Source organism: Nostoc sp. (assembly GCF_036917555.1).
Classification (GTDB): Bacteria; Cyanobacteriota; Cyanobacteriia; order Cyanobacteriales; family Nostocaceae; genus Nostoc.
The window spans coordinates 115,343-173,013 of the sequence record NZ_JBALDD010000008.1 but is presented as its reverse complement, the minus strand read 5'-3'; the positions used below and the strand labels follow the sequence as shown (position 1 = coordinate 173,013).

Here is a 57,671-nt window from a genome sequence, read left to right as displayed (position 1 = left end):
ATTCAAATCACGATCGCTAATCGCGGTTCCTAGGCCAAGCCATTGCGTCTGCTGCCGTCGCTTTGGTTTCGCAATACTTGGTCATGGGATGGAAAAAGTAAAAAACCGATGCTGAAGGTGCTAAAATCTGCTTCTGATTTCAGCATCATCGAGCAGAAATTCTACGGACACGCTGATAAACGATTTCTGGAACGAGTATTTCAAAAGCTACTGCTCAACTTTACTTGGTGGGTTAACCGCAAAGATGCCGAGGGTAAAAATATTTTTCAGGGTGGCAATTCTAACTGGCGCGGCCCGATTTACTTTCCGATGAATTATCTGCTGATCGATGCCCTATAACACTTTCATCAATACTTAGGAGATGACTACAAAGTAGAATGCCCGACTAATTCTGGACAATGGATGACGCTAAGGGATGTAGCGATCGAGTTGTCAGAACGACTTGGACGCATTTTTCAACAAAATGCCAACGGGCATCGACCTGTCTACGGTGCCGTTAAGGTTTTTCAGACAAATTCTCATTGGCGAAATTTGCTCACCTTTAATGAATACTTTTATGGCGACAATGGCGCTGGCTTAGGAGCAAGCCACCAAACTGGCTGGACAGGAGTGATTGCACAATTAATTCATCAGTGTAGTGAAAGTTTATTTCTTGAGTGAACGAACAGCGCGATCGCCTTCGGCAGGCGGTTACACCATCGCAACAATAGCCAAATTTATCGAAAGCGATCGCAGCTTCTTCAGACATAATTCCGCACCTCTTGGTTATAAAGTGCCAAACTTTCAAGTTTTTTTTGCAGATATAATGAGGAGGGATTGAGTGCTAAAGTGCCTAAATTCAGTTCATCTTGAAATCGTTTGATTTTGTCACGACAGGTAGTTACATCACCAATAATTGAGTTTTCTAGTAAATCATCTTCATTAAAAGACGCTTTTTGCCCACTAATTGGCATCAGATGTTGGCTATGATTATCGTCACTTTGAACTTGATTTTTAACAGCTTTCATTCTCTGGCTAAAAATCCGAAGAAAAGGCAACGCTTCACTCACTGCTTCTTCATTTGTGCGAGCAACAAAAAAGAACCGTGCTAGCATCAATCGATCGGAACCACTGGAATTAATAGCACGATATTTCGTAACATTGTTTTTGAGAATATTTAAAGAAAACTGTGTTCCTCCCATTAAGCCAAGAGATTTGACAGCACTAAACTTAAGCGTGTCATCATCGCTAGTTGCTACATATACTGAAATCGATTTCTGCAAAGGTTTTGGATAAATAGTCACACCTTGGCACTGATAATATTCACCAGTAAATGACACGTCAGTGTAATAGAGCAACTTATGAATCAATGTGATTGCTTCTAAAGTTTTAGAGCGAGATTCACTCATAGAAGTAGCAAAATGCTTGTTTTGTTCGGGGAACGGACCCCCCTTAGCAATGCCAATCGAAAGTCGTCCGTTGCACAAATTATCCAGCGTAGCAATGCTTTGTGCAATAATAATTGGGTTATGAAATGCCAGCAATAATGCTGCTGAACCTAATCGAATTTTGTGAGTTATGCCTGCTAAGTGTGCGATTAACATTAAAGTCGATGGGCTAACACTGAAATCGTTAAAATGATGCTCTGTTATCCAAGCTTCTTCAAAATCCAAGCTTTCTACGTATTTTACTAACGTCACTTGCTCAAAAATCACACGATGAGCATTTTGATCATGATTTTCGTAATTACAGAAAAGTCCTGTTTTCATAGTCAGTATTTTTATTCTTGTGTTCTAAAGCATTGCGATTTTAATCACAAGCGGGCAGGGAGCGAAACGTTTTATTTGAATTTGGTACTGTATAAAAAGGTCGGCAAAGCAATTTTTTCCTTTACTACCCCAGGTTGCCACTGCCGGGAGACGAGGTTGTAAACTTGTACCTGTGTTCCAATCACCACATCAGCAATCGCTTCCACATTCACACGCCCAGGCGGAAGCTCATCGTAACTCTTAATACTGCCAAGTAATTCAGGGATGGTCAAATGCGGGCGTAGTAGATTTGACTAAGGTTTGGGTACTGTCATTGCTAGTACCCAAAGTTTCATTTTTAGTTGATTAAGTGATTAGTGGAATTTCTCTGGAAAGAAGTAGAGTTTGACCGACTGTACTATTGCCACTGTTCAACTGGTCTCTGATTGACTCAGTATTGCTACAAGTGTAATATTTCTCAGTGCATAGATTAATAGCTAAGGTATAAGGCTAAATCAGTGAACAGTTATCATAGTTTGAGTCAAATAGTTTGACCCCACTGATTACTGATAACTGATTACAACTATTTGTGTCGGCACAAAGTCCAATTAAATTGATTGCTCAAAATTTGAAGACAGTTGCTCCTAAGATAACTTGATGAGATCACCTACAGTTCGTGTGATTAGCTCGCGTTTACAGTAACGCTCAGGTTAACCCACCGTGACGACCCTGCGCCAACAACAGGCTTGCTCCCCTCGCGGTTGGGTTCAACCTGTTGTTGTGCGGCGGTCTTGAGCAAACGCGCAACCACCTGACTTCAAGACTGACAGCTAGCCTACCGACAGACTTTCCACTACCTCATACAAATGAGCATCGAACTTCGCTATCTCCATGATCGGTTTCATGTGCGCCGTCGCTTCCGGATTCTTTTGCATCGCCTCGAAATCCTCACCCGTGCGCCACTGGGCATAATTCGTCACTCGCACCCCGTCCGAACTCTTATGAATATTGGCCGAGATAAAGCCAGGTAAATGCTTCATCGTTTTTTCGGTGGCCTCGATGAGCATCTCGACCAATCTTTGTTGGTTCTCCGGCTCGACGGTGAAGACGTTAATGAGCGTGGTAACTTGATTGTCTTTCGAGATTGTGGTCATCATCCCCCCTTTTAATGCTGGCGCGTCATATCGCTACCCTGGATCATATTCTTAAAGGTCGATTGACTATCAATATTATTAATTCCAATCTGCCTAGTGTAATAAAAAGTCCCGAACTGCGTTACAAACGATGCTGCGAAACTATTGAAATCCTCAAACAAGCCTGGACTAAGGAAAGTATTGATTTTGAAGGTGAAATCTATCAGGTCAAACTTGATACCACAGACCCAGTGAAGCCCTATCAGCAAAATGGCGGACCACTGCAGGAGCAACGCGATTTTGTGAAATCAAGCAAAAAACGAGCGTTTACGCAGTGTGCCGCAGGTATCGCTAAAACATATATATCAGCCCCAAATTATTTTATTAACATTAAAAGTACTGATAAAACATGACAATTGTACGGTGACAAATTAAATGGGATTGAGACAAATTCCTGTTATCAAGCTAACGCTTACTTACTTTAGGTTTGCAACAATTTGTGTTGGTATAGCCTGTAAGTTCTCTGCACTGCTTCTAAGCTGAACACTAAAAAGTTCAGGCTTGACATCCTCGATGACATTAATTGGCACTGCGACAAATAAAAAGTCACTGTACACGATGATCCGGAATTGTTCAGCCCATATTTGTGCTGTAATGGTTGATTAGACACTTCTTGCTTCTAGTCTTGCCTGAAGGGGGATAGAAACAATAAATTCAGCCCCTTGTCCTAAAACTGATACACATTCCAACTGTCCTCGATGCTTATTAGTCACAATCTGGTAACTAATAGATAACCCTAAACCAGTGCCTTTCCCAACAGGTTTTGTGGTAAAAAAGGGCGTGAACAGTTGCGTTTGCACATTTTCACTGATACCAGAACCGTTGTCAGCAATGCGAATGACGGCGACATCGCCTTCAATAGTGGTACGAATTGTAATGATACTTGGCTGACGTGCGATATCGGCATAAGTCCGGTGTTCGTTAAATTCCTCTAAAGAGTCGATCGCATTTGCCAGTAGGTTCATAAATACCTGATTGAGTTGGCCAGGGTAACACTCTACAGGTGGCAGGTTGCCGTACTCCTGTATTACCTGAATTCCGGGAGAGTCTGGTTGGGGTTTGAGCCGATTTTGCAAAATCATTAGGGTACTATCAATGCCCTCATGGATATTAACGGCTTTAACTTCAGCTTCGTCTAGGCGGGAAAAGTTTCGCAAAGATAATACAATTTGACGAATACGATCAGTTCCCACTTTCATTGAAGCCAACAGCTTAGGTAAGTCTTCCATTAAAAAATCTAAGTCAACTGCATCTATTTCATTCTGAACTTTAGGTGGTAAATTCTGGTTTTGCTGCTGATAAAGTTGTACTACACTCATCAAGTCTTTAACATAATTATTTACGTAAGTAAGGTTGCCATAGATAAAGCTGACTGGGTTATTAATTTCGTGAGCAACGCCTGCCACCAACTGCCCGAGACTAGACATTTTTTCGCTTTGCACCATCTGGGACTGGGTGAGCTTCAATTCATCAAGTGTGTGCTCTAGCTGCTTTGCTTTCTCACGCGCTTGTGTTTCCGAAATTTCTAACTCTTGGGAGTATATGTGTAAATTTGTGTAGAGGCGAGCATTTTCTATAGAGATGGAAACTTGCGAAGTCAATAAGTTCAGTACCTCTAGTCGCTCTGCGGTAAAGGCTCCGGTGGTGAGGTTATTTTCCAGGTAAAGAACTCCAGTTAGCTTACCCTGGTGAGCAAAAGGCGAACACAAAACTGATTTAGGTTGATTGGCAATAATATAGTTGTCACTCACAAAACGCTCTGTGTGACTAGCATCGTCTAAAACCAAATTTTCTTTTGTTCTTTCAACATAGTTAATCAGTAAAACTGGCAATTTATGCTTTACTTGCACCAGACTGGACGATCGCACTGTCACTTGATCTCGATCAATGCTTCCTTCAGCTTCAATCACCCACTGATTTTCCCGTTTTACAAGTAAATAACCCATTTGGGCCCCAGCATTCTCGATCGCGATCGTCATCATTTTCTCCAGCAGCCGACTTAGCTCCATCTCACTTGAGAGTGCCTGCGATGCTTTAATCGCTGTGCTAATATCTAGAGTTTGGGTTTTAGCTTCAAAAATATCCCGAATCTGCTTTGTAGCCGTACCCTGCCCAATTACCTCCCCGACTGTATCTGTAAAAAGTTGAGAATATTGTTCGTCCAGTTGCCGGACTTTACCTGTAGCTTCCCACTTCAGATAGCGATAGCGGGCTTCTTTAAAATAAACTTTGGCAAAGTTTTGCCTACCCTTGGCCAGGTAAAATCGAAATGCCAGTTCGTTTGCCAAGGCTTCATTTTGTAAATAACCGTTTTCGGCAGCAGAAGCGATCGCCTTGTCATACAGTTCCATTGCCTGATAATCTTGTTTATAAATCCGAGCAATTTCAGCTTGAATCAGCAGAAACTTGTGTTGATAATTAGTTGGGCAGTGCATTGCCCATTGCTGGAATTTTTCTAAGTTGGTATTTAGTTTATCCAGATAAATGGCTTGAGTTGCGGTATCTGCCTCTGCATAAGCCCCTGCTAAGGCAATACTTTGGTGAAAATAGAAAACAGGATTAATAAAAATTCCTCGCGCTCCCCCAACAAATTTTTCGGCATTGTCTGCATACTCAACAGCTTTGGTATAGTCTCCATACCAGTTACAAAGCGCAAGTTTATAGATGTAAACTACAAATGCACTCAACATATCCGAAGATGCCAACGCAAATTCTAGCACTTGCTGTTCATCTGCCCAATCTCCAACAAGCTGGTCAATCTTTCCTGCTGGCTTAGTTAGGTTAGCGATCGCTTCCATAGCCAGCAGATGGTAGTTCAACATATTTTTGTCAATCTTGCGGAGGCTAGGAATAAAATCTTCGGCTATTTCTGCGGTTTTTTCTAAAGATTCATTTCCAAATAATGATTGCCACAAAAAATTAACTGAACAATAACCAGACCACTGGTAAGAACCTGTTTCTAAACCACTATTAAATCCCTTCAATAAATAAGGTTTACTCTCGCTAATATGGTCTTTATAGTGACAAACTAAACCGCCCCACATATTTAAAATATTTGCTTCTAATTCTTTCGTTCTTAAAACTTCATGTAACTGCAAAGATAGCTCACCAAACTCATAACCAGAATCTACCTCACCATATTGAAACACCAAATTAAAAGCATAAAGCATATAGCCAAATACAGAAATTGGTGAGTTGCCATACTGAACTGAAAGTTGAGTTATATTCATTGATGTGATATGCAACGCTTTAGATCCTAAAAAGTAGGCAATGGGCCAGACTTCTTTTAAGATGCGTTGAGCCATTAACTTCTCTTCGTCTTGCATTTGTGGTAGTTCTGCGAGACTAAAAGTTGAGCGATCGCCAATAATTTTTTTTGTTTGATTAAGTTTTGCCAACAGATATGCATCATCGGGATAAGCTGTAAACTTTAAGCCTAAAAGTTCCAAGGTGTTTAACCCAATTTCATAGGCGGAGTTTAAATCATTCTCCATGCGATAACACATAATCCGATATTCATTCACACGACACATATCAAGAGTAGTTTTAACTTGGCTGAAAGTCTGCTCAAAAATCAGTAAAGCTTTCTCATATTTACCATTTAAAAATTTTGCTTCTCCAACTTGTAAATATAATGTTAAGGTGAGTAAATAATTATCTTGCCAGCTATTTTCAGGTAGATAACTCACTCCTGTTTTCAGCAATTTGAGTGCAGTTACAAATGCCGAAGATGATTTTGCACGTTGACCTGCTTTCAGATTTAATTCTGCCAGTTCATATCTTTCTGCTGGTTCTACAATCAATGAACTACCAGCATTGAGATGGTTGACAATATCAAAAATATGTTCTTCTAACTGGGCTTTTTCAGTATTATGTAATAGTAATTTTCCCACCTTCAGGTGTACTTGCTGTTGCTGATCGGTTGGAATTAAAGAATAGGCAGCTTGCTGAACGCGATCGTGCAAAAACTTATAGTCAACTTCTACAGCAGTATCGCAGTATATTGCCAATTCCGACTGATTCAACAACTGAGGAATTTTGTAAGTATCGCTTAAGGGAAGAATTAATCCCGCTCGCAAAGCTTCCCATAAATCAATTGCTGTTGCTGATGGAGATTTTTCGTTTACTACAGCTAGAATTTCTAAATTAAAACGGTTGCCAACACAAGCAGCTAATTGTAAAACTTGCTGCGTCGGTTCTGACAGCCTCTGAATTTTATTTACCATTAAATCAACAACATTATCGGTAATGGCTTGTTCCTGAATTTGGTTGAGATCCCACTTCCAGAAACCCGAACGATAATCAAATGTCAAGAGATTATCTTGATGTAGTACTTTTAGTAACTGAGTTAAGAAAAAGGGATTACCTTGGGTTTTTTGAAACAGCAAATCGGCTAAAGGTTCTGCCTGAGATGATTCACAATTGAACGTGTCAGTAACCAGTTGAGTAATATGAGGTGTTGCTAATGGCTTCAAAAGCAACTCTTCAACAGTTGCCCCAAATGCTTGAATTGTCTCTAGCATTAGCATCAGCGGATGGGTGGGACTAACTTCGTTATCTCGATAAGCCCCAATCAGCAAGAGATACTGACTTTCTGGGTCAGTCATCAGATTCTCGACCAGGTTCACAGAGGCAGCATCTGCCCATTGGAGGTCATCTAAAAACAGTACTAAGGGATGGAGAGCAGTAGTAAAGGCATGGATAAATTGCTTAAACACCCGATTAAAACGGTTTTGAGACTCAGCAACCCCCAACTGCGGTACAGGCGCTTGCTGCCCAATAATCAGTTCTACTTCCGGGATGACATCAATAATAACTTGACCGTTAGCTCCCAATGCTCGTAGTAATTTATTTTTCCAAACCTCAACTCTGGCTTGACTTTCAGCTAACAGTTGTCGCATCAATTCTCGAAATGCCTGAATCAAAGAAGCATAAGGAATATCTCGCTTAAGTTGGTCAAATTTGCCACCGATAAAGTAACCTCGTTGCCGCACAATCGGTTTGTGAACTTCGTTAACTAGTGAGGATTTACCGATACCAGAATATCCTCCTACCAACACAACTTCGCTCGAACCAAGGCTAACTTTTTCAAAGGCAGCCATTAAAGCCGCCACTTCTACTTCCCGACCGTAAAGTTTTTGAGCTATTTGGAATTGATGCGAAAAATCTTGCTGACCTAAATTAAAAAGGTCAATGCTGCCTTTTGTTTGCAGTTGTATCGCTGCTTGCTCTAGGTCAGCTTTTAACCCGTAAGCACTCTGGTAGCGGTCTTCAGCAGTTTTGCTCAGAAGTTTCATTGCGATCGCAGAGATTGCCAGTGGTACTTTAGGATTAATCTCGTGCGGAGCTACTGGGATTTTCGCAATGTGACAATGCACCAACTCCATTGGGTCTTGGGCATTTTGGAAGGGGAGCTGACCTGTCAGCATTTCGTAGAAAATCACACCTAATGAGTAAAAATCTGTACGATAATCTAAAGTTCGGTTAATGCGTCCAGTTTGCTCAGGCGACATATAAGCCAGCGTTCCTTCTAAGAGGTTGAGGCTACTGATTTCTGGGCTTTCTTTTGACAACAGCGAAGTGATGCTGAAGTCAATCAGTTTTATTTTTTCGGTATTGGGGTTATAAAGAATGTTTTCGGGCTTAAGATCCTTATGGATAATCTGGTGGGTATGTAACTCTCCCAAAGTTTCAGTAATTTGATCGGCAATGTTAAGAAATTTTGTAAGTTCAACTCCTGTAGTAGATATCTGATGTTTTAAGGTTTCTCCACCAAAGTCTTCTAAAACCAGTGCTAGACCATTATTGTAGCCGTTGTCATAATTGATTAATTCATAGGCTTTAATTACACCTGCAATATTCAGGTTTTGGATAATTTCGTATTCGTGTTTGAGTTGAGCAATCTCTTTGATAGTGGGATACTCTGCTTTAAGCAGTTTGATCACAACTGAGCGTTCCTTAGCCTTGGAGTATGCTCGATAAATTACTGTGGCAGCAGCCTCATAAATTAAACTTCTAATACTATAGTCAGGAATGTGAGCAATTAATTTAAACATTAATACTTGTCTGAATGTTGTTTTCTAATAGATTTTGGTGGTTCCTATGATAGTTCCCAGAATTCAAGTCAAGTTAACTCTTAAAATGCTAATTAAGGAAAAATTAGTGAGGTTGCTCTTTACCAGCACGCAATGACTATAAACTTTTTCATACAGTGTATGCAGCTCGTTTTTCTACGTAATAGTCTAGTCAGGAGTGCAAAACTAAATTTCCAAAAAATAAGTATACGGATTTAAGATGTTTCCAGGAACTAAGGGACTTCCAAAAAATAAATTATGCCCTTATCAATAATGATAATCATTTCAAGGGGCGTAAAGGGGCTAGCGCAATGCGACGTAGTAAAGCAAAATTCTGTGGGCTGTGTAGAGAATGAATTCTGCACTTATCTTGATCGAATGTGACATCTAATGTCCAATGAACAGAGTTTTCGCTCCCCCAGTGCTGTCGAATTGCACTACCAAGGAAAGTTAGCATCACTGGCGAGGCTGGAGATGTAAAATTGCACCTGATTGCTAGTCTTATTCCAATGCTGAATTGAACGCACTACGATCACGACTATTTTCAGTCATACCCAATCGTCTTGTTGATGAAGTGCAGGAATTTGTGAGATTGGTACAGTGTATTGACGATTTTCAATTCGGTGATCCCCCTTAGATACCCATTGACTAATATTCACATCAACATCTTTAAACCCAAGAGATTGTGCTATTTCAAACCAATTCTTCACTTGTTGGTGCAGTGTAGGATGATTATCTTTGAGGCTGAAAATATAATCAGCATCAGCTTCGATGATTTTTTTTGCAAACGACTTGCCAAATTTGGTATTGATTTAGAAAACCCGGAATTTCCACTCTTAGGGCAAGAATTACCGGACTATCTGTATGAGCAAACAGGCTAGAAAGTAACTTTGCAAACCCTGTACCGTTGGGCTTCTAAACGCCGTATGACTTTCTCTAAGTTATGCATCATTAACCAAAAAGAATTGAATAGATGGCTAGAATTGGCAAATATAGCAAAGGCACAGTAGTTAGCTTTTTGAGCAACACCGACTAATTGATATGCTGGCTTTCAATCTCTGACATTTTGTTCTAGATACTGGCGCACTCCTGCGCTCATTGCTAGGAGGTTTGGTTGTATATTTTTCCCTAAAAAATCTTCGACTACATGAGCAATTGTACTTGTGAGGAAGAATGGTACTCCCTTGATTTTTTTGGGGTCAATCACTAGTTCACCACGGCTTTCAATTACTGTATTATTGCCATCTTCCAGAAAGCGATTTTTGCCATAACACTTGACTGCTTCTGTGAAAGCGTGAGTTTCAATACGCCATTCAAGTGTAAAATCAGCCTGATTCCAGGTATTATATTCTGTCCAAGAGAGCATATCTTCATTGAGCAAAACTCTTGCTGCTGCCGGAATTTCACTGCCACCGTGCCATTCATTGACACTAGAAACATTACCATCCGCTTCACTACGGGATAAAAGTGTGATCTGGCGCACATTTGGCATATAGGGAACTAGCTCAACTAGTTTGTCCCGATAGGTAGCATAAACCAGGGAGCGTGGAAAAGGAATTTGGGTATCAGGACAGATGAGCATTAATTAATACCATATATAAATAGAGACACGATGGGGAATTACCAGGAGTTTAGCGATGGCGTAACCGCCCACCAGAGGTGATCGCAACAAAGCCTGTTCTTTTTGCTGATGTGTCTGCATTCTGCTTAAAACATCATCTATATTTTATTGTCGCATCGGATCACAAAGCAGCATAAAAAAGCGGCAAGGTCTGCCGTGACATCTAAAAGCCTTGCTGTGTATAGATGTTACAGAAAGCGGCATGATTCGGTAAAACTCTAGAACCCTTGCTATTAAAAGAATGTCACAAAAAGTGGCATGGTTAAATTATGAACTTGGTGTCACTAGAAAGCACTTAAAGCCATACAGGATGGGTGTCACAAAGGAAGCGGCAGAGTTGACGAAAAAAAATAGGGATGAAAATAAGCCCTGTTTTTGGGGCTTTTTTATGAAGTGGGATCGAGAGCGAATCACAAAAGCACGTCGATGATTATGCCAACAAGTGTATACTGTTTAACCTAGTCTTTCTTCTAAGTTTTCAATGTTTAGACTTTGTGAGAGGATTAACCCAGTATTTAAACTTAGCTTAAACATCTTGTTCTGAAATGTGATGTAAATTCATTATTACATAGGAGTGCTTAATTATGGTGCAGGACGAACTCAAGAACAAAGTAGCTTTAATTACTGGTCATCTATATTAGAGATACTTCTTAGTACATGGATACTGACTTAAGCATTGGATATTGCCCCCAACTGGTGCTTGAGAATTAGTATTTTACGCTGATATGCTTCAATCTCAACCTGAAGTTCAGTGTGTAATTCAATTGATGTAAGTGGATGAATTTTCTCCTTTTCAAGATGTGACACTTCTGAGAAATCGTTTTTATCTAGGACAGCATAACGCCAAGATTCATTACATAAACCAGTCAGTAGATCATTGGGTGGATAATACTGAATTCCAACAATCACTCCCTGCTTGGTTCTCTGCCCGAACGAGTATTTTGGTGATGTCCAGTAATTGGGAACACTAACAAATTTTGGAGTTTCCATTTTTACCTCTGCAAAATTATTTTTTGGTGAATGGAGAGTAATTAACCTCTAGTAGTACGGCGTATAATCAAAGTACTTGGCTCCCTAAGAGCGAAGTAATAGCTCCGAATGCATTCATGCTCTTATATGACCAATTCCACCGAACAACCCGATATCGAAACCAGACTTAATACTTTAGAAACAGAAGTAACTAGAATCAGAGAAGAACTAGATAATATTGGGCAGTCAACAAGAATCAATAGTGATACAATTCTTAGTCTGTCCAGAACTACTGCTGATTTACTTCAAATTGCTTTATCTAACGAGCGCAAAGTGAATCAGATTTTACAGTACCTCCGCGATCGCAACGGAGGTAGTAGTCCACCGACTTGAAGTGCAATTAGAGTCTGCTAAAAAATTAATTACGAAGCAAATCTGAATTAACTATTGCAGGAATTCTAGATTCTTCTCTAATCATTCTCCAACTTGTCTGAAAGGTTCTTTGTCCTAACGAATATTTGGGTGATGTCCAGTAATTGGGAATAGTGACAACTTTTGAAGTTTCCATGCGATTGCTCCTATTGCTGTTTTGATTGTGTTTGTATTACTCGTTGCTGCCTTTTCTCTACCAAAATCTGACCAATAGATCCCCCAGTACCCAGCCCAAACATAGCTGTAGCTACCGTGTACATTGTATTTCTGCCAAAAATTTGTACTCCAACGTACCCAATGGCAGTAGCTGCCACTATTCCACTGATTCCTTTGACAATCTGGTTGCGTTTCATAGAGACTTCCTTTGGTTGACTTGCAGCGTAAGCAAATACTTTCTACCTTCCCTTGCTCCCCGATAAATCAGCAAGCGCAGCGCATGAATCTCTTGAATGAAGGAGTTACAGTTTTGAGCGATCTCCGGTATCAATTCCTGTTGTAATTGCACATAATCTTGATAATGTTGTTCCAGTAGTTCAATCTTGGAGTTGAGGTGCTGCGGGTATTCCATCATCTTGATGCATCCAGTGACAAAAGCTTTCAGTAGGAGTAAATTATGAAACTCGATCCGTCCGTCTGAAAATTGCAGATAGACTTGTCCAGTTTGCATATCTCCTTCCCATTCAATACCCAAATATTGAAGTTTTTCGAGTAACGGCAAGAGTTCGTATTGTTCTATTGCTAGTTCTGGTTTTAACTTTGTTAACATGAGAAGTTTCTCCTTTTAGTTCTTTTTTGTTGGGACAAATTCTATTAATCTTGGCAATCTCTATTAAACAGCAGCCCGTTGCTCCTCAAAAGATTTTTTCTGTTTGCTGTTCAGTCATCTGCTCCACCTCATCAATTGCGCTCACTATTTCTCCCAAAACATTGAACACATCATTTAATACCACATTATTTGATGTAGAAAAGTACTCGGACGATTGAAGCCTGCGATAATCTTTACTGCTCCCCACAAGCTGCAATGTATATTGACAACCCTGTAATATAATATAGTCTGAATCTCTGATCTAGTTAATTTGATTTCCATCGTTGTTTATCTCCTTAAAATTTATCTCGTTGAATACTGAGACTTGCTCCGACTAAAGAACTGCCTAAGAAGGCAGAAAAACTTATCAGCATTGCACCCAGGCAAATATTTTTCTATTGCTGCCAACCAGAGATGATTATGTTGGAATTATTAGTCTCGATAATCTTTAGCCCCCAACAAGCCATTGCTCCAACTCCTAAAAACCCAGTTAAGAGCATAGAGACAATTGCAGTTGTTTCTATAGTGCAGTCAATGAAAATCCTGAGGTTAAATCTTTTTCTAATACGGCGGTGAAGAACCATAGTGGGATAAGTGGATTAGATCGGCATATAGCGTTTCCTATGACTTTATGATTTGTAGATGATGTGAATTGAAAAAAATTCCCTGGCTAGATGGCATATTTGGGAAATGAACACAAACCATGCTGTGGGCTGAATACTGAATTACTGTGACTGTTTGCCCTAATTTTGGGTCTTTTTCTACAACTGTTTGAATGATTTTGATAACTGAATTAATTGGTGGAAGATTAGCCATTTTTAATCCTTTGTTAGTCAGCCTGTTATCAATTAGTAATTTGAGTTTTTGCCGATACCATATTGCTATCTTAGAAAACTTACAGGAGTACAGATTTTTGACCAGTCACAAGCTCCAATAGGAGTATCCCAAGATAAGCTTACTTCGCTGCCAAAATACCCTAGCCCCCAATGCCAATTGTTGTATTCTGGCTCTGACTTCCATCCAAACCAAAGAGCAACACTCACTTTAATCAGATACAGAAACTTAATCATCCATCCGCCACTGTAATCAAAAATGAAATCATCAAAATCTTTTAAAAATCGGTCATTTGTTAGTGTAATTAAATCCATTCTTGACCAAAGATTCATCTTTTTATCTACCCCTCATTTGAAGTATGATTTCTCTTCTCAATTTAGTTCAGGCAATTGTGCAAGCGCTCCCTGCATCCAGTCACTGATTGCTGTTGTTTCATCTACTCCTCGTGCTACAGCGTCAACTATATGTTTCTGATAAGAGTTAGCAGCATGATTCGGATGCCCAAACTTATTTCCTGTCCAAGCCAAACACATAGTTTTCACTAATTCATTAATCTTGGTAGAATCAAGTTCACTCGGACTCGTAACATTTCGAGAATGCAGCCATTCTTTGACTAAATCGAGTGGATAATTTAGAAGCGTGCGAACTTCTTTGACTCGCAAATCTTTTGGGTTAATTGATGGCACAGTTACAGCTTGTTTTGTTGGCTGAACCAAGAGATGTTGATTCTCTTTGCGAGATCTAATATTATTCTGTGCTTGTTCAGTCTTTTTAAGAGTACCAGCACCTTCAGCATCATTATCTTCATCAGCCGTGACTGATAAAATTGCACAAACTGCGTATCTACGAGCGTAGGTTAAGGCTGCACCAAACTTTTGAGAGTCAGCAATCTTAGGTAAAGGATAAGTGCTGGTGATGCGCTCTTCAGATTCATGAAATAAATGCGATTGCATTTCTCTGGGGGGAGCAATCGCCCTTTCTCACTTGCAGCCTTGTTGATTGCACCCGACGAAACCTACAAAATGACCATCTTGGTAGAGTTTGGTGCTGACAGTTTCACAACAGTCACATCCAAGGTATGGAGAAGAGGGAACCATTGAGGCAGACGCACCGAATTGCTGGCGAGAGATTGTTGATCAACAATGCTGATTTAGATGCCCCCAGCGTCCCACTCCCCAGAGAAAGATCATATCCTGCAGAATACACGGAAGCGATCGCTGCTATTGAAGAACGCCATAAACAGGAACTAGAGCGACTTTCCCAGGAATTGAGAATTGGTTTGCAAGCAGAAGCAGGGGCTAAAGCCGAAGCCCAGGTACAAGAACAAATCCAATCTCTGCAAAACTTGTACAAGCAGCAGAAAGAGCAAAATATCCAGTTACAGCAACGGCTGAATGAAATGGAAGGGTTAAGGAAATTGGAGGCTGAGAATCAACAACTCAAACAGCGTATTCAAGATTTGGAAAACGCGGTTGAACAGCGCTCTTCTCAACAGTGGGGAAATACCATGACCCAGCAAGCGACCAAAGCGTTGAACAAGCAGGTGAAGCAAGCCCTGGAAAAGACAATTGATTTGCGATCGCTAGCTATTGAACCACCCAAGGAAAATGCCCAGGAATGTCTGCGGCTGATGGGTATGGCGTTGAAGAATCTCGCCAGCACTATGAACAATTTCGCACAGCGTCTCGTAGAGAAGGTACTTGTTCCGCCGCTCCCATCGCAGAAAATGAATTTTCTTCAAGTTCAGCGATCGCTAATCAAACACCGGGGCAAGTAGAACAGGAGAATTCAGCTTCTTTGTTAGTTGAAAATTCAGCTTCAAATGGAGAAATAAAAGCAAATCATGAAGGTCAAAGTTCCGTCGCGTCTGTACCAAATCTTGAAAAGTGGTCGCATGAGACTATAGTTGCGCGGTCAAATCTGCGACCAGAGCGTATGCAGAAACTCAAAGTTGCGGCGAATTCGGGGCAGAATCCGGGGTTTGACTTCTTGCAGGAGTGTTGGAATGACGATCCAGCGCTGGTGATCGCGATCAACAAACTGCTGGCGAAGTTTCCGCAGTGGGGAATTGCTTGTGTTGATGGGGTGCTGATTAAGTGGAATGGGTAATAAATACTTACATTCATTTTATTGCTTAGGCTAACAACCTTGCTTCTTTTTAATTAGAAATGCTTTTTCAGTAAGTTTTCTAGATAAAAAATTGTAAGAGTTGTTTCTTGACAGACTCTTAGATGATCCTACTTTCGTAATAGTCATTAAAATTCAGTATTAACACTGGTATAGACTTGAACTTTTAGTAGTATTTTATACTGAAATTCTTTTAGTTTTTCAAAGCAAACTAACCAGCATTAAAAACGCTACAGCTATTTGAAAATAGAAAATTACACAAGAAAATCTGATCAAAAATCACTTTCTAGACAGAGAAGATGATAAACAATTTCGCCGCATTATTCGTTACCTCAAACGCTGGAAGGATGTGAAATTCTCTAGCAACGGAAACGCAGCGCCGATTGGAATTGGCATTACCGTTGCAGCTTACCACTGGTTCAACCCGGTTTACACTCGTGACTCGTTTACAAATATAAAAAACTACGACGATTTAGAAGCCTTGCGATGCTTCGTCAACGCTATGCTTGCTAAGTTCCAAAATCTATACTTTAACAGCAACATAGTTCAACGGTTGATAGTGGAGTTACCTGTCTCTCCCCATAACAACCTGTTTGAGAAAATGACTGATAATCAAATGGCAGATTTTCAGGAGAAATTAGAAATTCTACTATAAGCCATTGGGGAAGCTCAACAAAAAGCAGACCCTGCAGAAGCTTGCAAAATCCTTCAAAAACAATTTGGAGATGACTTTCCCATACCCAGTCGAGAAGACACGGCACAAAAACGACCGCCAGCCATTATTTTCTCTAGTGCTTCAGCTTAAATGCTAGATATAGAAACACAACTTAACATCGTTGCATCTCTAACACAGGAACAATATCTTCATGATGTACGTATATTACCTGAAAATGATCTGAATAGTTTCAAAACCCACGGTGTTATATGGGCAATTGAGGGACAGGTAGCTATTGCGGGTAAAAACGTAGCGTTGTGTATTGGAGTTGATTGTAACTTTCCTCTTTGCCTACCAAAAGTATTTCTGCGTCCATCAGATGCTCTTGGCTTCATTCCACATGTGGAGGAGAGGGCAACATTTGCTATTTAGATTCCGAGGGACTGCTGCTAAATTCAGAAGACCCTATTGGCATTATTTTTGAAGCGATCGCTAATCAAGCACAGGGGCAAGTACAACAGCTACAAAGTCATTCAGTTGTCAAGGTTTTTCACCTTGTGGCTAATCCCTCAAAACCCTTTTGGGGCTAGATTTATAGCCAACGAATCGCACGAATTCATCGTGGTCGTATGCAATGTAGGCTATCAGTTCTTTGCCACAGTAGACCTCACGGTGGTAGAAGTTGATTTCTATGGTTATCAGTGCTTCGGGGGCTACGGCTTGGGCTTGGGTTGCGATGAAGCTGTCAAGTTCGGATTGGCCTATAGCTTGTTCGTTGGGGGCAGCAGGAGTAAGTTTCTGAATCTTGCTGGCTTGATAATCAGCGATCGCACTAATCCAAGAATCCTTGCAGCGCTTGTCGCTTACTTTGGCTGTACAAGCGATTTCACTGTAGATTTGCTTCAGCCGAGCTATGGATTTCAATTGCAACTGTTGTGCTATGTAAATGGTGGAATGGCGCTAGGAAAAGCTGAAACACTTGTGGTTTAAGCAGTTTGCAATTGCTTGCGTAATTCATGCCGGGGTTTTGTCATCAAGGGGTAAACTTTTGGGCGGCGTTTACGAACTCGTGGTTCACTTCTGCCAGGGCGATCGCTCACAGTCTTGTGAACAATAACTTTTAGTAAAGTGCGATAAATTTCAAGTGTAAATATTTTGTTTTGTTTCTAAATCCCAGACGATAATATTACCAGCTTCATTACCACTAGCTAAGATTTTGCCATCAGAACTGAGAGCAATAGCGGTAATAATATTACGCTTTCTCGACTCCCACAATGGTTGTCTGCTAATAACATGACTTAATTGCTCAGTATTGAAATTCCATATCTCAGTTATAATAGTACTGTCATGCTGAAAACCACCTATTGCTAAAGTTTGAGCATCGGAACTGAAAGTTAAATGTTTTGGATAGTCTTTTACTCTCGTACCAAATATTTTATTGATGCTGCGAAGACTTTTTCCTGTCTTCAAATCCCACTTTTTAAAGTCTATATAAGTCCCACCAACAATACTGCCATCTCTTTGAGGTTCTTCAAAAGAACTACCGCCAGCATCGCAACAGACTAGGGTTTTACGGTCGGGATGAATAGCAATCGCAGCATCATTCCTCTTAAGCGCAATTGTATAAATACACTCAAAAAAATGATCGGGATTAAATTCTAAGATTGCCTGTTTTACTTTTAATTCTGAGATATCCCGCAATAATAATTTATATGCTGCTAACTGTACCATTTTTGATGGGTCTTTTAAAGCCTGAATTACTAAATCCCAGCCTTCCTGTTTATATGATGGAATTATTGAGTGCGATCGCCATAATCACCTAATTTTAGAAATACGCTTTCTATGGGATAATTTTTTTAAATTACAGAAGTGCGATCGCACTTTTTTCTATCCTTGTGGCATTCTCCATATTTTAATAGTCCCATCTACACTACCACTAATAAGAGTTTGCCCATCAGCGCTAATAGCGACAGAACGAACTCCAGCTGTATGTCTGTTGAAGATGGCTTTTCCCCGTCCTGTCTGTAAGTCCCATACTTTGATAGTGCTATCCCCAGAACTGCCGATCAAATTCTGCCCATCCAGACTGATAGCAACACAAAAAATAATGCCTGAATGCCCAGTTATGGTAAATTTTTCTTCTTTTGTACACAAAACCCAAACTTTAATAGTGCTATCACTACAGGCACTAACTAAAATTTCTCCATCTGGGCTAATTGCAACTGACTTAGCACTCTGAGAATGTGCTTTTAGGGTACGAATTAGTTCCCCTGTCTCCAAATTTCATATATCAATACGATTACTACTATTAGCATCGACAAGAATTTGTTTATTTGGTGTAATAGCAAGACAATGACTATGGGCACCATGATGAGGTTTTTTCAGGGTACGCAGTTGCTGTCGTGTTTGTAAGTCGCACACTAAAATCTTCCGTTGATTAGTAATGCTACAGACCAACAAGTGACCATCAGAACTAATAGTAAAGCTATCAATTCCTCCTGACATAAACAAAAGTCTGATTCCTGATGAAGATTCAGTCTCGTTTTTATGAGTAGCAAAAGTGAGAATATCCTCTTGTATACCTGTCTGCAAATTCCACAATTTGATTGTTTGTTGGCAACTAGTAAAAATGCTTTGCCCATCAGGACTGAAGACAACCGACTGAATATAGTCTGAATGCCCAACGAGATTTTTGACGAGATAACCTGTTCTTAAATCTAGTCGAATTGTGTTGTCAACACTGCAACTAAAAATATTTTGCCCATCAGGGCTGATGACTACGCTATTAACATCATGTGTGTGTCCGCTGATTGTTTGTAGGCATTCAAAAAGTAGCCAAGGATTATACTCACGCAGTGCTTGTTTTACTCTTGTTTCGTCCGATGCTGGAAAAGCAAATTTTCAGCGGTTTGTGTACTTGTGGTGATACATCTGTCAAGGTCGGAATTAGTAATTATAAACCTACTTCCCCATAATTGAGTGCATCTTTTAGCACCGCAATTCTTTGTTCAAAAGATATATTACCCAAACGCTTTATAACATCCTCTATTCCGACTAAAACAACACCATCAACAGGTAATGGCACTTGTCCACCCAACACAGCATCATATTCTTTTGGTTGATTCTGATTCTCTGCCATTGTATTTTTACCAGTCTACTATTAGTAGTATTCCCGTATTTTTTTAACGAACCGCCAAGGACGCCAAGAGCACCAAGGAAAAATTATTTGAGTTTAGCGCTCGCTCCCCTATCAACTAATATTTTTCCCGTTAGCAAATCCTTTACTATTACTACTAATACCCGTTGTTCATTCACTTCAAATTGTACTTGTATTCGGTCTATTCCTGTTTGTCCAGGCAGTTTGATATGAGCAACACATACCTGTTGATGATGAATTTCCAAAGAGCGATAACTATCTTGTTTGACTAATTGGCTGCTCGTCATCCTTCCTTGAGGATCGTAATAAACTTCTGCTTGGGAAACTTCTGCTACTTCCCCAATATCAAGGCGGATTTCTCGCTGTCCCTCTGTGGCGACTTGCAGAGTTAAAGCTTCAGAACGCGCCCCTGGATATTTTGCCCCTTTTTCAATCAAAGTTAAATAACAATAACTTTTGCTGTGGGGTTCCCAAAGACGAATAGCATAACTGTGGTGCAGGTAATCATCAACTGCTGCCATTTCGCTTAAAGCTAATGCGCCATGTGCGACAGCTTCAAAGGGTTTGTCTAATTTTACTTTTTGTCGCCCAAAATAGGAAACTACTAGTTGTTGTACGGCGGGAATTTGACAAGTACCACCTACTAATAAAACCTGTTCAATTGTAGATTTGCTGATACCTTTAGCAAGTGCGATCGCTAACAATTCTTCTGGACTCAAGTCGTTAGCGATCGCGATCTGTTTTGGCATAGTACTTGGATAAATGCACTGCAACGATTTCACGCTTATTATAAGTAATTATCTGAACTTGATATAATTAGCAATCCCCAGTTCAAGCACTTGCTAACCGCAGACATAGAATAAAATACACCCCAATATCTGTGCGATCGCACTCCTGCTAACAATCTCTGGCATGACCTTGATGAAACACTATTATTTGATCAATCTATGGCTGGTAACTGTTTCTATCTAGTATTAGAAGATCCAGAGAATTCTATAGAAGGTAACGTGATTGCAATTAATTTTAAGGGAGAAGCCGCTAGAACGACTGGGATTAACCCCGATGACCCCCCGCGCAAGTGGTCAGCTTGGAATGGTAAAACTTGGCAACCGATTCTGCGCTCTCAAGACGATGATAAAACTAAAGGATTTAGCTTTAGCGAAATCGCCCAACCCTTAGAAGGAGCTGATGTAGTTCTCCATTTACCGCAAGTATGGGCCAAAAGCAACTTTGGCACAAACTACAGTGGTCATTGGATACGTTGCGTTTATACAATCAATCATGAAGCGCAACCTTCTTACAGTAGCTCTCCTAGTATAGTCGGTTTGACTGTGCGTGCCATTGGCGGTGCAATGGATGCAACTCAATGTATCTGAATTACAGAAAAACTACTGGGATTGAGCAATGGCAAAGCAGGTCAAGTATTTGAATTGCGATCGCAAACCTTTAGGTGTGCAGATTAAGTTAGAATCACCTGAATATGTGGGAGTCAGCGTTGAAACTGAGGTGATTCTAGAACCAAAATACAACAATCCACGCGATCGCCAAGAAATTCGCTCTTTATTGCTATCAACTCTATACCGCTTTCTCAATTCTCTTGTCAGTGGGCTTTTGGGTAAGGGTTGGGAATTGGGTCGCCCTTTGTATCCTTCAGATATCTTTGCAGTCTGCCAACAAATTCCGGGAGTCCGCTATCTCGGTGCTGTGAAACTATACGGGTTGCGTAAGTTTGATACTGAGTGGTTTCGTGCAGATATCCCAGAATTAGAGATTGACCCAGGCCCATTGGGAATGATTTGTTCTTGGGAAGATGAAAATCCTCAAGTGCATTCTATTCACCAAATCGAGTTTCGGGATTAACAAGTCCAATACTAAATATGACTCAAACAACTTCACATCCATCACTAGCCATTTCACTGACATGTATGCAACCCCCAGAAGCCGTTGCATTTAATGCTTTATCACTCAAAGGCAGCAAAACTGATGAGACTTTCAGCAACAATTTGCTACTGCGTCCTGGCGAAAGAGGGGAAATGTTTATCACCCTGGAGAACTTGGGGAGCAAGTCAATCAGATGGAAACTAAAAATTGAAGGTAACTTTCCCGCATATTGGTGTCAGTGGCATCAACAAGACTTTGAAGAAATTGGTCTTAACGAAAAGCTGGAAAAAGCGATATGTTTTCTAGTTCCAGATAACTTTTTTGAAAATCAGCTAGCTTTGCTTTTTTCTTCGGATCATCCCATACCTTAGATGCTATTGGCAATTTTTTTGAGTACACCCACGGCTGGATGGTTTTTATCAAATAATGCTAGTGGGACTCGGCGCTCAGAAGCATCCGCAAAGGCAATAGTTTTTGGGATTGGTGGGTATACGGTGCCAATCTCTGATAGTTGTTCTGAGCTTTTCACCCAGACATTTTGGTTGTAATAAAAATCACCACACTGTTCTAGTGTAAAACCACCCAGCAATAATCCCAACCACACTTTTACCATCAGCATTTCCAACGCACATTGCAGTTTAACTAAAGAAATCTCATCTTCAATATGAACAATGTAGTTAGCGATCGCACTTTGCCATTTTTGCACATCTTCATCTGATGCCAGTTTGTAGGCAAACTCTACTATACGTTTCATAAATTGGGTATGACATGAACTATTCTGTGGCCCATTATCTTGATTAAGAACTAGGGTTTGAATATCAGAAAAACGATGTTTTTCTGCTAACCAAAAATCTGACTATGCTTAAAATCTACGTTGCAATTGACTTCCAGCAAATACTTATGAACTGAAGAGGTGCAATAATGGCTAAACCACCTTTTAAAGGCAAAAAAGCCACCTCTGCTACATCCAACAATTTAAAAGCAACCGCTAGTTCTGCAGAGGATATCTTTGATCCAGAAAATCCTGTTAAAGACCCACACATCAAAGCTACTGCACACAAACTGGCTCATTTGTTCTACCGAATCTGGGCAACTGCTGGAGAATATTCTGATCCTGGTATGGACTACTATGAGTAAAAACACCAGGAACTGATTCTCAAAAATCTCCAGCAAAAAGCTCAGGCTCTAGGTTTAAAATCTTATTCCTATTTCTCACGCCACCGAATGTGTTTCTTGAAAGAGAGTTATTCCTACGCAAGTCCCATTAGAATGGCTGTCTATAGACCAGGGAAAAATAAAACCCCTGCTCTTGCAACGTTTGTTTATCTCCAGAGACGCTAATTAGGGGTATACCCCAATCAAATCGAGCCGTGAGGCGATCGCTCATATTCAACAGCAATCCTGAACCAACTGAAACTAAATCATTTTGGGAAGGATTGACTGCACTTTCCTGGTTGAAGCCATGACCAAAGTCTACAAAGGGGGTGAGTTGTAAGACTATTTTCGAATCACGAATTCTAAATTTTTTGATGGGAATTCGGACTTCAGCAGACAGAAAGATGCCACTATCTGTAAGTAATAGGTCTTGGCGATAACCCCGAACGCTTTCCTGTCCTCCCAGTCCAAATTGTTCTAAGGGAACCAAGACTTTGTTTGCCAGTTGGATGTCTCCTCGCAGCAGCAGCAATGTATCTTTAGTATCTTTAGCCAACAACCGCACATATTGTGCCTGCCCTCTCCAGGAGAAAAAGTTGCCTTCAGGAGTAGGAGTATTGGGCGTAGGATTCAAAGCATCTAAACTGCCTAATCCAAAACTGAACTGAGAACGAAGAGCCAGCACTTGTTTACTGTTTTGGATTGTGTAATCTTGAAAAAACCGCAGGGCTGTAATGGCAGTCGTTCCCCCAGCATCGGCTCCCGCTGATGGGAAGGGAATCTCGCCTCCCAGCAGTGTTGCTCCACTTTCCCGATGGCTGCCTGTCAATCCGAGAGCAAACTCCTGAGTTGTGGTTTGTATAATCGGTTGACGCACCGTCAGTTCAATGTAATTGGAATTAGAGTCGATATCGAGGACATCAAATGGTTTCTCGATTACATGGCTGAAGGCAAAACCGCCGCTTAATGTAATCGTGCCATTATGGGGATTGAAAGGAATGGTATAGCTGGTATCGAGGGAATTACTACCATCAGTATTGGTATAGGTCAGGAATAGACTGTCGCCCAAGCCCAGAAGGTCAAAATTGGTCAGTTGCAGTTGGCGACGAAAAGTACCCACACTAGGTGTGCGTCCGTTATCGAGGGTGAGTTGAGCCTCCCATTTGGGAGCTTCGGTCACTTGGATCTCCAGCAAACTTTTACCTGGCTGCGTCCCTGTAGACAGTTCAGCTGAAATATTCTTAATCAACCGATTATCTTTGAGTAGCAGAAGTTTAAGGGCTTCTTCCAAACGCTTTTTATTTAGGGGTTTAGTTGTGGCCAGTGCTACACGACTGCGGACATAGTTTGAATTGAGATGCCGAGTTCCCGTAACTTTGATGTCTTCCACTCCCCCTTCACTAATTTGAATTTTGACCACTCCGCCTTCTAAATCCTGGGGCGGAATATAGGCTCCAGAAGTGATGTAGCCATTATCTACATAGAGTTTAGTTATCTTGGATCGCATCTCAAACAGTTCTGCTAGAGAGATGGGACGGTTGATGTAATCTTTGGTGATCTTGTCAAAATCTTGCTGTGTGAATACCGTACTCCCGATGACCTCAACTCGCGTGACCGTAGTTGTGGTGGGAACATTCCCTGGTATGGGTGCCGAAGGTGGAGTAACTGGGGTACCGGGTTGAAGGATTGGGGCTGAAGAAGGCGGTTGAGGCGAGGTGGGCGCAGGTGGCAGGGTAGTAGGCGTTGGAGAGGGAAGGGGGATGACATCCTGTGGGAGTGGCAGGGTAGGGGTGGGAGCTTGAGCAGAATTGATAGTTTGGGCGTTGAGTGGTTTTACAAATAGATTACCGATCACTGCCAAACTCAAACAGAACCAGGGTAGATGGGATTTATTCAACATGGGGAACATATACTGATTTAGGAGTGCTGTAGCAATACTTACAAAACCCAATTTCATAAAATAGTGAAATATAGGCGGATCAACAGAAAAATTGCGCTTTACGAAAAATTTTCTGGTAAATTTTTATCACAATTGTAAGCATTAATCCAATAAAACCTGGGTTAATAAATATTGCTAGATATTTAGCTTCTCACCAATGTTTCTTCTGTCTAGTACACGATGAATATTTTTTTTTAGAAGAATAAATACTAGTAACGTAATAAACAATTATTGTAACAGTTTACAGGACGGAAAAAAAATGTTCGATATGGAATCACACGCAAACAGTACAATAACCAGTCTAGATTAGATTTTTTCCGATTAATTTTAAATAGTCAATGGTGCTACACTGGTTTGTAACTTTTCTTGTGGACATTTTGTAGGTATTATTAGCATATATAATAAATCAGTCCCAATACTTGCTAAACAACAGCTTTAGCATTTCAACGAATGATCTACCCCTGTGATCGGTTACTAAGTATTTCGGTAATTGCATCATTTCAAATAAACAAAGCCTGTAAGGTCTTGCTAAATCTAAGATTAAAAAACAAAGTTAATGATAAAAAATACACCTAAAACCTGGTTTGCAGTCAGTAATGCGATCGCCTACAGCGGGGCTTTGTCCATCGCATTGCTGACCAGCGTTAGTCCAGCGCAGGCGCAGATTGTGCCTGACAAGACGCTGCCGGTAAACTCGCAGGTATCACCGGGAATGTGTGCTACCTGCACGGTGATTAATGGCGGTACGGTGCGGGGGGCAAACCTGTTTCACAGTTTCCGCGAGTTTTCCATCCCCACGGGCGGGGAAGCCTATTTCAACAATGCCGCTCAGATTCAAAATATCCTGACGCGGGTTACTGGCTCGTCAATATCGAATATTGATGGCTTGATTAAAGCGAATGGCATCGCCAATCTGTATCTGCTCAACCCGAATGGGATTGTCTTTGGTCCTAATGCCAGTCTGAATATTGGCGGTTCCTTTGTGGGAACGACAGCAAGGAGTCTAAAGTTACCGGATGGCAGCGAGTATAGTGCGACAAATCCCCAGGCTCCGTCGTTATTGGCGGTGAATTTAGTGCCGGGGGTGCAGTTTGGGGCGAGACCATCGGGATCAACGATTACCAATGCGGGTAATTTAGCGGTGACACAGGGGCAGAACCTGACGCTGTTGGGTGGGACTACGACAAGTACAGGAACGCTAACTGCACCAGAGGGAACGGTGCAGGTATTGGGCGATCGCGTTGCGCTGTTAGAGAATGCCCGTGTAGATGTGTCTAGCTCAACACAAGGCGGGACGGTGTTGATTGGTGGAGACTACAAAGGTCAGGGGACAGTTCCGAATGCGACTCAAACTTATGTCAGTCCCAATGCAGTCATTAATGCAAATGCCAAAACTGAGGGGAATGGTGGCAAGGTAATTGTCTGGGCTGATGGCACAACTCGCTTTTATGGAAATATTAGTGCCAATGGAGGAACTCAGGCTGGGGATGGTGGATTTGTAGAGGTTAGCGGGACAAAGAATCTCAACTTTCAGGGATTTGTGGATACTTCAGCAACTGTTGGCAAGACCGGAACATTGCTGCTCGACCCAACTAATATCACCATAGTTCCTGGTTCTGGTTCTAATCCACCCAATGCTGCGGATGGGATATGGAGTTTCACGGAAGACCCTGGCGCTCAGACGATTGGCGCAGATGTGATTAGCACTCTCCTAAAAAATAGCTCCGTTACCTTGCAAGCAACTAATAATATTGATGTTAAAGCTCGAGTTTTCGCTACAACGACCAACAATTTAACTCTTCAAGCAGAGAATATTTCTATTGATAGGAATGATCCTGCAATTCCTAAATCTAATTACATTTATCTGTTACCACCCAATGGAAAAAAAGGTGGTGACATTACGATCAAGGCAGATTCTTTGTTATCTCTAAAAAATGAAGGACAAATTAATACCTTTATCCAAAGAGATCCTAGTGAAAAAACAATAGCTGGAACAATAGCTGGAGACATTATTGTTACTGCCAAAAAATTGATAATCCAGGGACCAACAGATGGGAAAGGAGGACTCACTGGAATTTTCAGCACAGTAGGTAATGGAGCAGGAGCACCTAGCAGAGCGAATGATTTAGGCACGGGAGGCAATATCAAGATTACTATTTCTGGTGGAGCATTGCAGATAATTGGTATCAATGATCTAGGAACCAAAGATGGCGGTGATGCAGGAATCGCTAGTAAAACCTTTGGAACTGGAAATGCTGGAACCATTACTATTGACACTGGTATCCTTGAGGTTAGTAACGGCGGTTTTATAGATAACAGTACTACAAACAATGGAAATGCAGGGGCAATTAATATCACAGCACAATCAATAAATCTAACTAATGATAATCTAAATCGTCGTGCCATACAAAGTGTTGTGCAAAGTCCTCCAGAGGTAAATAACGATCCCACAAAGGGTAAAGGTGGTGATATTACCATCACAACTAATTCGCTTTCGATGTCGAATGCTGCAATTTCTACTGAAATGCAATCTCGCACAACTGGTTTAAGTGGATTATCAGGAAAAGCTGGAGATATTCATATTAAGAGTATGGGTGCAAATGGCACAATCCAATTAACTAATGGAGCGCAACTAATTTCCAGCATCTCTGGAACAGGTGATGGGGGAAGAATAAGTATTTCCGGTGATCCAGGTGATGTTTCCTTTAGTACATTGACTGTAGAAACAAATCCTACTGAGTCAAAAAACACATCTTTACAAACTCAAGTTAATCAAGGTGGAAATGGAAAAGCAGGAGATATAACTATTGGTACAAGTAACGCTGTCACCTTTGATAAAGGTTTTGCCTTTAGTACTGTAGAACCAGGAGCAATTGGTAATGCTGGTATTATAGACATCAAAACCGGGACACTAACGGTAAAAGGTGGCGCTCAACTGCAAACCCTGGTTCGTGGAGAAGATGAAAATTTAGATCCTATTGCTGAACGGCGTAATGCTGGAGGAATAAGGATTGTTGCTGATAATTCTGTCACCTTTGACAATGGTTCTGCCTTTAGTACTGTAGGAAAAGGAGTAACTGGTGATGCTGGTGCTATTCTCATTGGAACCGACTTAAATTCTGATGGAAATTCAATTCGGTTTCAAGAAGGCTCGCTAAGTTCTTTGACGCTGAATAACTCTCAAATTACAACAACTAATTCTGGTAGTGGTAGTGCAGGGGGTATCTTCATTAATGCCCGCGATCAGGTTTTAATTCAAGGTAGAAGCGAAATCTCCAGCCAGGGTAATAATGGACTAATTTTCATTGGAACTGAACTTAATACTGATGGAAAATCATCATTTATTACTCAAAAAGGCTCGTTAAGTTCTTTTAAGCTGCTGGATAACTCTAAAATTACAACCAATGATTTTCCTGATTCCAACAACCTTAATACAGATTCTAATATTCAGGCAGGGGGTATATTCATTAATGCCCACGATCAGGTTTTGATTCAAGGTAGAAGCGAAATCTCCAGCCAGGGTGATACTGGAAAGATTTTTATTGGAAACGAACTTAATACTGATGGAAAATCAGTTATTACTCAAGAAGGCTCGTTAAGTTCTTTTAAGCTGCTGGATCACTCTACAATTACAACAAATAATTCTGGTAGTGGTAGTGCAGGGGGTATCTTCATTAATGCCCGCGATCAGGTTTTGATTCAAGGTACAAGCGAAGTTTCCAGTAAGGGTAATAATGGAGGGATTTTTATTGGAACCGAATTGAATTCTGATAATTCAACTACCCAAGGCTCGTTAAGTTCTTTTAAGCTGCTGGATCACTCTACAATTACAACCAATGACTCTCCTGATCTTGATAAGCCTAATACAGATAGTGACATTCTGGCAGGGTATATCTTCATTAATGCCCGCGATCAAGTCTTGCTCCAAGATAACAGCGAAGTTTCCAGCCAGGGTAATTTTGGACGAATTTTTATTGGAACCAATCTGAATTCTGATAATATATCAACTACCCAAAGCTCATTAAGTTCTTTTAAGCTGCTGAATAACTCTAAAATTACAACCAATGACTCTCCTGATTCCACGCCTAATACAGATAGTGACATTCTGGCAGGGGATATCTTCATTAATGCCCGCGATCAAGTCTTGCTCCAAGATAACAGCGAAGTTTCCAGCCAGGGTAATTTTGGACGAATTTTTATTGGAACCGAATTGAGTTCTGATAATATATCAACTACCCAAGGCTCATTAAGTTCTTTGACGCTGCTGAATAATTCTACAATTACAACCAATGAGTCTCTTGATTTCCAAAATTCTGAGATTCAGGCAGGGAGTATCTTCATTAATGCCCGCGATCGAATCACTCTTGACAATCCTTCGGTTGACAATCCTTCGGTTGACAATTCTTCGGTGACTGCTACTAGCAAAAACGGTTATGGGGGCAACATCACGATTGATCCCGATATTTTGCTGCTACGTCGCGGCAGTCATATTTCCACCAGTTCAGGTACAAACGGGTCTGGTAGTGGCAATGGTGGGAACATCACAATCGACAGCACATTTATCGTTTCTGACCCACTAAAAAATAATGATATTACTGCCAACGCCTTCGGTGGCAGTGGCGGTGAAGTAACGATCAATGCCAAAAACCTCTTTTGGATTTTCCGGTTAACTCGGCAAGACCTGGCTACACGGTTAGGATTACCCCCTGACACTCAAGATTTCAACAAACTGAACCCCAGCGATCAATCTAATACTGCGAATCTTCAGAATGACATTACTGCCATCTCCCAGACTAATCCCACGTTGAACGGTGTCGTCACCGTTAACTCACTCGATCTGGATGTTACTCAGGGATTAGGAGAACTCAACCTAGTACCAATCGACACTTCACAACTCATCGCTCAGGGTTGTGCCACTGGTAAACGGTTTACCTTGAATGAAAATAAATTTGTGGTAACAGGTCGGAGTGGCATCCCCGCCAGTCCAGAGGATGTCTTCCGTAGTTCCCGTATCCTTACCGAACTAGACACCCCCACAGTCACAAATAATCTTGCCAACAGCCCCGCTACCCCTGCTACCACCACCCCCCGCACCTCACCCCACCCGATCATCGAAGCCCAAGGATGGATTGTTGCCCCTAATGGCAAAATTCGCCTAGTAGCCCAATCCACCAACCCGATCGCATCACCTCTCCAGCAAAACCCCATCACTTGTCCAGCCAATTCCAGCCTTTTGAAGCCCTAAAAAGGAATTAACCATGCAATTACCGCTTTTACGGCAGATGAAACGTTTATTACGATTCTTGGGTTTAGGAATTGGCACAACTCTATTGATTCTGGTTTTGAGCCTCATTTCTATTCCTAGTAATGCACAACTGATTCCAGTTCATCGCAATCCCCCAGATTTCGCCCCCCCTCTGTTTAAAGGGAGTGGGGATCTCGCTTCATCCACGCAAAGTAATTTCCCCGCTCAAGCTAGTCAATCAACCAGCTCTGCCCTTGATCTAGTACAGCAAGGTAAAACCAATTACCAGAAAGGGCAACTGGAACAGGCAGTTACCCTTTGGCAACAAGCAGCAGATGCCTTTGCCGCCCAAGGCGATCGCTTGCATCAAGCTATGACCCTAAGCTACCTGGCTCAGGCATATCAGCAATCAGGAAGATGGGATAAAGCCAATCCGGCGATCGCTCAGAGTCTGCAACTGCTGAAACAACCTACTCAGGGAGCGATCGCCGAACGGCTACATATTTGGGCAGAAGCGCAAACCATTCAGGGTAGCTTGCAATTAGACCAAGGACAGGCATCTGATGCCTTCACTAGCTGGCAACTCGCCGCTAATGCTTTTCAACAAGCAGGCGATCAAGCCGATGTCGTCCGTAGTCAAATCAACCAGTCCCAAGCATTAGTAACCCTCGGTCTCTACAAACGAGCGAATAACCTGCTGGAGTCACTGTATGAAAAACTGCCACCAGAAGAACCCCTCCAGCTGGCCATTCTGCTCAACTATGGCGAAACCTTGAGATTAGTTGGGTACTTACAACCAGAACAACTGGTGCAGCCCCAAACGTCGCCGCCATCCCAAAACTCCGCAGACGTTTTAGAGCTAGGGTTCAAACTGGCTCAAAAATTGCGTTCTCCCGTTGACATCACCAAAGCCCAGATTAGCTTAGGCAATACCTACCGCGCCATTTATCAACAGCAAAAACGGTTACAACCCAATCCATGTCCTCAGCAGAAAGTGCTAGCATACCGAAGCCAGGCGCTGAAATATTATCAGCAGGCAGCTCAAGAAACTGACTCCCCAACTAGCAAAATTCAGGCCCTATCCAATCAACAAAGTCTGCTGTTGGCAATTCAGTCTGATTCTAAATCAATTAATACTGATAATACCCAACAAACGCAGCAAGTTTTGGCGATCGCAGCCCAAATTCAAGGGCAACTCGATCGCCTGCCGCTCAGTCGGATAGCCCTTTATGCACAAATTCAACTAGCGCATAATCTGTTGCAGCTAGACCAGCTCCCATCAAAACTCAAAGACAGCAAAGCCAGCAATCAAGCCGCTCAACTTCTAGAAGTTGCAGTCAAACAAGCCCAAATACTAGGCGATCAAGCAGCGCAATCCTATGCGTTAGGTTATTTGGGTCAAGCCTATGCCCAACAGCAGCAAGGCAATGATGCCCTCAAACTCACAGCCCAGGCGTTGAGCCTCACAACTAAAGCGTTGAACCTGGCCAAAACGATCAATGCTCCCGAAATTGCCTATCGCTGGTTTTGGCAGTTAGGTCGTCTCGACCGGGCAAACAATCCAGAGCGGGCAATCAAGAACTACAATGAAGCCTATAACACCCTACAACTGCTCAGAACAGATTTGGTATTCGATAACTCGGATCTGCAATTCTCGTTTCAAGAACATCCGGTAGAACAAGCCTATCGAGAATTTGCCGATTTGCTGCTGCAACCTCAAATTGGGGGAGCAAAAGAACTCCAAGAGACAAAAGGGGCAGATGATACAAATCTGCAAAAAGCACGTGAGGTCATGCGATCGCTGCAAACGACCGAATTGCAAAACTTCCTTCAGCAACCCTGTGCCGAAGCAAGCTTGCAACAGCTTGACAATATTATGGATAAGCCCAATTCTCCGACCGCGATTCTCTCTCCGATCATCTTTGGCGATCGCATTGAGGTGATTGTTAGGCTACCTAATAAAAAGCTGTTCCACTATCCTCCAACCTATTTATCTGAAGCAACCGCTAAGGCTACGATCAGCCAATTTCAACGCGATCTGCAAGAGTCTTATACCTTTGATGATGTCAAAGGGAACGGGCAGAAGATTTACGAATGGCTGATTAAGCCTGCCGAGAAACAGTTAGAAAGCGCACACATAAAAACGATTGTTTTTGTTCTGGATGGGCCCTTCCGTAACATCCCGATGACTGCGCTTTATGACGGAAAGCATTATCTGATTGAAAAATATGCGGTTTCGGTTTCTCTAGGATTGGATTTGAGTGATCCTAACCCACTCCCGAACAAGGACTTAAAAGTATTGGCGGCTAGCCTCGCCAATCCTCCGTATAAATATGGGGACAAGTTTAAGTTTGCCAAATTAACCTATGTAAAGGAAGAGTTGGATGCGATCCAAAAAACGATGGGAGTCGCAGCGACTCTGATTCGGGATGAAAAATTTACCCGCGATTTGTTCAACCAAAAATTCAATGATTCTTCCTTTCAAATTGTTCACCTCGCTACCCACGGACAGTTTAGCTCCAACCCTCAGGACACTTTCATCTTAACCGCAGCCAGCAAGCAATTTCTCAATGGCAAAGTCCGGTTGAAAGATTTTGATGAAATGTTCCGCACCCGCGTTCTCAATCGAACCGATGCCATTGAACTGCTGATCCTGAGTGCCTGTGAAACTGCTTCCGGTGACGATCGCGCCACCCTGGGAATTGCCGGAGCGGCTGTAAAAGCTGGTGCGCGGAGTGCGATCGCTTCCTTGTGGAGCTTAGATGACGAATCCAGTCAAACGTTTATCAAAACCTTCTACAAGACCATCACTCAGCCCCAGAAAAGTCGCGCCGAAGCCCTGCGTCAAGCCCAACTGGCATTATTACAAGCACAGGATGGTCCCTATACCCACCCCCGCTACTGGGCACCCTTCCTGCTGGTCGGAAACTGGCTCTAGCCCATCTTTAGCCCCATCTAAAATGACTCATGGAGGACGCGAATGCTCAAAGAACATCTCTATTTCAATGGTATCAATGGTGCGACTGGTGAGTATCTCCTCCCACCACTGACTCCTGAGCAAGTCGCTAAAATTGCTCAGGGCGAAAAATTTGATCCAGCCCACCTGAGTGAACTCCAGCGTAAATACCGCCACGTTAAAGGGTTAGAACCAGATTTTGCCCCGATCGAGGGCGTTGATCCCAAAAATTTGGCAGAAACTGGCTGGGGGGTAATCTTTGCTTTTGACCCAGAGGCAAAAGGTCCCAATCCAGCCATTAAGGAAGCGCTGCGGGAATTATTAGAGCATCGGCAAACGCAGGCAACCCAGAACAACGAGAAATACTACCAGGAATACCTCTATCGTCCCGGTGAATCAAAAAATAAGTTTTTAGCCCGGTATGGCGTCGGGCCAGGACCCGCCGATCCGGACAAAATGCCATATTACTTACTGATCGTGGGCGATCCTGAAACCATTCCCTATCGCTTCCAGTATCAACTTGATGTACAATATGCCGTAGGTCGAATTTGCTTCGACAAACCCCAGGAGTATGCCCAGTATGCTCGTAGTGTGGTACAAGCGGAAACGGCTCACTTTTCACTACCGCGTCGCGCGAGCTTTTTTGGCGTCTGCAATCACGAAGATAAAGCCACACAACTGAGTGCTGCTCATCTGGTTCAACCCCTAGCCGAATGGATCGCTCAAGAGCAACCGGGCTGGGAGGTGCAGTCAATCCTTAGAGAAGAAGCTACTAAAGCCCGCTTAGGCGAGTTACTAGGTAAGAATGCCACCCCAGGATTACTGTTTACCGCCAGTCATGGGATGGGATTTCCCAACGGAGATATTCGCCAAGCTTCGCATCAGGGCGCATTGCTTTGTCAGGATTGGCCAGGTTCGCAGTGGCGCAGTGCAATTCCAGAAGACTTCTACTTCTGTGCAGGTGATGTCGGTGACGAAGCGCGATTGCTCGGTTTAATTGCCTTTCACTTCGCCTGTTACGGAGCGGGCACACCCAAACTGGATGACTTTGCCCATCGAGGCAACCTGGCTACAGGAAACAGTACCGAACGATTAGCGATCGCTCCCCAAGCGTTTGTCGCCCGCCTGCCCCAGCGACTACTCAGCCATCCCCAAGGCGGCGCACTGGCGGTGATTGGCCATGTGGAAAGAGCCTGGGGTTACTCTTTTTCCTGGCCAGACATTCCCGGCTATGAACAATCGCGCCGACAATTAAGCGTTTTTCAAAGTACATTAAAGCGCTTACTCGAAGGACATCCCGTGGGGTCGGCGGTGGAATATTTCAACGAGCGCTATGCCGAGCTTTCCTCCGATCTGAGTGCCGAGCTAGAAGAGATCAATTTCGGCAAGGATGCCGATGCTTTGAGTTTAGCAAGGATGTGGACAGCTAATAATGATGCCCGCAGCTATGCCGTCATTGGTGATCCCGCAGTGCGGTTGGTGGTGGGAAATCAACCCTTTAATGCTTTTGAACGTCCCACCATTGAACCAGTCTTCCTACTGGCAACACCATCCCCAGAAGCTTTAGCAAAGGAGTCTGTGAGCATGATCGAAAAGGTAACGATAACCGAGTCTACGGTACAAGATTACGGCTTGTTTGATGCTCCTGCCTTGAAGCAAACCCAGCAACGATTGATGGATGCGCTGCAACAGTTCTCTGATCAACTGAGTAAATCCTTACAAAAGGCGATCGATGAAACTTCCAGCCTGGAGGTGTCCACCTACACCAGTGATGATCTCAGTGGTGTGCATTATAACCAATCGTCTAAACAATTTGAGGGAACAGCAAAACTCCAAGCACTGACCCGCATTAATCTCAACGGAGATACCTTTGTCTGCTTGCAGGAAAAGGAGGGCAAGCTGGATGAAACTCTGGGGAAAATCCACCAAGAAGCTGTTAGTCAAGCTCGAACCCATCGAACTGAACTGCTCAAGATAACGGTTTCCACCGTAACTGACTTACTGAAAGTGTTTAAGGTGGTGTAATTGTGAATTGGAGCCGACAATCACCTGTTTTTGAACTCATTGATCCAACCCTGGCAGAAACCATACCAGATGTGATCGGCTTGTGGGCAACTAATCCTGGAACAGCAGATACAGCCGTTACTTTTACATTGAATTCCCAGACAGTTGTAAATGCGCCTTTATGGCGAGCCAATTTCCCCTCGGATCTAAGCAAGGCAACCTTACACCTGACCCATAGCGAAGAGATACTCAGCCAATCCCAGAAAGCACTAGTAACAGCAATTGAGCGGGTGCATCGGCTAATTCACACCATCGCTTCTGAGTCTGATCTAGCCTTCGATCTGCCCTCAGTTGGCGAGGCACAAGCACAGCCTGAACGTGAATTGTTGGCAAATCTGCAAGCGATTCAAAAACCAGATATGCTCACCAGTTTTAAGATTGGAGAAGAGATTGCTGGGTTCTCACATCAGACATTTGAGCAGTTCCAACCCTTCATAGAACGATTGTTGCAGGTAGTCGCCGATTATGCCTGGGTAGAAACCCAGGTAGAAGGTCGAACCCTGGCACGAACTTCAGTTGGTTGGTTAAGCGATGTTAATAGCATCTGGCAAACAGGATTGAGTACCACACAGGTCAGCCTACATCAACGCACATTGTCTCTAGCTTTGGCTTCCAGAGATGCTTTATTGCAAATTTTCCGTATCGCAATTCAAACTGCGCTCAAATTATCTGTCCTTGTGAGTGTGCCAGGCGGACTGATCTTGGTGCTTCCAGTGGCATGGCAATTTATCGATCGGGTAATGACTCAATTAAGGGAAGGTTGACCCATGAGCATATTTGAGATTGCTATCCAGAGACAGTTTGAGGATGCCTGGCCAGTTGTGGTCAAATTTAGATCCGAAGATGGGTTAACCACCCACGCAGAAGGCACTTTTCGGTTCAGTGCCGATGAGTTTAATCAGTTGATCGAGCTACAAGACGAAGCAGAAGAATATGGCACACTCTTGGGTAAACGGCTGTTTCAAGAAGAGGTCAGAGATGCCTTAATCACAGTTCGCAGTAAGACTCCACGCTATCTCAGGGTTTTGCTCTCAATTGAAGTAGACAAAAAAGATCCCTTGAGAACCCTGCATTGGGAAAGGCTCTGCGCCCCCATTGAGTCTGGTGCTTGGAATCATTTAGCCCTTGATCAAAAGTTGCCCTTTTCCCAATATATTCCAACGAGTATTGATCGCCGCTTTCCCGCCATCGGGCGGCGCGACCTGCGGGCACTCATACTGGTGGCTTCACCAAAAAATTCAGAGCAATTCAAATTAGCCCCTTTCAATGTCGAGACAACTGTAGCAGGTGTGAGATCGGCGTTAGGACAAATTCCCTGTGATGTGCTGGCGAATCAGGTTGATGAGGCAATCGGTGCGCCCACACTTGACCAACTCTGTGAACAATTAACCAACGCTCAACAACCCTACACCTTGCTCCATATTGTCTGCCACGGCAGACTGATGACAAATGACGAGGGTGGTGATACTGTTCTCTACTGGGCAACCGCTAACAATCAAGTAGAGCCAGTACCTGGAAAAGAATTACTGAAACGGCTGCGTCAAATCGGCGGGAAAAATGGACTGCCTCACTTGACCTTTCTCTCTACTTGCGAGAGTGCTGACCCCAGAGCAGAAGGAGCATTAGGAGGATTAGCCCAGCGATTGGTGCGAGACTTAGCCATGCCTGCTGTGGTTGCGATGACCCGTAAGGTCAGTGTTAAAACCGCGTTGGAGCTGGGTCAGCGTTTTTATCAACGACTGAGAGAGTTAGGTGAAGTAGACTTGGCGCTACAAGAGGCAACAGCCGGACTGGGAAGTCGCCGTGATATTGTCGTTCCAGCTTTGTTCAGCCGCCTGGGGGAACGGCCCTTGTTCAGCGATCACCTGAAAGGTCGAGAGCTGACTGATGCAGAAATCGAGTTTGGCATCGCAGAGTTTAGAAAGCTAATTGATGATCGTGCTCCCAAAGCCACAAAGCTAATAGAGAGTTTCAATCTACAGATCCAGACCCTGAAAACTTTTCGGGGAGCCGAATCTAGCACTGGTCTGGATAAACGTAAACAGGCACAAAAAGAACTTAACTATCTCTGCGAGCAGGTGCTTGAAATTAGCTTTGATGCCTTAGCTGCCCTGGGTAAAGAACCCCCGGAATACAAGGCTGAATGCCCTTTTCCAGGCTTATCCTCCTTTGGCGGAGCAGAATATCACAAGTTTTTCTTTGGCCGGGATGATCTGATTAAATCGCTCCAAAAGGAACTAGTTAAAGACAATTTCTTAGCCGTGTTAGGCCCTTCAGGTAGTGGTAAGTCTTCAGCCGTGTTAGCCGGGTTAATTCCGCAACTCCAGCAGCAAGAGCCAGCCTTAAAGTTAGCCTATCTGACACCAAGCAGCGAACCCTTGGCTCGACTAGAAGCCAGCCGAACCAGTGTATTAGGTGAGTCTGCTGTGTTTGTGGTCGATCAATTTGAAGAACTGTTCACCCTCTGCACCGATGAAGACAAGCGAAATTCTTTCATCGATCGCCTGTTGGATCTAGCCCAACAGCAAAAAGTTATTGTTACCCTACGGACAGATTTTTTGGGTGAGTGTACTCGTTACCGCAAATTAAGTAAGCGGATCGAAAATCGACAAAAATTGATTGGTCCGATGGAATCGGCTGAATTGGGTAAAGCGATGAAAATGCAGGCAGACCAGGTGCTGCTGGAGTTTGAAACGGGTTTGAGTAATGCCATTTTAGCTGAGGTTGAGGGTGAACCAGGCGCGATGCCGTTGCTGCAATACGCTTTGCAGCAGCTGTGGGATCGGCGGCGGGGACGATGGTTGTGCTACGACGAATACAATGCGATTGGGCGAGTGCGTCTGGCGATCGCCACCACTGCTGACGAGTTCTGCAAGAAGCTGACACCGAATGAACAACAACAAGTCAGGCACATTTTCGAGCAGTTAACCCGTGTCGATGAGGATTTTGACCTGTCGAATCAGGAGGATCAACCTAAGGATACACGCAGGCGAGTCACACGCAATCAACTGGTCACTGAAAGTAGTGATCTAAATCAAACCAGGAACCTAGTGGCAAAATTAGCCAATGCCCGATTAGTGATCACCAAGGGCAATGAAGTAGAGGTTGCCCATGAAGCCCTCATCCTCCACTGGCCGCTGTTACAGAGGTGGTTAACCGAAAGCAGACCTCGCCTCAAACTTCAGCAGCAGCTTCGACCCACGATTAAACGATGGCAAGAAAGTCAGGATGACGGGGAATTGTTGCGCGGTGGGTTATTGCAAACAGCCACAGCCTATCTAGAGGAGGCTGCCGATGCCTTCAGCCAGGATGAAAAAGCGTTTATTCAAGCTAGCCAAGAGTTGCCCCGCCGTAAACTAAAGCTTCCTACTGTACTAAAGACAGGCTTTGCAGTGGCAGCTGTAGTCGCAGTGGTACGTATTCTGGGAATCATGCAGCCTTTAGAATTAGCTGCTTACGATCAAATGATGCGGCTTAAACCCAGTGAAGGGCAAGATAAACGATTCTTGATTATTGCAGTCAATGACAATGATATTCTGCAACAAGGCAACCGTAATGAGGAAGGACAAAGCAGTGTTCTCAAAGATCCCTCTCTCCAAAAGCTTCTGAAGAAGTTGCAGAAGGATGAACCCCGCGTTATTGGGTTAGATCTGCTGCGAGATTTCCCGGCTAGAACAAAGGAATTAGCTGCCCTCTTGAGCGAGAACAAGCATTTAGTTGGTATATGTACATCACCAGAAGGCACCAACAGTCAGGTTGGTCAAAGATATCCTGTAGAAATAAGAGACCAAATTTCAGAGCGCGTGGGCTTTAGCAATTTTATAGACAGTGATGTTACGCGCCGTCAACCTTTGCTCAATCCAGTCATAGAGGAGAAATTTTGTCCTACGGAATATTCTTTTAGCTTTGCGATCGCCCGTCGCTATTTAGAGACAGAAGAGAAAGCTAAACTATACCAACCTTTTGCTAAACTGCAAGGAAAATATGCTGGGGATTTACAATTTGGCAATACTTCTATAAAACTACTCAAAGGTCTTGCTGGAGGGTATCAAGGGGATCTATTTGAACCTAAGACAGCCCAGCTATTACTTAATTATCGCTCTTATGAGGGGAATCCCAAGAATTTTGCTGAAAAGATCAGTCTTGAAGATTTTCTGCGCTTAGATGACAAGATTTCGGAGCAAAAGGTTAAGGATAAGATTATCATCATTGGTGCTGATAGCGAGGTCAGTGCAGACTATGTACCTACGCCTTACGGCTCATTAGCAGGATCAATCATTCAGGCGCAAATGGTCAGCCAGATTATCAGCGCAGTATTAGATAAACGTCGATTAATTTGGTGGTGGCCTGTTTGGGCTGACGTGCTTTGGATCGGTGTCTGGTCTTCAGTGGGTGCGCTAATTGTTTGGCGATTTCGACAACTCATGCAATGGGTGATCGGTACAGCCTCTCTTGCAAGCCTGGTAGGTATGTGCTATGTCATCTTTGCCTATCAGAGTGGCTGGATACCCCTTGTACCAGCTATCTTTGCTCTCATAGGTACGGCTGGAGTTGTAGCTTTCAAGACATTTAGACTTCGACAAGGCAGTTCTAGAAGCAAGATAAATGGTGCTATAAGTCCAGGCTTAATGACTGTAGGCAGCCTTACAAATCTTTTCCGCAACCGTACTAATTAACAACAGATCATTATGATTTTTACTAAATTACTGTCCTGGATCAGTATTGTTATTTATACCGTCACTTTTTTTCTTAGTAGTTTCGCTATGTGGGTTCCACCAGCACAGGCAGATTGTTTCTTTATTGTTTTCTGTTCCTCCAGCAAGAGTAGTTTCAGGAGTAAAGGCGGGGTCAGGCGGGGACCCTGCGCCACCGCCGAAGAATTTGAATCTTTAATTGCCCTTGCGCCTGAAAGAAAGCTGAAATCAGACCTCATATCTACAGAAAAAGTGGGACAAACAGTTCAGGGTTATCCAACATTTTGGTTTTATGTTCCTCCTTACGGGTCTTCAGTAAAATCAGCAAAATTTGTGCTGTTAGATGAAAATAGACATCTTGTTCAAACCCCTATTTATGCTCAACTTCCTTCGCCTTCAGAAGTTGATGCCCAACTTCCTCAGCCTTCAAGAGAGTCTCAAAATCTAGGTATTATTGCCGGATTGACATTGCCAAGCAAAGCAAAAGCCCTGGAAGTTGGCAAACAATATAGTTGGTATTTCTCGATCCTGTGTGATTTTGAAAAGCCGTCCAGAAACCCTGAAGTGACTGGACAGATTCAACGAGTTCTTCCAGGCCCACTGCCCAGGGTTCCAGAACCCGCTTATATTGTCTATAACGATACTTACACAGGGCATCGTGACATTAAAAATATTAAAAATGTGGTGTTTTATGATACTGTGAACCAGTTGATTAAAAAACGCCGCACCTATTTATCTGACTGGAACACTCTACTGAGTAAATTAGATAATATTCACAGTTCTAGTTCTGTTGAGATAGTTGAATTGAAGATTCTGGACGAGATTCCAAAAACCTGTGATTCTCTGCCTATCTCATAGACATTTCCGAAAAGAATCAAAGCGTTTGTCAATACCTTCGCCAATTTACGAGGCTTAGGAATAGTATTTATCTGAGTAAATACTGAGGCATGAGCGCATAAAGCTAACCAAAATAATGCAAAATTAATCTCTTTAATTTTGAATTTGAGCGAAACGAATGGTGCGTTGCTGCAAAGCAAAGCGAGGGTAGCCCCAGTGTTGGGTTGCCAGCCTGCTGATCTATAGCGGTTCCTAGTTGAGTGCAATACAGCATGGGATAATGGAGTATATTAACGTCTAAGTACTCGTGAAATGAAACCTTACTCCTGTGATCTGCGTCAGAAAGTGATCAATGCACATACTAATCAAGAAGGCTCTCAACGAGAATTGGCAAAAAGATTTAGCGTCAGCTTGAGTTTTGTTCAAAGTTTACTCAGGCGATATCGTAACAGTGGAACAGTTGAGGCAAAGCCTCACGGAGGAGGTCAAAAACCGAAGCTCAATAATGAGCAATTAAGATTGGTAAAATTATTAGTAGAGTCAGATAATGATGCTACTTTGGTTGAATTGTGTGAGCGATTAGAACAGAAGACTCTCTTAAAAATAAGTCGTTCCACAATGGGCAGAATCACCCAAAAGCTGAATTTGACGCGTAAAAAAAAACATTGCACGCCAGCGAAAAATATACAGAACGAGTCCAAAAACTAAGAGCAGAGTATTGGACAACTATTGGGGAAATAAACTTAGCAGACTTGATATTTATCGATGAGGCCGGAGCGGAGCCGGAGACGCTCCGCCTCCGGTTAACATCGCCATGACTAGGCACTTCGCTCGTTCGCCCCAAGGTAGCCGTGCTTATGGTGCTCGTCCTGACGGACGTGGAAAAAATGTGACGATGATTGGAGCAATGTCAACAGAAGGTATCGTTGCTGCTATGACTTTTACTGGTGGTACTAATAAGTCAGCATTTGAAACCTATGTTACTCAGGTTTTAGTTCCAAATCTTTGGCCTGGGGCAAGTGTAGTCATGGATAACTTCAGTTCTCATAAGGTTAAAAGCATCAAGGAAGCTTCTTGTTGCTGTTGGGGCCCGTTTGGTATATTTATCACCTTATTCTCCTGATTTTTCGCCAATTGAGAACTGTTGGTCAAAGGTGAAAGAGTTTCTGCGAGCGCAAGCTGCTAGAACGTACCAAGAATTAGATCAAGCCATTACAAATGCCCTAGATGCAGTAACTAAAAAAGACATTATTGGATGGTTCACTCACTGCTATTACTATATTGCACCCAACTGAGAACCGCTATATTTAAGATTCAAAAGATTGGCAGATGGCTAGAGTCTATATTTATTGTAAATTCAAGGGTTTAAGACCCCTACATTCATATGTAGCATCAGTTTCAGTTGGGGTTTAAATCCCCGTCTAAAATGTCTTTAATTTTGAATTTTGAATTGTTAATGCAGTTCTAGCAATCGGCTACTTCCAAATAGATCACTTGATTGCAAGGTTGATTCCAAAAGGCGATCGCTTCTCTTCAAGACGTGCAAGGGACGCCCCTACGCAACTACTCATAACAGTGAAAATCTATCTGCAATTGAGTTTGAGCAAATGCCACTGACCTAAAAGGGTGGAATTCATGCCTAAACCACCTTCTAAACGCAAAAAAGCCGCCTCTGCTGCATCTACCGATTCAACTTCAGCAGCTAGCTCTGTAAACGAGGATATCTCCCACCAATTAGCTCCAAGTTTAGCAACGATTACGGTTACGGCTGTTGAAGTTCCAAAATTAACTGAGCAGGAACAAAGTGATCGCCTGCATCTAGAGCGGAAGGTGGAACGGGCGTTTTTTCAAGCAGGGAAGGCATTTACCGAATTACGCGATGGGCTACGCCCTGCCGTAGGCGATCGCAGACCGTACTGTTTGACGCACAAGACATTTGAAGATATACTGTCGTGATCGCTTTGGTTACAGTCGACGACAGCCTTACTTTTTGATGAACGCAGCTATTGTTTTTGATAATTTGCTTGAAAAATGTGATCCAATGGATCACATTTTGCCGACTAGCGAACGCCAAGTCAGACCCATGACAAAGCTGGAACCTCAACAACAGTATGAAGTGTGGCTAACGGCAGTGGAACAAGCTGGTGGGAAAATGCCAACTGGTAGAATCGTCAAAGACGTGGTGCAAAGGATCATGGAGAGAACCAAACTACCCAATACCTACCAAATCAGCGAAGTGTGCCAAATCCTTGTTAAAGACAATCCCGATCTGAAAGGGAAAGGAGGATGCTGGGGCATCGTTAACCAAGTGGGCGAATTCAGTTGTACAGTCATAATGTAGGATGGAGAATACACTGTGAGAATCGACCAGCTGAAGCCACTGAACTACTTGGAGTCGGAATGTCAGCAGATGCAACAGATTAGCGATCGCATCAGTAGGCTACGGGAAAATGAGAATTTAGAAGAAGCTGCCCGTGCCATGTTGAAGTACTTGGGTGAGTTGAAGCGCTCGTATTTGACTGCGGTGTAAGAGAAACTGTTGAGTTTGGGATTTTCCCAACTCGTAATTCGCTCATGTCTGGGTGGTAATGCCCAGCTTCCTTCAGTTTCTGGTATCCAAGCAACTGTACTGTATCCGTATCCAGGAGTGATGGGACGACCTCCTCTTCCACCTTGAGTATAATCCTCGTAGGTTCTTTCTCTTAGCGTCGGTGCATCAGGTCTTGACCCTTATGGTATGGTCTCCTGTGAGGATAATACGTTCTTGTTTTGGTATATTTTTGCTATATAGTCCCATCAGCTTGTGGCGCTGTGGTCTTGTATCCTGTATTGCCTCATAGATACTTGACCATTGACGACGGAATACTGGACACATTGATAAATCCCCCAGGCTGTACACGTTGCGTGGATGCAAAATTGCATCCATTAGTTCAAATGTTGCATCCTTTGCCCGATATAAACATTCGTATCCTGCTTGACGGAATTCCCAAAGTTTGAGCAAAAACATCCATAACGGTAGATGAAAATTGGTTGTGCTTTTTTCATCTTCAGTTACTGGGGTGCTTGTGATTACAGGCATCCTTTCATTTTTTGCACAGCTACTGCAAACGCGATCGCTCTCTTTTAGTGCTAAAGTCCAGTAAATACATTTAGGACACCAAGCCTAAAACAGATTCCGTCGCTCTCAAAGAGTGTCAAACAAAAGAGAGTTGTTTGTTCCCTTGTTCACCTCGGTCTGCTAGAGAAGCTCAAAATGCACTGAAATTTACTCATTTAGGCGGTAATTTTTCGGTTCTTAACTCAAACACTCCTGTAAAAACAGTTTCTTTCGGGCTGCTAGAAAAAATCTTTCTTAATATTGTAGAAATTAGTAGAATTGGCTACCTGATATTCCTCTTGAAGGATTGAAAAGTCATGATGGCTCAAAACAATAGCAATGGCAACATCCCTCATACTTTGTGATTTTTCCAATCTCTCTCCCAAATAAATCTGCCAATAAACTTCCACATCACTTTCGAGAACTGGCTTCTCAATTTCTGTAACAACACCATTCTGCTTTGGATGAATCGAGGAAGCACTGTACTTCCACTCATTTCTATCCTTGAGAATGATATCAGGCGAATCACCAATCTGTAATTGGAGATGTAACTCGTTTAGACGTATCCCCTGATATATGTAAAACATTCTTGATACAAGCGCTTCAGGGGGGCTTGCAGCTACTTCCATTAGAATCGCTTCTTCGCTACTTTCAGGTAGCAATAAATCAATATTGAGTACACCATTTTTAGGGTAATCGTGTTCTAAACTTTCTAACACATAACTTGAAAATTGCCAGAGTTTCTGAAATTCTGGTTCTTCTTCTCTAACAATAATATTGCCGATTTGATGACCATAAATGAACTCATCATTAGGTCGATAGTGCTTGCAAGCAGCGAAATAACAAGGCTGACCATTTTTCATGACAACACTTGTATTGTATAACTGACCTCTAATGAATTCATTCAACTCAAATTCTGAATCTGAATCTACATTGCTTTCACACCAAGCTTTCAAATCATCAACAGTATAGATTCTTCTGGTTTTTTCACTTCCGACTCCGATAACTGGTTTGATAAAGATGTGATTACCTAGCTCATCTAGAACAAACTTTAAGTATGAAGCTGGCTCTTTACGGTATTGGTCTTGAGCAAAAATCAGATACTTGGGCACCCGAATCAGGGAATTTTTGAGGGCAGATTTGAGGTAACTCTTATCAGTAAACTGCTGGATCATCGTTGGGCGATCGCCTGGCAGATTTAGAGCTTCACGCAACTGTGCAGTTAACAGCACTGAATACTCATCGTTGGTGACAATCCGGCAGTTGTCATCTAATAGTTTATAGTCAGTCTTAATCTGTTGATAGGTTTGGAACAGATTTTGTAAATTATAAGGTTCTACAATCTGCACAATAGACAAGTACTGATACTGGGAGGGTACAACCTCACTGAGTCCTCGCCTACTACAGAGTAAAACTAGATTTATATTATCTGAGCAGATATGCCTAAAATCAGTTTTGCTCAGAAGCATATCATGTAGCACAAAGACAGTCTGCTTATTGCTATCTATCTTACTACTATGCAAAGCAACTGGATTTGCCGACTCGCAGAGCATTTGTTGTACTAACTGGACAATTTCTTGTGAACATCCCCATGACAACGTTACGCCTGACCCTCCATGTCCATAATTATAAAATATGTGTGTGTTTAAAACTCTTTCCACACAAACATTTTCTGATGTTAATGGTCGTAAACCAGTCCTAACAGGCTCCTTCTCATCTAGCGGGAGTTCTTTTAATTCCGGTAGAAACTCTAAACAACCATCATACATCTGTCGAATAATCGGAACTTCAAGAGATAAGTCTGTACCCCATTGGTCTTGCTGTGTTAATCCTCCCAAGACCACAAAATCATCCCCTCTAGGAACTATAAAAATGATGTCTTGCTCATTTAAAGAAGATTCTTCATGGGAAATGCAATGAGCATCCTTCACAACTTTCCCTAGATTCTTAACCCTGACAAGTGCGCCCCTCACGGGATACATGGAACTATCCCCTGTAGTTGCTATTGAACCTAGCCCAGCACAGTTAACAATTGCCCTTGCATTAAAACGGCTAAGTAGCTCCTGTTCGTTTTGAACTACATTGACAGTGATTTTCTCTTGGATAATCTCACATCCAATATCCTTTACATATTGAAGTAACCAATTCATGTAAACATCGGTGTTTGTCATCGGAGCCATATGTTTATAAGCATCTTTTATACCCCCTTTAAAATTCAAATCAATCGTTTTTTTGACAATATGCAAACCTCTTTCAAATCCATCAACTTTATCCTTCAACTCATTCATTTTCTGAAGGTCAGCAGGTCGATTTTCTAAAACATCCAAAAAATAGAAATACCCGTCCCTCAAATAAATCCCTGTTTTTTCTGAACCAAACTCTGTGTGTATTTTCTTGAATTTATTATAGGTAGTCATACACCAGTCTTTAGAGCGTTCCAGCGATCTGGGAGATCCATGACGACCACAGACTGCTGGTGGCCATTCCCATAATGCACCTGCCACAATAGAGGTTAAATCTGGGGCAAAACGATCTGCAACAATCACAACATTAAAACCTGCCTCTCTCAGACATATAGCGGTTGTTAGACCACTGACTCCTGCTCCAATTACTAAAATGTTCATATCATTCTCCAGCAATGGGTTGTTCATTAAAGGTTATCTCGATTATTTGTACTACAAAATAAATGCATTCTTTGGCACATTAATAATATTAATTCGGGCGCTTTTGGGCTGACGCAGCCTTAAGTAATTCTTAGCATTTGACATTTGCTGCTACAAGAATTATTTATCAATAGTTTCTGGTTAAAAACTAAGTATAAGCAGTATTAATAATTGAGAAAATGAGTGGCTGTCTTTGAGTACTAGCTCAATGATGGATGAATGAGCTTCTTAGTACAATATTTAATAAATTTGTGACGAATTGAGCAACCTACTGGTTAGGCTTTAAGAGACTCGATAAGGCTACGAACTTGTAAATTTCTTACTTAGAGTATGTCTGTAAAGTAAGAAAGTCTCCCAATACACCACTCATCACTCTAATAGCCTACATCAGCAGTGCTTTCGGCAATAAAAGAGAAAACCAATTGGGGAAGCGATGAACTACGACTGCTAGGGCAAATTCAGCAGAGTTCAACTTCAACCTTCGACTAGCTTCAATCAACACCTTGCACACTGACTATATAAAAGTAGAAGGCGAAATATTGTTATTGGCAGCCAAGGTGGGGGGAGGATGTTAAAGCTAGATTAAACTAAGAGTATGAGAATTGGTATTTTCGAGCAGATGACAGTTAATAATGGATTGATTCTTACGCTCTTTATTCTGATTATAACCCTGCTAGCTCTTGGCTATGGTTTTGGTGTGAAAGCTCAACGTTTACCCTTTACGGCAGAAATTGGGTTTAACCAGCAGCAATGGCAATTTCTGCGATGGTGGGTCAAGTTAGCCTTGGTTGCTGGAGTTTTGTTACCGATGTGCTTGTTAGCTCTGGCTTGGAAACAACCATCTTCATGGGTATTTTGGGGAAGTTACCTGTTGATAGTCGCCGTACAACTCATATCTGAACGTGTTTTTAGTCGCTCCCTAGTGCCAAGTATTGTTGTACCTATTGGCTTTTTCTACACAGCTTTTCGGTTGTGGCAACTGCTGGATGGATTCACACAATTAACATTTTCCTATTTAACATTATTGAGTTTTGGCGTTGTTGTCTTGTTTTGGGTTGCTAACTTAATAATGTTAATGGTGATGGCCATTCCAACAATTTTTAAAGGTTCGGAGTCAATTTCACAATCTTGATTTTGATGAAAAATTTTTACTGCCTAATTGAAAGCTGTGTTTCGTTGTATATCTGTTGTGCTTTTAATTTGCCCAAATAGCATTTACCTTATTTTTTTATCTTTCTTCCCCACTTAATAATAAGCTCTCCATCATTTAAGAGTTTATTTAAAGTAGATTTTCATTCGCACACTGATTGAAATAGTCTATGTGCGATGTATTCTTTACATCGCACATAGACTATTTTGATTAGATTAAAGTCAGGACTATAAGCGGATAGATATTCTCAAACAATATTGATCAAATAATCGTCTATAGTATCTAACTTTTAGTTCTGAGAGGGCTTGCTCAATTACAGAAGCTGGCAACAGTTCTTTAAAAGGTAATCCCAGAGATGAATCGAATTTATCCTTGAGGATTTGTACTCCAACGTCCAAGGCAGTTTCAGCGAGTTTTACCAGCCGCGATCGCCCAAATACGATTCAATGCCCGTCAGCTTAGAAAACTCACGTTGTAACTGCACCAAATCTGCTGCGTAGCCAATCCGCTCAAACCAGCGATACATAATGGTCACTTCCTCCCCGGCTTGCTGCTCAAACGCTTCAAACGGAATTTGCTGGTATTCGACGGTTTTGCCCAACACGCGGCTGAACACGGCAGCGATTTCTGGCATGGTCATCTCCACACTGGCGACTTCGATTTCGCGGTTCAAGAACTCGGCGGGGCGATCGAATACCTCAGTGACCATTGCCCCGTAATCTTCTTCAGAAAGTTGCTGCAATTTTGTTTCCGGACTGAGCGGTTGGGAGAGCGTGCCCTGCTCCACCATTGGACGCATCGAGGCGTAGTTGTAAAAGAAGAAAACCGGACGCATGATTGTGTAGGGCAAGCCCAGCGATCGAACGTACTCTTCGACTTGAAACTTACTGTCGAAATGGGGAATGCCCGTGTTGCGTTCGGCGCTGCCCACCGAACTGTAGACGAAATGCTGGACACCTGCCGATGAAGCTGCGTCTGCAACGGTTTTGCCATCTCGGATCTCGGCTGATAATCCGCCTTCTTTGAGAAAAGTCTGCAATGAAAAAACCCCATAAGCACCTTGCAGAGCGCGATCAAGGGACGCGCGATCGCTGAAATCTCCGGCGACGAGTTCTGCCCCCGCTTGTTGGAGTGCATGGGCAGCGGGCTTGTTTGGATCGCGCACAAAGGCACGTACCTTGAAGTTACCGCGCTTTAAAAGATGACGCGCCACTGCCCCGCCCTGATTGCCCGTGGCTCCGGTGACTAAGATAATTTGTTCTGCGGTTGTTTGCTGTGTTATGTCTGTTTTTTTAATGCTGTTTGTGTATTTGAAATTTATCTTGTCTAAACAGTAGTTTGTACAGAAAAAAAGAAAAAGTAGTTAAAATTCAAAACAGTTGTGCAAAATATTCAAATATGCGTTTGGGTTAATGGACAAGCTCAAAAGCCTGATGATTTTTATCCGCTCCGCTCAATATGGCAGCTTTTCGGAGGCAGCACGACAGTTAGGTATGGCTCCTTCAGCCGTGAGTCGAGCCGTATTGCGCTTGGAAGATGACTTGGGGGTGCGCTTGCTCCAGCGAACAACTCGCAGTTTGACGCTGACCGAAGATGGCAACCGATTTTATCAACGCTCTCAGCAAATTCTCAACGATTTGGAAGAAGCCGAACTCGAAGTCAAACAATCGCAATCAATGCCGCTCGGAACATTGCGGCTCGATCTGAGCTTTGTGTTTGGCAAAATACATATCGCTCCGGCTCTGCTGCAATTTGTCACACAATATCCAAAGCTAAATCTGAATGTTTCTTTTAACGATCGCGTGATCGATCTGATTGAGGAAGGCATTGACGCGACAGTACGGATTGGAATGAGCAGTGATAGCCGTTTAATCATGCACCATCTGGCAACTGCACGCTACATCACTTGTGCCTCGCCGCAGTATCTCGCCCAGTATGGCACGCCCACAACACCCACAGAACTTTTGCAGCATCGCTGTGTCAACTTTATTTATCCACAGACTGGGCGAGAGCCTAAATGGAAGTTTGAACAAGATGGAAAAGCGATTGACCTTTCTGTTGAGAGTTATCTGCGATTCGATAATTCAGAAGTCATTTTAGAGGCGGTGATTGGTGGAGCCGGTGTAGTTCAATTTCCCAAATTTATCGCAGCCAAAGCGATCGCGCGTGGAGACCTCCAACCAATTCTTCAATCCTACGCGACCCAAGTTGGATTACCGATCTCCGTGTTGTACCCGCAAAAACGCTATCTCTGTGCTAAAGTTCGCGTCTTTGTTGAGTTTATGACAGAATTGATGGCTGCATTAAAGCGAGTTGATATTGTAGATTGAAAGCTATTTATTTAGGGACAGTGGTTGCGTTAAGTCCATTGCTTTTCCCTTTTGCCTTATTGCCCAAAGATTTCTCTCTCATGACATTGACAAACTCCTTACTCTTGTGGAATGAATCAGCCCTGCCTTTTTAAGGGGAGGGTGCGCGATAGCGCGGGTGGGGTATTTCTGTACCTCACCAAGTTGAAATCTGCTGTATCAAATAAAAACAGCCCTGCCCTTATACCATTTCACAAAATACTTGATACAAATGATTTGTCACTAACTCTTTCACCCTGCTCCCTGCCCCCCTGGTGCCTATTTCTATCAACTTGAAAATGAAATAGTATTACCAAGGGTAGATGCCACGGCACTGGGATTGTTTTTATGCGTCTTCATAAAGAATTGGTATAAATCCTAAAAATAATTAATTGGAGAACAACGTGAAAATAGCGATTATTGCTAAAACATTAATTACATCTATAGGTTTGTTAACTTTGTTTGCCCCAAGTCAAGCATCGGCTCAACTGATACCGCAACCTTGGGTTTCAGTCGGTGGAAAAGATGGTGATATCACTTATGCTGTCGGAGCTAGGGCTTTGAATTTCGGGGTTGAGGTAGGAACTGGCCCTGATGGTGCTACGGGAGTAGATGTTTTAAAATTTATCAATTTGCCTGTAATTTCACCTTATGTAGGAGTTGGACTTTATTCAGAGGATAAAGGCGTTGCAGTTTCAGGTGGCGTTCAGGTAGGTGCTACTAATAACGTTTTTGTTGGTGCTGGTTACAATTCTATTCGTGGCTTTAATGGGCAACTGGGAATAAGATTTTAACTAATTCCTAATTCGTAATGACGTTCGCACAGTATCTCGGAGAGAGCGTCATTATCAATTACGAATTAATTATGCAGGGGGAGTAACTGAAGTTGAGATTAGTTCTCTAACATACTCTGCGGAATCTTGTTGTAATGCTGATACCGCGATCGCTTCACTTTCAACTATACTTAACCTAGCGATCGCCTGCTTCACTCTAGGTATACTTTGAGGATTTACGCTCAACTCATCCAGCCCTAAACCTAATAAAATTGGTGTTGCTAAAGTCTCTGCTGCCAATTCTCCACATAATCCTACCGAAATTCCCGCTGCATGGGCAGCTTGGACAGTTTGCTGCACCATTCTCAACACGGCTGGATGTAGCGCATCAACCAAATTTGCCACGCGGGGATTAGTGCGATCGCTAGCCATAACGTACTGACTCAAATCGTTAGTCCCTATACTAAAGAAGTCTACTTCAGCAGCTAACTGATCGGCGATCGCTACTGCTGACGGAACCTCCACCATAATTCCTACTTTCATCGCTGCATCAAAGGAAATACCAGCTTGATTTAGTTCAGCCTGCACTTCACCCAAAATTACCTTAGCTGCACGCACCTCTGTTACCGTAGAAATCATTGGCAACATAATTTTAATTTGGTGTCCGACACTAGCTCTCAAAATTGCCCGTAACTGAGTTTTGAACAAATCCAAATGATCTAAACAGAAACGAATTCCCCGCCAACCTAAAAAAGGGTTAGCTTCTCTTAACCCTATTCTGAGATAGGGAAGCGGCTTATCACCACCAACATCGAGGGTACGAATAATTAGCGGACGATTATCTAAAACTTGAGCGATCGCCTGATACACTGCTAATTGTTCTTCTTCAGTCGGGGCACTTGTTCGGTCTAAATACAGAAACTCAGTGCGGAGTAGTCCCACACCTTCTGCACCGCTAGCCACAGCAACTTGCACATCATTTATACTACCAATATTGGCGAAAATGCTAACTTGCCGACCATCACGAGTAATCGCTGGCTGATGTGCCGTAGCTAGTGCTTCTTGTTGGGCAGTTTGCCAAGCTTCTTGCTTTGCTGCCAGTAAATCCAAGATGTCTGATTCTGGTTCTACCCAAGCTTTGCCACTTTCACCATCAAGTGCCATCAGTGTACCATCAGCCAAGTGTAACACCTGGGCATCTACTCCCAAAACTGCCGGAATACCCAATGTCCGGGCGATAATTGCACTGTGGGAAGTGGCGCTACCAGAAGTTGTACAAATTCCCAACACCTTTGTCGGATCTAGTCCAGCCGTATCTGAGGGGGTTAAATCAGTCGCCACCAAAATCGCCGGTGACTCAAGATGCAGGTTAGCCGCAGCATTCCCAGTTAGTAATCGCAGCACTCTTCGCCCGACATCTACAACATCGTCAACTCGCTCTTGCAGATAAGAATCTTCAAGTGCGCGGTAGGAAGTCGCTACTTCATCGACTACAGCTTGCCAAGCTGCTTCAGCATTTATATGGTTGTCTAAAATGCGCTGATGAGCCGCTGACAACAGTACTGGATCTTCTAAAAATAGTAGTTGGGCATCAAAGATTGCGGCTTCAGCATCACCAATTTGTAGAGATGCTTGTGAGAAAACTGCTTGAATTTCTTGTCGGGCAGTGTTAATTGCTGCCTGTAATCTTTGCCACTCTACATCAGGATTGTCTACGTGGTATTCCGTAATAGCAACGTGAGTGGGTTGATAATGAACAACAGGTGCGATCGCTACTCCACCAGAAGCTGCAATCCCCGAAAGTTCGCCGTGAGTTGTTGGTGTAACTTCATGGTGAAATGCTGGTGGAGAATTCAAAGTAACATTATCTTCACCAAAGTTATTGGCGAATAATCCCTGTAATGCCGCTAGCGCCTCATCTGCATCAAAACCAGTGGCAGTAATCAGCAGTTCGTGTCCTTGACGCACCCCTAAAATTGTGACTTGGTTAATACTGTCACCCCTGACTAGCTCAGTATTTCTCGTTAAATTCCGCACCAGAATTTGGGATTGAAACCGGGCTGCGGTTGCGACAAACTGGGCTGCGGGGCGGGCGTGTAATCCTAAGCGATTGCTCACAATCAGCCGGATTTCTGGCGTTGACGATTCTATATTGGTTGTTATTGGGCTAACAACAGACAATGGTCTACTAACTACACCCAATTGAGTTGCTTTTGCTAAGAGTGCGCTGCGTGCTTCCGCCATAACTTGGTGAATATCTCCACCAGCCGCCGCCGCCACTACAGCAGCGATCGCGCCTTCTACTAGAGGTGCTTCACACAAATACACTTTCTCCTGCTGTGCTTCTGGCAGAAACTCGATTGCCATTTCGGCACTCAGCAAAGCACTACCCAAATCCATTAACACCAAGACACCATCATCAGAAAAAACAGAAGCGATCGCCTCATAAACCTGAATCGGATCAGTACCCAATGGATTTTCTGAATCTTCAATACCTGCTGCAACAGCAATGGGAACTTGGCCTTGAACCATCTGCGCGGCGAGTTCCCGCACACCCAAAGCTAGTTGTTTACTGTGAGAAACGATAACAATTGCGATCGCGGCCACACCGTCAACCTTGTTGAGAGGTTTGCGTTTAGCTAGTTATCCATTTCATTTTCCCATTCCGCTACAATTGCAACTGCCCGAAAATATTCCGGTCTTTCCAGCTAGAAATGCGAATAAAATAGCCTTCTTTTATGGAAATACGTGGTGTCCACTCATAAACTCCATCGCTAGCAGTACGGGAAGAAATGTTTTGGATAAGTTTGTTCCCATCGTACAACTTAATCGAGACATCACCGTCAAAATTATCCTGCCACAATATTAAAAAAGGTTGATCCTTCTTTGGAAGTACCTTACCAACTGGTTGAGCGATCAAGATTTTTGGCGCAACCTGATTTTTGCTTTTCTTACGGAATCCCAGATAATGGGGTAAATGTCGGAAAGTAGGATTTTCTTGCAGATTAGACAGTTGGGGAACAATAATGTTTCCCTTGTGGGAATTGAACAAATAAGTTGATTTACCGCCGTCAACGGTAATGATATCGCCTTTGACTCCTAATTTCCGTAATAAATCGGCTGCCTCATCCAGAGTTGCTTGGTTCACCGTCATAATCAATAACAACTCGTCACCTTTAATACCATCTTTGTTCAGAGTACTGATAACTTGATACTTATTCGCTTGGTTTTGGGCTAATACTTTCGCTGGATGATCGCTATATCGGTAAGTAACAATCGCATTCTTGACTGCTTTTTGGTTAAGAGGCACACCACTAGCTTGGTTGTAATCGGTAATATATGCCTGCTTATCATCCCAGACTAAAGTCTTGAGGCGAATATTACGATAATATTTATCTTTTGGCTTCTTGATTGGGCCATAGGGGCTAGTGCCACCAGTGATGACCACACCATTGAGTTTAATTGGAAAGGATAATTGAGTACTAGATTGATATTGCTCAAAGAAAGAACAATTAATCATCGAAAAAACGTTGTTTGCGTAAAGTTTCTGATATTCATCTGTAACTTCAGAAAACAACTTATTTGGGAAAAAAGGGCTGTAATGTCCACCTTCTCCTTGATAATATTTCCCTTCATTTAGACCCATATTATCTACCTCTTTGATAATTTGGTCTATGTGCATTTTGCGGAGTTCTATAACTTGTAAATATGCTTCGTTACCATTCGTTAATTGTTTTTTATATAAAGCTGCACCGTCTACAGCTTGAAGAGGCTGATAAGAAGATAGAGGGTTGAAAGTTTGGGCAATCCAAAAGCTACTCAGAATCGGCAGCAAAAAAAGCAATAAATTGATTAGAGCATTCATCGTCTTGCGATCGCAATTCCACAAAAAAATGGGTTTACGTCATTTTACCAACTTACCTGAATCAAAACCAACGTTGTTTGACATCATCGTTCCATTCTTCACAGATTGGTAATCGACTATTGCCTTGCTGGGGTTAGGTTCCCGGTTTTCCACAACACGCACCTATTGTTGTAGTTTATGCTTCATAGGTTCCCATATACGATCAATTCGCCATTTGCAGAAATAGTAGTAGACCGTTTGCCGCTTAGGAAAGTCATGAGGCAACATCCCCCATGCACAACCAGTACAAAGAATATAAAAGATGGCACTCATCACAGCACGTACGTTAACACGCCTGATTTTCAGAGGGTATAAGGCTTGATATGGCGATTCCCATTAAAGTTATATCGTAAGGTGTAGGGAACATGCCGTGCCCCTACGGATGTACTCTCTCAGGTAAAGGTTAGAGAAAACTGATAGGTTTTACGTCATTGCAACATCAGTACTTTCTGCCTTCTTTGTATCTGTTTGCCCTAGATAAGACTTTTTATGACTAAATAATACAAAGCACTTGAAATTTACTTTAACAAATACCTAACTATAAAAGTCTTTTTCATGCTGTGTTTATTGAAAAAACAGTCTAATTTAGATTCATGGTTAAACAACAGGTTCTGAACACGGCGAGCATAAAACCAAACGGCTAAGGCTTTATTGAAAATAATAAATAATATTTATTTTCATCAAATTCTCAGCCACTACATTCCAGTAAATATCGATTTAAATCGAAGATTTACATTTGTGCAAACCATAACTTAATCTGAATTTGACCGCATCACAATCAACACCTAAAGGACAAAAAAATGGCACTTTTGAATCTTGGTACACTTGGTAGCACTCCTGTTGTTAAGAATAACTCTGATTTAACTACATCCGATCCCACAGATGTCTTTCAGTTCAAAATCAGCAGTGGCAAAAATCTCAACTTATCTCTGACAAATATCAGCGCTGGTGATGATGCCGACATCAGACTGTTTCGAGATGCTAACAATAACGGTGTATTAGACAGCTTAGACCGAAATGTTGGACTTGTTTCCAGTCGGGGAAGCAACCAAGATGAGGCGATTAACTTTAAAACTAGCTCTGGTACTTTTTTTGCCGAAGTATCTCGCTTTGCTAGTAGTTCAGGCGATGTCAGTTACAATTTAGCCTTGTCTGCAACTGAACCTGCTGGAACTTTACCGATTTCAGCCAGTTCTAGCAACCTTCTACCTAAGGAATTTGTACTTGGTGACTTGTCAGGTAATGTCACTCGTACAGGTAACGTCAGTAACACTAACACTACTGATGTTTACAACTTTTCTTTGGGATTTCGTCAGAGTGTCAACATTCAATTGGACGGATTAAGCACCGATGCTGATATCCGGCTGATTCGAGACTCTAACAACAATCGCATCGTGGATGCAGGTGAGGTAATTAGAAGCTCTACTAATGCAGGTATTACTTCAGAACTGATTTCCAACATTACTGTAGCTGGTAACTACTTTTTGCAGGTAACAGAAGCCACTGGCAATACTAACTACAACTTGGCTTTTAACGAGTCCTCCGTTCCTGCTTAAGTTTAGGCATCGGCAGTGGTGAGCGGTACTTGAAAGTATTGTACGGCAATGCTTTCAAGGGTATGCAAATGATGCAAGCGGTACAAATCCATACCTGAATACCGCTTGCATTTCTAAATGTATTTCTGCACAGCTCAAATATTTGCACAAATATGAATAAAACATTACAACTAGGCGATGTCTACGATGGGCGTAGCGGCAGCGCCATCTTACCGCCAGAAATTATTCCTTTTTTAGCAAGTTACAACCTAATCCCGCAATTGTTATCTCAGAGCATTATTGAATTAGCGATCGCACCAATCACCTGCACACAAGTTGAAACATCTCACGCTCTAGAACAATTTTATCAGCAGTGGGATTTGACCACTGAGCAAAAAACCCAATCTTGGTGCTTACGTTACGGTTTCACTCAAGAACAATTAGAACTTTTCGCCACCCGCAAGCTGAGAGTAGAAAAGTTTAAGCAAATAACTTGGGGACATCAACTAGAATCTTACTTCCTCAAATACAAAAGAAATTTTGATAAAGTCATTTATTCTTTAATTCGGACTAATAGCAGAGGAACTGCTAACGAGCTATTCTTCCGAATTACAGAAGGAGAACAATCATTTTCTGAACTAGCGCGTGAATATTCTCAAGGGCCAGAAGCTGATACAAATGGCATCATTGGCCCAGTGGAACTTGGTACGATCGCTCCCAATTTTGCTCAGTTACTTTGCACAAGTCAAGTAGGTATAGTTCAACCACCCGTACCCTTTGGAGACTCATGGATCATTGTACGTGTGGAAAAGTTTATAAGTGCCCAATTGGACGATTTTATGCGGCAACGATTGCTGCAAGAGAATTTTGAAACTTGGTTTCAACAGCAACTAAGTCAACTATCACCAGAAGAAAAAACCTGGATGGGAATCAACAGTAAATCAGCACAGGTTCAAGAAGCGATCGCAGCCTAGAAATCATCAAAATAAGGTGTCTAAGAATATGACAAGTACAACCGTTAATATTCAAGAATTTATTGCTGATTTGTTTCCTTTCAATTATCTGCCACAAAGTGCTTTAGAAAATTTGCTAAACAAGGTACAATTTTGTCGCTACTGCATCGGGCAAGTAATAGTAGCACGGGAAGCTATGCCCAATAAAATTAGCATTATTTATCAAGGACAAGCGCGTTTATTAGGTTACAATTCCCAAGGACAAAATCCGGCGACACTGAAGTTACTCTCACCAGGAGAGGTTTTGGGTTGGGTAAGTCATGTACGAGGTATTGCTTGTGAAACTGCGATCGCTTCTACTGAAGTTATCACCTTTAATCTAGCGATCGCTGATTTTCTCGCATTGATTCAGCAAGAAGAGGCTTTTGCTCAAGCATTAAACAATACTGTCTCCCTCATAGAAGTATATGAACTGCTCATGGAGGAATTGAGTCGTCGCGCAGATGGTAGCAGAAATTTAGTTAAACTTGCCCGCACAGCAACTCAAGCAGCCATTATCCAAACATTCCCTACACGCAAAATATCCCTCCAGCAGTTAGATTCAGAATTCTTGTGGTTAGTTAGCAGTAGTTCGAGTGCTTACTTCCCCGTAGGTAGTCGTTTAGAGTTGGATGAACTCAACCCCAAGCTGAAATTTAATACAAATATGCGTCTGGTGGGATTGCCCAAATCAATATTTAGAGAAAATCTCGCCTCTCCTATACCAAAAACACTCTTACCCGCAGAGATTCCCTACGCCTCAGAAATTACTGTCACAGAAGAACCAGTAGCTAAAGGTAAACAAAAGAAGTTTCCTTATATCAAAGGTAGAGGGCCGCTGGAT

55 protein-coding genes and 5 pseudogenes (2 of these 60 running past the window's edge) are annotated in these 57,671 nt (G+C 42.5%); 31 read left to right on the top strand and 29 right to left on the bottom strand.

All coding sequences use genetic code 11. The features are described 5' to 3' along the window. Together V7K60_RS35065 and V7K60_RS35060 are read left to right on the top strand one after the other, a co-directional pair. A pseudogene (locus tag V7K60_RS35065) lies at window positions 1-153 on the top strand (MGH1-like glycoside hydrolase domain-containing protein); its annotated part reaches 545 nt to the left of the window's first position; the annotation flags it as partial. 249 nt (window positions 154-402) lie between these two features. Continuing rightward, window positions 403-660 carry a hypothetical protein gene (locus V7K60_RS35060; RefSeq protein ID WP_442944330.1) on the top strand — a complete coding sequence of 86 codons (258 nt, stop codon included), beginning with the start codon at window positions 403-405 and terminating at the stop codon, window positions 658-660. A gap of 80 nt (window positions 661-740) precedes the next feature. On the opposite strand, the gene V7K60_RS03525 is transcribed toward V7K60_RS35060, so the two are convergent. From V7K60_RS03525 to V7K60_RS03515, 3 genes are all read right to left on the bottom strand, one after another. Further along, window positions 741-1,748: an LLM class flavin-dependent oxidoreductase gene (locus V7K60_RS03525; RefSeq protein WP_334922986.1), complete on the bottom strand. Its 1,008-nt coding sequence runs from the start codon at window positions 1,746-1,748 to the stop codon at window positions 741-743. A 71-nt stretch (window positions 1,749-1,819) separates the two neighbouring features. Beyond that, window positions 1,820-2,020 (bottom strand): hypothetical protein, encoded by a 201-nt coding sequence (locus V7K60_RS03520; RefSeq protein WP_334922984.1) that lies wholly within the window; start codon window positions 2,018-2,020, stop codon window positions 1,820-1,822. A gap of 537 nt (window positions 2,021-2,557) precedes the next feature. Continuing rightward, a complete protein-coding gene (locus V7K60_RS03515) occupies window positions 2,558-2,884 on the bottom strand; it encodes an antibiotic biosynthesis monooxygenase family protein (protein ID WP_334922982.1) in 327 nt (108 codons plus the stop codon). Between the two features lie 11 nt (window positions 2,885-2,895). Between V7K60_RS03515 and V7K60_RS03510 the strand changes: the two genes are divergently transcribed. After that, window positions 2,896-3,273, top strand: coding sequence for an LLM class flavin-dependent oxidoreductase (locus tag V7K60_RS03510; RefSeq protein WP_334922980.1), 378 nt, complete (start codon window positions 2,896-2,898; stop codon window positions 3,271-3,273). A 249-nt stretch (window positions 3,274-3,522) separates the two neighbouring features. Here the strand turns inward: V7K60_RS03510 and V7K60_RS03505 are convergent, their stop codons facing one another. Then, the gene (locus tag V7K60_RS03505) at window positions 3,523-8,976 is read right to left on the bottom strand and encodes a trifunctional serine/threonine-protein kinase/ATP-binding protein/sensor histidine kinase (RefSeq protein ID WP_334922978.1); all 5,454 of its coding nucleotides are present in this window, start codon (window positions 8,974-8,976) and stop codon (window positions 3,523-3,525) included. Between the two features lie 566 nt (window positions 8,977-9,542). Further along, a complete protein-coding gene (locus V7K60_RS03500) occupies window positions 9,543-9,704 on the bottom strand; it encodes a hypothetical protein (protein ID WP_334922976.1) in 162 nt (53 codons plus the stop codon). Window positions 9,705-9,722: 18 nt separating this feature from the next. On the opposite strand from V7K60_RS03500, the gene V7K60_RS03495 reads away from it, so the two are divergent. Beyond that, a complete protein-coding gene (locus tag V7K60_RS03495; RefSeq protein ID WP_334922974.1) occupies window positions 9,723-9,875 on the top strand; it encodes a hypothetical protein in 153 nt (50 codons plus the stop codon). Window positions 9,876-10,045: 170 nt separating this feature from the next. Here the strand turns inward: V7K60_RS03495 and V7K60_RS03490 are convergent, their stop codons facing one another. Both V7K60_RS03490 and V7K60_RS03485 read right to left on the bottom strand, forming a co-directional pair. Further along, window positions 10,046-10,576 carry a hypothetical protein gene (locus tag V7K60_RS03490; protein ID WP_334922972.1) on the bottom strand — a complete coding sequence of 177 codons (531 nt, stop codon included), beginning with the start codon at window positions 10,574-10,576 and terminating at the stop codon, window positions 10,046-10,048. Between the two features lie 708 nt (window positions 10,577-11,284). Further along, complete coding sequence (locus V7K60_RS03485) at window positions 11,285-11,605, bottom strand: hypothetical protein (RefSeq protein WP_334922971.1); 321 nt, start codon at window positions 11,603-11,605, stop codon at window positions 11,285-11,287. Between the two features lie 126 nt (window positions 11,606-11,731). Here V7K60_RS03485 and V7K60_RS03480 point away from each other — a divergent pair, with 126 nt between their 5' ends. Beyond that, on the top strand, window positions 11,732-11,977 hold the full coding sequence (locus tag V7K60_RS03480) for a hypothetical protein (RefSeq protein ID WP_334922969.1): 246 nt from the start codon (window positions 11,732-11,734) through the stop codon (window positions 11,975-11,977). Window positions 11,978-12,162: 185 nt separating this feature from the next. On the opposite strand, the gene V7K60_RS03475 is transcribed toward V7K60_RS03480, so the two are convergent. The 5 genes from V7K60_RS03475 to V7K60_RS03455 form a co-directional block, all read right to left on the bottom strand. Next, window positions 12,163-12,369, bottom strand: coding sequence for a hypothetical protein (locus tag V7K60_RS03475; protein WP_334922967.1), 207 nt, complete (start codon window positions 12,367-12,369; stop codon window positions 12,163-12,165). Next, complete coding sequence (locus tag V7K60_RS03470; protein ID WP_334922966.1) at window positions 12,366-12,782, bottom strand: hypothetical protein; 417 nt, start codon at window positions 12,780-12,782, stop codon at window positions 12,366-12,368. Before V7K60_RS03470 ends, V7K60_RS03475 begins: the two co-directional genes overlap by 4 nt. A gap of 660 nt (window positions 12,783-13,442) precedes the next feature. Next, complete coding sequence (locus tag V7K60_RS03465; RefSeq protein WP_334922964.1) at window positions 13,443-13,637, bottom strand: hypothetical protein; 195 nt, start codon at window positions 13,635-13,637, stop codon at window positions 13,443-13,445. A 65-nt stretch (window positions 13,638-13,702) separates the two neighbouring features. Continuing rightward, complete coding sequence (locus V7K60_RS03460) at window positions 13,703-13,987, bottom strand: hypothetical protein (RefSeq protein WP_334922962.1); 285 nt, start codon at window positions 13,985-13,987, stop codon at window positions 13,703-13,705. A 39-nt stretch (window positions 13,988-14,026) separates the two neighbouring features. Next, entirely contained in the window at window positions 14,027-14,608 is a 582-nt protein-coding gene (locus tag V7K60_RS03455; RefSeq protein ID WP_334922961.1) for an ERF family protein, read from the bottom strand. 664 nt (window positions 14,609-15,272) lie between these two features. On the opposite strand from V7K60_RS03455, the gene V7K60_RS03445 reads away from it, so the two are divergent. From V7K60_RS03445 to V7K60_RS03435, 3 genes are all read left to right on the top strand, one after another. Beyond that, window positions 15,273-15,764: a hypothetical protein gene (locus V7K60_RS03445; protein WP_334922959.1), complete on the top strand. Its 492-nt coding sequence runs from the start codon at window positions 15,273-15,275 to the stop codon at window positions 15,762-15,764. Window positions 15,765-16,131: 367 nt separating this feature from the next. Then, a complete protein-coding gene (locus V7K60_RS03440) occupies window positions 16,132-16,437 on the top strand; it encodes a hypothetical protein (RefSeq protein WP_334922957.1) in 306 nt (101 codons plus the stop codon). Window positions 16,438-16,587: 150 nt separating this feature from the next. Beyond that, on the top strand, window positions 16,588-16,869 hold the full coding sequence (locus tag V7K60_RS03435; RefSeq protein ID WP_334922955.1) for a hypothetical protein: 282 nt from the start codon (window positions 16,588-16,590) through the stop codon (window positions 16,867-16,869). Between the two features lie 129 nt (window positions 16,870-16,998). Here V7K60_RS03435 and V7K60_RS03430 read toward each other — a convergent pair whose 3' ends face one another. From V7K60_RS03430 to V7K60_RS03405, 7 genes and pseudogenes are all read right to left on the bottom strand, one after another. Beyond that, complete coding sequence (locus V7K60_RS03430; protein WP_334922954.1) at window positions 16,999-17,361, bottom strand: hypothetical protein; 363 nt, start codon at window positions 17,359-17,361, stop codon at window positions 16,999-17,001. Between the two features lie 216 nt (window positions 17,362-17,577). After that, window positions 17,578-18,168: a WD40 repeat domain-containing protein gene (locus tag V7K60_RS03425; RefSeq protein ID WP_334922952.1), complete on the bottom strand. Its 591-nt coding sequence runs from the start codon at window positions 18,166-18,168 to the stop codon at window positions 17,578-17,580. A 156-nt stretch (window positions 18,169-18,324) separates the two neighbouring features. Further along, on the bottom strand, window positions 18,325-18,717 hold the full coding sequence (locus V7K60_RS03420) for a WD40 repeat domain-containing protein (RefSeq protein ID WP_334922950.1): 393 nt from the start codon (window positions 18,715-18,717) through the stop codon (window positions 18,325-18,327). A 3-nt stretch (window positions 18,718-18,720) separates the two neighbouring features. Further along, window positions 18,721-19,038: a hypothetical protein gene (locus V7K60_RS03415; RefSeq protein WP_334922948.1), complete on the bottom strand. Its 318-nt coding sequence runs from the start codon at window positions 19,036-19,038 to the stop codon at window positions 18,721-18,723. Between the two features lie 3 nt (window positions 19,039-19,041). After that, window positions 19,042-19,293 (bottom strand): annotated as a pseudogene (locus V7K60_RS35055) (WD40 repeat domain-containing protein); the annotation flags it as partial. Between the two features lie 97 nt (window positions 19,294-19,390). Then, complete coding sequence (locus V7K60_RS03410) at window positions 19,391-19,576, bottom strand: hypothetical protein (protein ID WP_334922946.1); 186 nt, start codon at window positions 19,574-19,576, stop codon at window positions 19,391-19,393. 83 nt (window positions 19,577-19,659) lie between these two features. Next, window positions 19,660-20,343, bottom strand: coding sequence for an Hsp70 family protein (locus V7K60_RS03405; protein ID WP_334922944.1), 684 nt, complete (start codon window positions 20,341-20,343; stop codon window positions 19,660-19,662). A 198-nt stretch (window positions 20,344-20,541) separates the two neighbouring features. On the opposite strand from V7K60_RS03405, the gene V7K60_RS03400 reads away from it, so the two are divergent. The 3 genes from V7K60_RS03400 to V7K60_RS03390 are packed head-to-tail and all read left to right on the top strand — an operon-like array spanning window position 20,542 to window position 21,846. After that, a complete protein-coding gene (locus V7K60_RS03400) occupies window positions 20,542-20,970 on the top strand; it encodes a hypothetical protein (protein ID WP_334922943.1) in 429 nt (142 codons plus the stop codon). A gap of 28 nt (window positions 20,971-20,998) precedes the next feature. Next, the gene (locus tag V7K60_RS03395; RefSeq protein WP_334922942.1) at window positions 20,999-21,454 is read left to right on the top strand and encodes a hypothetical protein; all 456 of its coding nucleotides are present in this window, start codon (window positions 20,999-21,001) and stop codon (window positions 21,452-21,454) included. Between the two features lie 17 nt (window positions 21,455-21,471). Next, window positions 21,472-21,846: a hypothetical protein gene (locus V7K60_RS03390; RefSeq protein WP_334922940.1), complete on the top strand. Its 375-nt coding sequence runs from the start codon at window positions 21,472-21,474 to the stop codon at window positions 21,844-21,846. Here V7K60_RS03390 and V7K60_RS35050 read toward each other — a convergent pair. Together V7K60_RS35050 and V7K60_RS03380 are read right to left on the bottom strand one after the other, a co-directional pair. Then, window positions 21,843-22,199 (bottom strand): annotated as a pseudogene (locus tag V7K60_RS35050) (hypothetical protein); the annotation flags it as partial. The gene V7K60_RS03390 and the pseudogene V7K60_RS35050 sit on opposite strands and share 4 nt — an antisense overlap. Beyond that, window positions 22,200-22,328, bottom strand: a pseudogene (locus V7K60_RS03380) (ISAzo13 family transposase); the annotation flags it as partial. It abuts the pseudogene before it with no gap. A 68-nt stretch (window positions 22,329-22,396) separates the two neighbouring features. Between V7K60_RS03380 and V7K60_RS03375 the strand changes: the two are divergent. Beyond that, window positions 22,397-22,612: a hypothetical protein gene (locus V7K60_RS03375; RefSeq protein ID WP_334922938.1), complete on the top strand. Its 216-nt coding sequence runs from the start codon at window positions 22,397-22,399 to the stop codon at window positions 22,610-22,612. Window positions 22,613-22,739: 127 nt separating this feature from the next. On the opposite strand, the gene V7K60_RS03370 is transcribed toward V7K60_RS03375, so the two are convergent. Further along, a complete protein-coding gene (locus tag V7K60_RS03370) occupies window positions 22,740-24,587 on the bottom strand; it encodes a ShlB/FhaC/HecB family hemolysin secretion/activation protein (RefSeq protein WP_334922936.1) in 1,848 nt (615 codons plus the stop codon). Between the two features lie 538 nt (window positions 24,588-25,125). Between V7K60_RS03370 and V7K60_RS03365 the strand changes: the two genes are divergently transcribed. The 13 genes from V7K60_RS03365 (at window position 25,126) to V7K60_RS03310 (ending at window position 43,042) form a co-directional block, all read left to right on the top strand. Beyond that, window positions 25,126-29,814, top strand: coding sequence for a two-partner secretion domain-containing protein (locus V7K60_RS03365; RefSeq protein WP_334922935.1), 4,689 nt, complete (start codon window positions 25,126-25,128; stop codon window positions 29,812-29,814). 13 nt (window positions 29,815-29,827) lie between these two features. Further along, window positions 29,828-32,752, top strand: coding sequence for a CHAT domain-containing protein (locus V7K60_RS03360; protein WP_334922933.1), 2,925 nt, complete (start codon window positions 29,828-29,830; stop codon window positions 32,750-32,752). Window positions 32,753-32,794: 42 nt separating this feature from the next. Continuing rightward, window positions 32,795-34,795 (top strand): hypothetical protein, encoded by a 2,001-nt coding sequence (locus V7K60_RS03355; protein ID WP_334922931.1) that lies wholly within the window; start codon window positions 32,795-32,797, stop codon window positions 34,793-34,795. Between the two features lie 2 nt (window positions 34,796-34,797). Continuing rightward, window positions 34,798-35,598: a hypothetical protein gene (locus tag V7K60_RS03350; RefSeq protein WP_334922929.1), complete on the top strand. Its 801-nt coding sequence runs from the start codon at window positions 34,798-34,800 to the stop codon at window positions 35,596-35,598. Window positions 35,599-35,601: 3 nt separating this feature from the next. Beyond that, on the top strand, window positions 35,602-39,510 hold the full coding sequence (locus V7K60_RS03345; protein ID WP_334922928.1) for an nSTAND1 domain-containing NTPase: 3,909 nt from the start codon (window positions 35,602-35,604) through the stop codon (window positions 39,508-39,510). A gap of 12 nt (window positions 39,511-39,522) precedes the next feature. After that, a complete protein-coding gene (locus tag V7K60_RS03340; protein WP_334922926.1) occupies window positions 39,523-40,386 on the top strand; it encodes a DUF928 domain-containing protein in 864 nt (287 codons plus the stop codon). A gap of 291 nt (window positions 40,387-40,677) precedes the next feature. After that, a complete protein-coding gene (locus V7K60_RS03335; protein WP_334922925.1) occupies window positions 40,678-41,073 on the top strand; it encodes a helix-turn-helix domain-containing protein in 396 nt (131 codons plus the stop codon). A 106-nt stretch (window positions 41,074-41,179) separates the two neighbouring features. Further along, a complete protein-coding gene (locus V7K60_RS03330; RefSeq protein WP_334922923.1) occupies window positions 41,180-41,488 on the top strand; it encodes a transposase in 309 nt (102 codons plus the stop codon). Continuing rightward, complete coding sequence (locus V7K60_RS35045; RefSeq protein ID WP_442944329.1) at window positions 41,460-41,660, top strand: transposase; 201 nt, start codon at window positions 41,460-41,462, stop codon at window positions 41,658-41,660. The genes V7K60_RS03330 and V7K60_RS35045 overlap by 29 nt, the downstream gene beginning before the upstream one ends. A gap of 340 nt (window positions 41,661-42,000) precedes the next feature. After that, window positions 42,001-42,321 (top strand): hypothetical protein, encoded by a 321-nt coding sequence (locus V7K60_RS03325; protein WP_334922921.1) that lies wholly within the window; start codon window positions 42,001-42,003, stop codon window positions 42,319-42,321. 85 nt (window positions 42,322-42,406) lie between these two features. Further along, on the top strand, window positions 42,407-42,706 hold the full coding sequence (locus tag V7K60_RS03320; RefSeq protein ID WP_334922920.1) for a hypothetical protein: 300 nt from the start codon (window positions 42,407-42,409) through the stop codon (window positions 42,704-42,706). Between the two features lie 15 nt (window positions 42,707-42,721). Beyond that, window positions 42,722-42,895, top strand: a complete 174-nt coding sequence (locus V7K60_RS03315; protein WP_334922918.1) for a hypothetical protein — start codon at window positions 42,722-42,724, stop codon at window positions 42,893-42,895. 9 nt (window positions 42,896-42,904) lie between these two features. Further along, a complete protein-coding gene (locus tag V7K60_RS03310; protein WP_334922916.1) occupies window positions 42,905-43,042 on the top strand; it encodes a hypothetical protein in 138 nt (45 codons plus the stop codon). Between the two features lie 39 nt (window positions 43,043-43,081). Here the strand turns inward: V7K60_RS03310 and V7K60_RS03305 are convergent, their stop codons facing one another. Then, the gene (locus V7K60_RS03305) at window positions 43,082-43,444 is read right to left on the bottom strand and encodes a hypothetical protein (protein WP_334922915.1); all 363 of its coding nucleotides are present in this window, start codon (window positions 43,442-43,444) and stop codon (window positions 43,082-43,084) included. Window positions 43,445-43,701: 257 nt separating this feature from the next. After that, window positions 43,702-46,086, bottom strand: a complete 2,385-nt coding sequence (locus V7K60_RS03300; protein WP_334922913.1) for an FAD-dependent oxidoreductase — start codon at window positions 46,084-46,086, stop codon at window positions 43,702-43,704. A 658-nt stretch (window positions 46,087-46,744) separates the two neighbouring features. Between V7K60_RS03300 and V7K60_RS03295 the strand changes: the two genes are divergently transcribed. Next, the gene (locus V7K60_RS03295) at window positions 46,745-47,257 is read left to right on the top strand and encodes a hypothetical protein (RefSeq protein ID WP_334922911.1); all 513 of its coding nucleotides are present in this window, start codon (window positions 46,745-46,747) and stop codon (window positions 47,255-47,257) included. 88 nt (window positions 47,258-47,345) lie between these two features. Here V7K60_RS03295 and V7K60_RS03290 read toward each other — a convergent pair. Together V7K60_RS03290 and V7K60_RS03285 are read right to left on the bottom strand one after the other, a co-directional pair. Further along, window positions 47,346-47,522 (bottom strand): annotated as a pseudogene (locus tag V7K60_RS03290) (IS630 family transposase); the annotation flags it as partial. 168 nt (window positions 47,523-47,690) lie between these two features. Beyond that, window positions 47,691-48,527 carry an NmrA/HSCARG family protein gene (locus V7K60_RS03285; RefSeq protein ID WP_334923034.1) on the bottom strand — a complete coding sequence of 279 codons (837 nt, stop codon included), beginning with the start codon at window positions 48,525-48,527 and terminating at the stop codon, window positions 47,691-47,693. A gap of 160 nt (window positions 48,528-48,687) precedes the next feature. Between V7K60_RS03285 and V7K60_RS03280 the strand changes: the two genes are divergently transcribed. After that, on the top strand, window positions 48,688-49,605 hold the full coding sequence (locus tag V7K60_RS03280) for a LysR family transcriptional regulator (RefSeq protein ID WP_334922909.1): 918 nt from the start codon (window positions 48,688-48,690) through the stop codon (window positions 49,603-49,605). Between the two features lie 422 nt (window positions 49,606-50,027). Beyond that, the gene (locus tag V7K60_RS03275) at window positions 50,028-50,417 is read left to right on the top strand and encodes a hypothetical protein (RefSeq protein WP_334922907.1); all 390 of its coding nucleotides are present in this window, start codon (window positions 50,028-50,030) and stop codon (window positions 50,415-50,417) included. A gap of 69 nt (window positions 50,418-50,486) precedes the next feature. Here the strand turns inward: V7K60_RS03275 and ptsP are convergent, their stop codons facing one another. From ptsP to V7K60_RS35040, 3 genes are all read right to left on the bottom strand, one after another. Next, window positions 50,487-53,003: a phosphoenolpyruvate--protein phosphotransferase gene (gene ptsP, locus V7K60_RS03270; RefSeq protein ID WP_334922905.1), complete on the bottom strand. Its 2,517-nt coding sequence runs from the start codon at window positions 53,001-53,003 to the stop codon at window positions 50,487-50,489. Window positions 53,004-53,064: 61 nt separating this feature from the next. Further along, entirely contained in the window at window positions 53,065-54,261 is a 1,197-nt protein-coding gene (locus tag V7K60_RS03265) for a hypothetical protein (RefSeq protein ID WP_334922903.1), read from the bottom strand. Between the two features lie 162 nt (window positions 54,262-54,423). Then, entirely contained in the window at window positions 54,424-54,600 is a 177-nt protein-coding gene (locus V7K60_RS35040; RefSeq protein ID WP_442944332.1) for a transposase, read from the bottom strand. Window positions 54,601-55,100: 500 nt separating this feature from the next. Between V7K60_RS35040 and V7K60_RS03260 the strand changes: the two genes are divergently transcribed. The 3 genes from V7K60_RS03260 to V7K60_RS03250 all read left to right on the top strand — a co-directional run. After that, the gene (locus tag V7K60_RS03260; protein WP_334922901.1) at window positions 55,101-55,856 is read left to right on the top strand and encodes a PPC domain-containing protein; all 756 of its coding nucleotides are present in this window, start codon (window positions 55,101-55,103) and stop codon (window positions 55,854-55,856) included. A 152-nt stretch (window positions 55,857-56,008) separates the two neighbouring features. Beyond that, the gene (locus V7K60_RS03255; protein WP_334922899.1) at window positions 56,009-56,809 is read left to right on the top strand and encodes a peptidylprolyl isomerase; all 801 of its coding nucleotides are present in this window, start codon (window positions 56,009-56,011) and stop codon (window positions 56,807-56,809) included. Between the two features lie 28 nt (window positions 56,810-56,837). Further along, window positions 56,838-57,671 carry the 5' end (the start) of a peptidase domain-containing ABC transporter gene (locus tag V7K60_RS03250; RefSeq protein ID WP_334922898.1) on the top strand. It continues 2,109 nt past the right edge of the window, so only the first 834 of its 2,943 coding nucleotides appear in the window; the start codon lies at window positions 56,838-56,840; its stop codon lies off the right edge, out of view.

Coding starts and splice junctions, on each gene's coding strand:
- V7K60_RS35060 (WP_442944330.1), top strand. CDS start 403: ATGACGCTAAGGGATGTAGCGATCGAGTTGTCAGAACGACTTGGACGC.
- V7K60_RS03525 (WP_334922986.1), bottom strand. CDS start 1,748: ATGAAAACAGGACTTTTCTGTAATTACGAAAATCATGATCAAAATGCT.
- V7K60_RS03515 (WP_334922982.1), bottom strand. CDS start 2,884: ATGATGACCACAATCTCGAAAGACAATCAAGTTACCACGCTCATTAAC.
- V7K60_RS03510 (WP_334922980.1), top strand. CDS start 2,896: ATGCTGGCGCGTCATATCGCTACCCTGGATCATATTCTTAAAGGTCGA.
- V7K60_RS03505 (WP_334922978.1), bottom strand. CDS start 8,976: ATGTTTAAATTAATTGCTCACATTCCTGACTATAGTATTAGAAGTTTA.
- V7K60_RS03495 (WP_334922974.1), top strand. CDS start 9,723: ATGATTATCTTTGAGGCTGAAAATATAATCAGCATCAGCTTCGATGAT.
- V7K60_RS03490 (WP_334922972.1), bottom strand. CDS start 10,576: ATGCTCATCTGTCCTGATACCCAAATTCCTTTTCCACGCTCCCTGGTT.
- V7K60_RS03485 (WP_334922971.1), bottom strand. CDS start 11,605: ATGGAAACTCCAAAATTTGTTAGTGTTCCCAATTACTGGACATCACCA.
- V7K60_RS03480 (WP_334922969.1), top strand. CDS start 11,732: ATGACCAATTCCACCGAACAACCCGATATCGAAACCAGACTTAATACT.
- V7K60_RS03475 (WP_334922967.1), bottom strand. CDS start 12,369: ATGAAACGCAACCAGATTGTCAAAGGAATCAGTGGAATAGTGGCAGCT.
- V7K60_RS03470 (WP_334922966.1), bottom strand. CDS start 12,782: ATGTTAACAAAGTTAAAACCAGAACTAGCAATAGAACAATACGAACTC.
- V7K60_RS03465 (WP_334922964.1), bottom strand. CDS start 13,637: ATGGCTAATCTTCCACCAATTAATTCAGTTATCAAAATCATTCAAACA.
- V7K60_RS03460 (WP_334922962.1), bottom strand. CDS start 13,987: ATGAATCTTTGGTCAAGAATGGATTTAATTACACTAACAAATGACCGA.
- V7K60_RS03455 (WP_334922961.1), bottom strand. CDS start 14,608: ATGCAATCGCATTTATTTCATGAATCTGAAGAGCGCATCACCAGCACT.
- V7K60_RS03445 (WP_334922959.1), top strand. CDS start 15,273: ATGTCTGCGGCTGATGGGTATGGCGTTGAAGAATCTCGCCAGCACTAT.
- V7K60_RS03435 (WP_334922955.1), top strand. CDS start 16,588: ATGCTAGATATAGAAACACAACTTAACATCGTTGCATCTCTAACACAG.
- V7K60_RS03425 (WP_334922952.1), bottom strand. CDS start 18,168: ATGGTACAGTTAGCAGCATATAAATTATTATTGCGGGATATCTCAGAA.
- V7K60_RS03410 (WP_334922946.1), bottom strand. CDS start 19,576: ATGGCAGAGAATCAGAATCAACCAAAAGAATATGATGCTGTGTTGGGT.
- V7K60_RS03405 (WP_334922944.1), bottom strand. CDS start 20,343: ATGCCAAAACAGATCGCGATCGCTAACGACTTGAGTCCAGAAGAATTG.
- V7K60_RS03400 (WP_334922943.1), top strand. CDS start 20,542: ATGGCTGGTAACTGTTTCTATCTAGTATTAGAAGATCCAGAGAATTCT.
- V7K60_RS03395 (WP_334922942.1), top strand. CDS start 20,999: ATGGCAAAGCAGGTCAAGTATTTGAATTGCGATCGCAAACCTTTAGGT.
- V7K60_RS03390 (WP_334922940.1), top strand. CDS start 21,472: ATGACTCAAACAACTTCACATCCATCACTAGCCATTTCACTGACATGT.
- V7K60_RS03375 (WP_334922938.1), top strand. CDS start 22,397: ATGGCTAAACCACCTTTTAAAGGCAAAAAAGCCACCTCTGCTACATCC.
- V7K60_RS03370 (WP_334922936.1), bottom strand. CDS start 24,587: ATGAAATTGGGTTTTGTAAGTATTGCTACAGCACTCCTAAATCAGTAT.
- V7K60_RS03365 (WP_334922935.1), top strand. CDS start 25,126: ATGATAAAAAATACACCTAAAACCTGGTTTGCAGTCAGTAATGCGATC.
- V7K60_RS03360 (WP_334922933.1), top strand. CDS start 29,828: ATGCAATTACCGCTTTTACGGCAGATGAAACGTTTATTACGATTCTTG.
- V7K60_RS03355 (WP_334922931.1), top strand. CDS start 32,795: ATGCTCAAAGAACATCTCTATTTCAATGGTATCAATGGTGCGACTGGT.
- V7K60_RS03345 (WP_334922928.1), top strand. CDS start 35,602: ATGAGCATATTTGAGATTGCTATCCAGAGACAGTTTGAGGATGCCTGG.
- V7K60_RS03340 (WP_334922926.1), top strand. CDS start 39,523: ATGATTTTTACTAAATTACTGTCCTGGATCAGTATTGTTATTTATACC.
- V7K60_RS03335 (WP_334922925.1), top strand. CDS start 40,678: ATGAAACCTTACTCCTGTGATCTGCGTCAGAAAGTGATCAATGCACAT.
- V7K60_RS03330 (WP_334922923.1), top strand. CDS start 41,180: ATGACTAGGCACTTCGCTCGTTCGCCCCAAGGTAGCCGTGCTTATGGT.
- V7K60_RS03325 (WP_334922921.1), top strand. CDS start 42,001: ATGCCTAAACCACCTTCTAAACGCAAAAAAGCCGCCTCTGCTGCATCT.
- V7K60_RS03320 (WP_334922920.1), top strand. CDS start 42,407: ATGGATCACATTTTGCCGACTAGCGAACGCCAAGTCAGACCCATGACA.
- V7K60_RS03305 (WP_334922915.1), bottom strand. CDS start 43,444: ATGCCTGTAATCACAAGCACCCCAGTAACTGAAGATGAAAAAAGCACA.
- V7K60_RS03300 (WP_334922913.1), bottom strand. CDS start 46,086: ATGAACATTTTAGTAATTGGAGCAGGAGTCAGTGGTCTAACAACCGCT.
- V7K60_RS03295 (WP_334922911.1), top strand. CDS start 46,745: ATGACAGTTAATAATGGATTGATTCTTACGCTCTTTATTCTGATTATA.
- V7K60_RS03280 (WP_334922909.1), top strand. CDS start 48,688: ATGGACAAGCTCAAAAGCCTGATGATTTTTATCCGCTCCGCTCAATAT.
- V7K60_RS03265 (WP_334922903.1), bottom strand. CDS start 54,261: ATGAATGCTCTAATCAATTTATTGCTTTTTTTGCTGCCGATTCTGAGT.
- V7K60_RS03260 (WP_334922901.1), top strand. CDS start 55,101: ATGGCACTTTTGAATCTTGGTACACTTGGTAGCACTCCTGTTGTTAAG.
- V7K60_RS03255 (WP_334922899.1), top strand. CDS start 56,009: ATGAATAAAACATTACAACTAGGCGATGTCTACGATGGGCGTAGCGGC.